The sequence below is a fragment of the Microbacterium sp. MMO-56 genome (assembly GCF_037146215.1).
Lineage (GTDB): Bacteria > Actinomycetota > Actinomycetes > Actinomycetales > Microbacteriaceae > Microbacterium.
Map to the genome: position 1 here is coordinate 56543 of NZ_JBBCVW010000012.1, position 55363 is coordinate 111905.

A 55363-nucleotide genomic window follows, 5' to 3' on the forward strand; every position below is an offset into this window, starting at 1 on the left:
GTCGCGGCGTCCGGAAGGGGAGGCAGCGGCGGCACCGGCGTCGCGATCGCCTGCTCGAATCCGCCCTCGGGTGTCGGGGCGAGGAGCGCGGTGAGGTCGTCGGAGCCGAGGCTGCCGTCGACGTCCTCCTCGCGACCGGTCTTGTTGCGCCGCCACCAGGGCGTGCCGGAGTCCTTGGGGTCGACGTCGTCCTGGTCGAACGCGACGGTCGGACCGGTCGGGGAGCCGGCGGCCGGGACGGGCTCGACGGCCTCCGGGCGCTCGGCACCGAACATCCAGGCGTAGAGGTCGCCGAGACGGCGGCCGATGCGGTTGGGCGGCGTCTTGGTGAGGATCAGGACGCTGAGGAGCGTGAGGATGCCGAGGACGAGGTAGGCGCCCACGGGCGTGAGGAAGGTGAGCGGTTCGCCGACCATCCATCCGAACAGACCGCCCGCGGGGCTGAGGCCCGGGGCGCCGTCCTTCGGCTGCGGGCGGCTGCCCGCGACATGGCAGAACCCCGCGACCGAGAGGACGAACAGGCCGAACCCGATGCCGATCCGGCCGTTGTCGTGGACCGACGACGGATGCCGGAACAGCCACCCGGCCAGCAGGAGGAGCAGGACCGGCATGATGAAGGCGACGCGGCCGATCAGCAGGCCCACGGTGTAGGCGCTGATCGCGGTGCCGGCCTCGGTGCCGATGAGGAACCATTCCACGACGGCGCCGGCGACGGCCAGCAGCACGAGCAGGAACGGGAAGCCGTCGCGGCGCTGATCCTTCTCGAGGGTCTCCGGGCCGAAGGCGCGGAACATGCCGCCGGTGGCATGCGCGAGCCCGAGCCACATCCGCACGATCGCGGGCGGCCGGTCGACGTCGTCCGCGTAGCGCTGCGGGGCCGGCGCGGGCTTACGGGCGCGCGACGAGGAGCCCTTCGCGGACGCGCGGGCGTTCGTGGGCGTACTCGTGGATCGTGCCATTACTCCACGGTAGGCCGAGCGCCCGCCGAATCCCCGGATTGACGCGGCCGTCTCCCCCGCGATGAGCAGGTCAGCGCAGCAGCTTGACCATCGTGTCGCGGCCGTGCCCGGCCTGGGTCACCGCGAAGCCCTCGCTGCGATAGAGGGTCTGGGCGAAGTTGCCCTTCTCGACGGAGAGGCTGATGCGCGCGAACCCCTGCGAGCGGGCGTGATCGCACAGCCGCTGGAGGAGCATCCGTCCCACGCCGTGCGCCCGCCAGATCGGACGGACCCCCACGATGAGCTCCGGCACGCCCGTTCCCACGTACCCGAATCCGGGGTCGGTGCGCGGCAGCATCCGGTACCAGGCAGCGCCGATCGGCTGCTCCTGACCGTCGACCGCGACGACGCCTGCGTCGCCCGGGCGCATCCAGCCCGAGATGTAGCGGTGATACTCCGGATGCTCGATCACCTCGTGCCGAGGACGCTGGCCGCCCTGCCGCCAGTTGGCGGCCTCCACGACCATGTCGCCGAGGAAGACGCCGTCGGCCTGAACGGCGGGACGGACACGGAAGGCGGCAGGCATGGACCGATCGTAGCGATCCGGTGTTACGCCTCGATCACGAGCGGCACGATCATCGGGCGGCGACGCAGTCGCTGGTTGACCCAGCGCCCGATGGTGCGGCGCACGACCTGCGAGAGCGCGTGCGTGTCACGGACGCCGGACTGGGCGGCCTCCGTCAGCGCGGCGGCGATCTTGGGCTTCACGTCGTCGAAGACGCTGTCGTCCTCGGCGAACCCGCGGGCGTGGATCTCGGGGCCCGTGATGATCCGTCCGGTCGCGGAATCGACGACGACGATCACCGAGATGAAGCCTTCCTCGCCGAGGATCCGGCGATCCTTCAGGTCGGCGTCGGTGATCTCGCCGACCGTCGACCCGTCGACGTAGACGAAGCCGAGGTCGAGCTGGCCGACCACCTTCGCCACGCCGTCCCGGAGGTCGACGACGGTGCCGTTCTCGGCGATGATCGTGTTCTCCTCGGGGATCCCCGTCGACTGCGCGAGCTTGGCGTTCGCGATGAGGTGCCGGTACTCCCCGTGCACGGGCATGACGTTGCGCGGCTGCAGGATGTTGTAGCAGTAGAGCAGCTCGCCCGCGGCGGCGTGCCCCGACACGTGCACCTTGGCGTTGCCCTTGTGCACAACGTTCGCGCCGAGTTTGGTGAGCCCGTCGATCACGCGGTAGACCGCGTTCTCGTTGCCCGGGATGAGGCTCGAGGCCAGGATCACCGTGTCGCCGGGGCCCGGCTCGATCGCGTGGTCGAGGTTCGCCATCCGCGACAGGACGGCCATCGGCTCGCCCTGCGACCCCGTCGACATGTAGACGATCTTGTCGTCGGGCAGGTCCTGGGCCTTCTTGTAGTCGATGAGGACGCCGTCAGGCACGTTCAGGTAGCCCAGGTCCTCCGCGATGGTCATGTTGCGCACCATCGAGCGGCCGAGGAACGCCAGCCGTCGCCCGTTCGCGGCCGCCGCGTCGATGACCTGCTGCACGCGGTGGACGTGGCTCGAGAAGCTCGCCACGATGACGCGGCGCGGGGCCTTGGCGATCACCTGGTCGAGCACGGGGCCGATCTCGCGCTCCAGCGGCGTGAACCCGGGCACGTCGGCGTTGGTCGAGTCCACGAGGAACAGGTCGACCCCGTCCTCCCCCAGACTCGCGAAGGCGCGCAGATCCGTGAGGCGGCCGTCGAGCGGCAGCTGGTCCATCTTGAAGTCGCCCGTGGCGAGGACCGTCCCGGCATCCGTGTGGATCGCCACGGCGAGCGCGTCGGGGATCGAGTGGTTCACCGCGACGAACTCGAGGTCGAAGGGACCGACCTGCTCCTCCTGTCCCTCCTCGACAGTGAGGGTGTAGGCCTTAATCCGGTGTTCCTTGAGCTTCGCCTCGACGAGGGCGAGGGTCAGCTGGGAGCCGATGAGCGGGATGTCGCTCTTCAGCCGCAGCAGGTAGGGCACCGCGCCGATGTGGTCCTCGTGCCCGTGGGTGAGCACGACCCCGACGACGTCGTCGAGCCGGTTCTTGATCGGCTCGAAATCGGGCAGGATCAGGTCGACGCCGGGCTGGTGCTCTTCCGGGAACAGCACGCCGCAGTCGACGACGAGGAGTTTGCCCTCGTACTCGAAGATCGTCATGTTGCGGCCGATCTCGGCGAGTCCGCCGAGCGGGATCACACGCAGGGTGCCCGGTTCGAGAGCGGGCGGTGCGTAGACGTTCGTGGGCATCGGATGCCTCCTTCGGATGCCTCGGGCATCCGCGTTCGAATTTCGTGCGGTGTCAGCGGGTCGTGCCGTGCACCTTGGGGAGCGCTCCGCCGGCGGCCGCGTTGCGGTCCGGACGGAAGTTGGAGAAGTCGGCGCCCTCGACGCCGTGCACGAGTGCGAGCTCGTCCTCGATGAGGGCGGCCTCCCACTCCTCCGGCCCGACGAGGGGCAGGCGCACGCGCGGGCTCGAGATGCGGCCGAGGCCGTGCAGGATGTACTTCGCGCTGACGGTCCCCGGGACGTGCGTCATCACGGCACGCACGAGCGGCTCGAGGCTCTTGTGCGCGGCGGTGGCGCTCGCGAGGTCGCCGCGGTTCACGGCATCCACCATCACGCGATAGGGCGCCGCCGCGACGTTGGCGGTGACGCCGATGAGACCGGCCGCACCGATCGCCATGTGCGGGAGGGCGTTCGCGTCGTCGCCCGAGAAGTACAGCAGGTCGGTCTGGTTCAGCACCCGGCTGACCTCGCTGAAGTCGCCCTTGGCGTCCTTCACGGCGAGGATGTTGGGGTGTTTGGCGAGGCGCAGGATCGTCTCGTACTTGATCGGCACGCCGGTGCGGCCGGGGATGTCGTACAGGATGACCGGGAGGTCCGTGGCATCCGCGACCAGGCGGAAGTGCGTGAGGATGCCCGCCTGCGTCGGCTTGTTGTAGTACGGCGTGACGATCATGATGCCGTCGGCGCCGGCCTTCTCGCTCGCGCGGTAGAGCTCGATCGCGTGGGCGGTCTCGTTCGAGCCCCCGCCCGTGATGATCTTCGCGCGACCCGCGGAGACGGACTTGCCGACCTCGACGAGCTTCAGCTTCTCGGGGTCGGTGAGCGTGCTCGTCTCCCCGGTGGTGCCGGTGACGACGATGCCGTCCGCACCCGCCGTGATCACGTCGTCCATGTGCTTCTCGACGGCCGGCCAGTCCACCTCGCCGTCGGCGGTCATCGGGGTGACCAGCGCGACGAGGACCTGTCCGAAGGGATTGCCCGAGTGCGTCATGCCTCCCAGGCTAGTGGCTCGGACGTCGGGGCACGTATCGCCGGGGCCCGAAACCCGAGGTGCGGTCCGGTCGTCGGATCGGTGGGGCTGGTGCCGTCTCACCGAGGTCACGGGGCGACAGGAGCCCCACCGGTCCGACGACCGGCACGACGAATCCGAGCCAGGCGAGCGAGCACGGCGTCACGGACGAGCGGCCAGTCGTGCAGGATCAGGGCGTAGTCGAAGCGGAGCGTCTCGAATCCGAGCGCGGCGGCCCGGGCGTCGCGCACGAGGTCCTTGTGCCGTTCCGCCTCCCGCGCGTGTCCGGCCCGCCCGTCCGCCTCGAGGATGAGGACGCCGTCGATGACGACGTCCACGCACCCCACGGTCGGGATCCGGACCTGCCGCGTGACGGTGATCCCCAGGCGGAGCAGTCGCAGGCGCAGGATCGACTCGAGCCCGCTGTCGGCGTCGCCGCGCGCGATGTCGACCAGCCACCGCTGTCGGGGCCGGAGGCTCGCGCGCACCTCCGCCCGCTCGGTCGCCCCCAGCAGCCCAAGCCGCCACGCCGACTCGAAGGCGGCGAAGAAGGCCTCGTCGCCGAGGCACGACGCCACCTGCACGAGGGCGCGGGTGACGCCGACCTCGCCGAAGGCCGCGACGCCGTCGTCGCGGTGGGTGACGCACCGGCATCCGTCGTGGTCGAACGTGCGCCCGTGCGGGCCGACCCAGACGTGGAGGTCCGCGTCGTCGAGCACCCAGACCCCCCGCCTCCGCAGTGCAGACACGCAGGCCAGCTCACCGCCGTGGGCGGCCGCGGCATGGACGAGGGGATGCGTGCGCGGGGTGGCGTAGACGCCCTCGCGCACCCTCACGACCGCGTCGGAGGCGACCGCCCTCCGCAGGTCGCCTCGTGTGGCGCCCGCCAGTCGGAGCGTCCGCGTGCGCACGACGCCGCCGCGGGAGTCGATCAGCTCGGAGATGCCGTAGGGAGTCATCCGCCCACAGTGGTCACCGGAAGGGTCCGGCGTGCGCCGGATCGGCCCGTCTGGGGATACTCACCCACATCCACCACTGGGGAGGAGACGAAGCCTTCCCCGTACCGGGCCCGGATCCCGGGGCCGGTCGTCGGATCGGTGGGGCTCGTGAGCCGTCACCGGGGCCGCGAGGCCACAGCACCACCACCGGTCCGACGACCGGCACGGAGCTACCCGCGGATGCCCCGGGGCCGGGTCACGGACGGATGAGCGTCAGGAAGCGGTAGGGGACGCCCGTGCGCGACACGGACCACCCGTCCGCCGGCTCGACCTCGGCCACGTCCCACCCTGTGCGCGACGGGGCGAAGGTGTCGCCGGAGACCTCGAGGTCGAGCTCCGTCACCTCCAGCAGATCCGCGCGCTCGATCGCCTCGGCGAACAGCCGCGCCCCGCCGATCACCCAGACGGATGCGCTGTCGGCGAGGGCGAGGGCCTCGTCGAGCGAGCCGGCGCGCTCGGCCCCGTCGGCGCTCCAGCCGGGCGTGCGGGTCACGACGATGTTCCGCCGGTCCGGCAGCGGGCGGAAGCGCGCGGGGAACGACTCCCACGTGCGGCGCCCCATGATGACGGGATGCCCGGTCGTCACGGCGCGGAAGTGCGCGAGATCCTCGGGGACGCTCCAGGGCATCCCGCCGTCGGCGCCGATGACGCCGCCCCGTGCCTCGGCCCAGACGAGCCCGATCCGGGTATGCGTCGTGGAATCGGACACGCTCACACCGCCACGGCCGCGCGGATCGCCGGATGATGCCGATAGTCCTCGACGACGACGTCGTCGTACGTGTAGTCGAAGATCGAGTCGGGCGTGCGGGCGAACCGCACGGTCGGGTACGGATACGGGTCGCGCGACAACTGCTCGCGCACCTGCTCGAGGTGGTTGTCGTAGACGTGGCAGTCGCCGCCCGTCCACACGAAGTCGCCCGGCTGAAGGCCCGTCTGCTGCGCGATCATCATCGTGAGCAGGGCGTAGGAGGCGATGTTGAACGGCACGCCCAGGAACATGTCCGCACTGCGCTGGTAGAGCTGGCACGAGAGCCTGCCGTCGGCGACGTAGAACTGGAAGAGCGCGTGGCACGGCGCCAGCGCCATGCGCGGGATGTCCGCCGGGTTCCACGCCGAGACGATCAGCCGGCGCGAGTCGGGATTCGTGCGGATCTGCTCGATCACGTCGGAGATCTGGTCGATCTGCTCGCCCGAGGGGGTCGGCCACGACCGCCACTGCACGCCGTAGACGGGACCGAGGTCGCCCGACGCGTCGGCCCACTCGTCCCAGATCGTGACGCCGTTGTCCTGGAGCCACTGCACATTGGACTCGCCGCGGAGGAACCACAGCAGCTCGTACACGATGGACTTGAGGTGCACGCGCTTCGTCGTGACGAGCGGAAAGCCCTGGGACAGGTCGAAACGGATCTGCCGCCCGAAGACGCTCGTGGTCCCGGTGCCGGTGCGGTCGTCTTTGTGCACGCCGTCCGCCAGCACCTCGCGGAGGAGGTCTTCGTACGGGGTGGGGACGGATGCCGGCGCGCTCACGCTGCCAGACTACCGGCGGCCGTCACGACGAGGGCCGCGCGATCCCGCTTAGAATGGTCGGCTGTGAACGTGACCGACGCCATCGTGCTGCTCGCCGTGCTCCTCGCGGCGACGATCGGCCTCGGCGTCGTCCTGCGGTGGCGGGACGGACGCGTCCGCCTCGTCGATCCTGCCGAGGCCGTCGACCCGCTCCGTCTGGGCGCCGATGCGCTCGGCGACCGCGCCACGCTGCTGCAGTTCAGCACCGAGATGTGCAGCCGGTGTCCCGGCGCGCACCGGACGCTGAGCGCGATCGCGGGTGCCCATGAGGGTGTGCGCCACCTCGACGTCGACCTCACGCATCGTCCCGACATCGCCAAGCACTTCCACGTCCTGCAGACGCCGACGACCCTCGTGCTCGATCGCGACGGGGTCGTGCACAGCCGTTTCGGCGGCACGCCCAGCCGGCACGCCGTCGAGCTGGAGCTTGCCCGCGTGACGACGGAGGCCCGTGTCTGACCCGCGCGAGGGGATCGACCCGCGCGCTCCGCGCGTGGCCGCCGGCATCACCATGCTCCTGTCGGCGGCGGCGACCGTGCTCGCGCTCGTCGGGAACTCGACCGCCCGTGCGAGCTTCGGCTGGTTCGCGTATCAGCCGCTCGCCGACGAGGTCTTCCCCCCGTCATCCGCCTTCGCCCTGCCGGTGCTCACCGTCGGCGAGCGCGCCGCCGACCCGGGGTTCCTCCTGCTTCTGGTCATCGCGCTGCTGTTCGTCTGGGCGGTCGTCTCTCCTCGGACGTCGCCGTGGAGCGCGCTGTACCGACTCGCCGTCGAGCCGCGACTCGCGCCCCCGCGCGAGCGGGAGGACCCCCGTCCGCCCCGCTTCGCGCAGGGCGTCGGGCTCGTGCTGAGCGCCGCGGGACTCGTGCTGCACCTGTTCGGTGTGCCGTGGGCGCTTCCCGTCGCCGCCGCCCTGGTGTTCGCGGCCTCCTTCCTCAACGCGGTGTTCGGGCTGTGCCTCGGCTGCCGGCTCTACCTCCTGCTGCAGCGCGCCGGGGTCGTCGGGCGCGCACGCACCGCCTGATCGGACGGGGGCCTCCCGCGCGTCGGCGCGCGCGTCTAGGCTCGTTGCGGGCGCACCCGGCGCCCGGCGGGCTCCCGGCCCCGACCATCAGAAGGAGACACCCATGAGCGTCACGAGCGAAGCGTCCACCAGCTGGAAGGGCACTCTCTTCGAGGGATCCGGCGAGGTCGCCCTCGAAAGCTCGAACCAGGGGCCGTTCGCCGTCGACTGGAAGGCGCGCAGCGAAGGGTCGACGTCGGTCACGACGCCCGAGGAGCTCATCGCGGCGGCTCACTCGTCGTGCTTCAGCATGGCCCTCTCGCACGCGCTCACCGAGAACGGCACTCCGCCGGAGACCGTCGAGACGACGGCATCGGTCACGTTCATCCCGGGCACCGGGATCACCGGATCGCACCTGAACGTCAACGCCGTCGTCCCGGGCCTGTCCGCCGCGGACTTCGCGCGCATCGCCGACGAGGCGAAGGCCGGATGCCCGGTCTCGGCCGCGCTCGCGGGCATCGAGATCACCCTCGAGGCGACGCTTGGCTGATCCCGCCGGTCGGGTCGTCGTCGCCGGGTCGTCCGGCCTCATCGGCCGGGCGCTCGTCGCGGCGCTGCGAGCGGACGGCATCCCGGTCGTCCGCCTCGTCCGCCGTCCGGTGGCCTCGCCGGACGAGGTCTCCTGGGACCCCCAGCGCGCCCGGCTCGATCCGGCAGTGCTCGACGGGGCACGCGCCGTCGTCGGTCTCAACGGCGCCAGCATCGGCCGGTTCCCGTGGACGCGGCGATACCGGCACGAACTCGTCTGGTCGCGGATCGCGCCGACGCAGGCGCTCGCGGCCGCGGTGCGCGCCCTCGGAGGGGATGCGCCGATGTTCGCATCCGGCTCCGCCGTCGGCTTCTACCCGTCACGGCCCGGTGTGCAGTTCACCGAGGACGCCCCGCGCGGCGACACGTTCCTCGCCGATCTGTGCGGCGAGTGGGAGAACGCGGCGCGCTCGGCCGGGCCGGCTGCACGCGTCGCGCTGCTGCGCACGGCGCCCGTGGTCCATCCCGACGGCGTGCTCAAGCCGCTGATGCTTCTCACGCGGCTCGGGCTCTCCGGCCCGATCGGCCGGGGGACGCAGGTCTGGCCGTGGATCTCGCTCGAGGACGAGGTGCGCGCCATCCGGCACGTCATCGACGGCGACCTGGACGGCCCGGTGAACCTCACGGGACCGTCGCGCGCCACCGCCAACGACCTGGGCTTCGCCCTGGCCCGGCGTATGAACCGTCCCTACCTCGTACGGGCGCCCGAGTGGGGGCTGAAGCTCGTGCTGGGCACGGATGCCACCGAGGCGCTCCTCACGAACGACACCGACGTCGTGCCGGAGCGCCTGCTCGCGTCCGGATTCTGGTTCAGCCACCAGAGCGTCGACGACGCGATCGCGGCCGCGGTCCCGCCCGGGTAGCCGCCCCGGGCCGAGGGTCTCAGCGGGCGGCGCGCTCGAGCCGGAGCGCCGTGCGCATCGCCTGGCGCGCCCGCGCCCGGTCGCCGGCGCCGTCGTAGGCGAGGCCGAGTCGGAACCACGCGCGCCAGTCGTCCGGATGCGCCTCGACCTCGGCGCGGTATGCGGGGAACAGCTCGTCCGCCTGGGCACGGTCGGGACGACCGCTGGGACGCACCGTCAGCTCTTCGGCGGGGAGGGCGCCCTCGTCCTCCAGCCGTCGGCCGAGGCGCTGCGTGCCGAACCCGAACGCGAGCTCACGCCACAGCGCCCAGGCCGCGATGACGGGGAGGATGACCAGAGCGACCCCCATCGCGACGCCGACCGGCTCACCGGAGGCCAGCAGCAGCCACGCCCGCTGAGCGACGAGCACGATGTACACCGCGAGCAGCACCGCCATGACGGCGACACCGACCCGAGCGCTCATGCCCCCGTGGCGCGGGCGACCTGCCCCGGCACGCCGCCTTCGTCGATCGGGTCAGCGGCGGGTGCGGGGCGCCGGACGCGGAGGCCGAGGTCGATGAGCGAATCGAGGCCGGTGATCACTCCGCGGGCGTCGCGGGCCGCGGCCACCGCGATGCGGATGCCGGGCGCGTAGGCGAGGGCGGGATCGATGGTGTCGTGGACGATCGTGAGCGACTCTCCGGCGCCGGAGAAGATCGTCTCCTGCCGGGCGACGACGCCCGGCCGACGCAGGGAGTGGATCGGAACGCTGGCGACCTGCTGCCCTCGCGCGCGCTGATCGACGTGCGGGGACTCGACGGGCCCGGCCTCCGCGCGTGCCGCCAGGATCAGCTCCGCCGTGCGGACGGCGGTGCCGCTCGGGGAGTCGACCTTCGTCTCGCGGTGGGCCTCGACGATCTCGATGGACGGGAAGTGGGGCGCGGCCGCAGCCGCCAGCGCGGACCCGATCACCGAGCCGAGCGAGAAGTTCGGGATGAAGACGGCGCCGGTACCCGCCGCCTCGACGAGGGGGCGGACGAGCGCGATCCGCTCGGCCGACCACCCGGAGGTGCCGACGAGCACGTTGAGGCCTCGCTCGATCGCCGCACGCACGACATCGATCGAGACGCCGGGCGTGGAGGCGTCGACCACGAGGTCGGCGCCGTCGATCTCGGCGAGGTCGCTGCTCGACCCCAGCACGGCGACGACCTCGAAGTCGGGCTCCGCCTCGAGGACGGCGGCGATGATCGCACCGAGTTTGCCGGTGCCGCCCACGAGGGCCACTCTCGTCGTCATGCGTCCAGCCTAGGGCGTGTCACCGACACGATTACGCTCGAGGCATGGTCCGACTCGAGTCCCTCGCCGCGGACGATCCGCGCTCCCACGCCCTCCTCGTCGAGTACTTCCACTCGCGCGCGGAGTCGTTCCCGGGCGGTCCGCAGGCCTACCGGCCGGTGTTCCCCGCGGCATCGGTGTTCACGCCCCCGGCCGGGGTGTTCCTCGTGGTCGTCGACGAGGACGGACGCGACGCGGGCTGCGGCGGGATCCGCCGGATCGACGACGGTCCGTCGGGCGCACGCTACGAGGTGAAGCACCTGTTCCTCCAGCCGCGCACGCGTGGCCGCGGATGGGGTCGCGTGCTGCTCGATGCGCTGGAGGAGCGGGCCCGCGGCTTCGACGCGGCCGAGCTCGTGCTGGACACGCACCACACCCTCGAGGCGGCCGGGGCGCTGTACACCCGCTCCGGCTTCTCCCCCATCGCGCCCTACAACGACAACCCGAACGCGACGGTGTGGCTAGGGAAGAGCCTCTGACGCCGTCGCCGGGCTCGCGGCCCCCACCGGGCCGGACGCCCGCCGCGCGGCACGGACGGTGAGCGGACCGGCGACCAGGACGGCGAGGACGGCCGACGCTGCTCCGACGACGCTCCAGACCGGCAGAGCGTCGGGGCCGCTCCGTGCGTAGCCGAACACCATCCAGAAGGCGAGAGCCCCGACTCCCGCCGCCACCGCGCCGACCCCTGCTCGTGACCCGACCGAGCGCCCCGGACGTCGGGTCCACCCCAGCAGCGCGAGCGCGTAGCTCAGGCTTGCCGCCGCTGCGTCGAGCGCACCGAAGAACCCGCCGAAGAAGGGCATGAGCCAGACGGCGTCCTCCTCGCCGCGATCCGGCGGGACGAGCCACGCGAAGACGACGAACAGGAACAGCCCCGCCGCGACAATGCCGACCACGAACATCCAGCCGACGACGGCGCCGTAGGTTCGCCAGAACATGTCCCGATGCTATCCGGAGGCTGCGTCGGCGCGAGGACGCGCCGAGCATCCGGGTACGGGATCAGACGGGCGGGACCTCGGGCAGCCCGGTCCGCAGCTCCATCGGCAGGTGGGAGAGGTCGTTGTGGGCGACGAGGGTCCAGGGGCGCCCCGACCGCTGGGCGATGATCGTCAGCCCGCAGTTCGCCTGATTGATCGTCAGCCACCGCCAGGCGGGAGCGTCGAGCACCTCGCGGACGAACCAGGCGATCACGAAGTTATGCGTGATCAGCAGTTCGTGGGTCTCGGGCTTGCGCACCAGGAACTCGGCGACGGCGTCCGACATCTGCGCACGACCCGCCTCGGTGTCGGCCTCGGTGAAGGAGCCGAAGAAGGGCTCGTAGATCCCGGGCATGTCGGGCTCGGGGCCCGTAGGGATGCAGTCGAACAGCAGCGACGACGGCTGCGGGTCGATCGCGGGCATGCGCTGCGACACCGCCCGCGCCGTCTCGGCGGCCCGTTCCAGCGGCGAATGCCAGACGGCGGTGAGCGGCACACCCGACAGGCGGTCGGCGAGCAGCTCGGCCTGGCGCCGCCCACGCGGCGAGAGCGGACCGTCTTCGAGTCCGTGCTCGGCATCGAGGTGCTCGCCATGGCGCACGAGGTAGAGATAGTGCGTCACGGCGGTCTCGTCTCTATGGGGGGCCTTTCCTCAGCCTACGTCAGGCCTCCCCCACCGGCGCCGCCGGACCGGCTCACTGAGCGGCGCGCGCGATGTCCGCGAGGTGTGCGCGGCTGAGCTTCGCGCCCACGCCCTGCATGAGCTCCTGCACGTGGGCGACCGCGAAGACGTTGACGATCGGCGCCACGACCGTGCGCTGGGCGAGGAGCCAGGCGACGGCGACGGCGGAGGTCGGGATCGACAGCTCCGCGCCGATCCTGTCGAGCGCCCGCAGCGTGCGCGTGCCGCGTCTGTTCATCGCCGCGGCCAGCTGCGCTCCCCGCACCGAGGCCGACAGCACGGACCTCGAGCGATGCGCCCCGGCGAGGTAGCCGTGCTCGAGCGCCTGCGACGGCGTCACGGCGATGCCCTGGGCACCGGCGACGAGCCGGAGGTCGCCGTCGAACTCGCCCTGTCGCAGCACGTTGAAGGGCACGTCGATCGCCGTGATGCGCGGATAGCCGGCGGAGGCGAGAATACGCGCCTCGACGAGCTGCGAGGCGTCGAGACCGAGGGCGCCGATCGCCCGGACCTTGCCCGCCTCGATCAGCCACTCGGCGGTCGCGAGGGCATCCTCCAGCGAGGCGCGCGGATCACTCGTCGCGTCGAGGTAGAGCACGTCGATGCGGTCGGTCTGCAGGCGGGTCAAGGACGCCTCGACGGCGCGGATGAGGTTGACCGAGCCGAGCCCGGGGTGGTCCGGGTTGGTGCCCACACGCACGCCGAGCACCATCTCGTCGCGCACGGCGCGCCGGGCGAGCCACTCGCCGATGATGTGCTCGCTACGCCCGGAGGCGTATCCGTCGGAGGTGTTCAGCGCGTTCCCGCCGCGCTCGCGGTACGCGTCGAGGATCGCGTGGGACGCCGCGAGGTCGACGTGCCAGCCGAACTCCGCACCGCCCAGGATGAGCGGGAACACCCGCGACCCCGTCTCGCCGAGCGGGACACGGACGGCGGCACCCACAGGCGCACCCTGCACGCGGATGGGGGCCGAGGGGTGAGGGGTCTCGGTCGCGACCCGCGCGAGGGCCGGAGCGGCGTCCGCGCGCGTCTCGGTAGGCGTGGCGCCTACGCCGAAGAAACCCATCTCACCCTCCTCGTGGAGCGGTCCCGTCGGAGGATGCCCGGATCCCCCGATGTAGTACAGAGGCTAAGGCAGGCCGCGGACACCGCCGCGCATTGAGGCGTCTCGGCGGTGAACATTCGATCACGATTCGGTCTCGATGCCGTGGGGCGCCCTCCCCTGTCCCCCGAACGGGGGACACGAACGGATGCCCGCCCCTCCGAAACGGGAGGAAGCGGGCATCCGTGTCTCATACCGGCCCTGTGTGTGGGGCGCGGGGATCAGCCCTCTGCGGGGGCGTCTCCAGGTCCTTCGCTGGCCGCGGCCGAGCCCTCCTGGTCGGCGGGCTCCTCCAGCACGGGCTCGAGCGACAGCTTGCCGCGGTCGTCGATCTTCGTGATGCGCACGAGCAGCTTCTGTCCGACGCCGAGCACGTCCTCGACGTTCTCGACGCGCTTGCCACCGGCGAGCTTGCGGACCTCGCTGACGTGCAGCAGGCCGTCCTTGCCGGGCAGGAGCGAGACGAACGCGCCGAACGTGGCGATCTTGACGACGGTTCCGAGGAACTGCTCGCCGACCTCCGGGTTCGTCGGGTTCGCGATCGCGTTCACCTGCGCGCGAGCGGCCTCGGCCGACGGGCCGTCGGTCGCGCCGATGTAGACGGTGCCGTCCTCCTCGATGGAGATCTGCGCGCCGGTCTCGTCCTGGATCGCGTTGATCGTCTTGCCCTTGGGGCCGATCAGCTCGCCGATCTTGTCGACCGGGATCTGCACGCTGATGACGCGCGGCGCCGTCGGAGCCATCTCGTCCGGGCCGTCGATGGCGGCGTTCAGGACGTTCAGGATCGTCAGGCGGGCCTCCTTGGCCTGCGTGAGCGCGGCGGTCAGCACCGACGACGGGATGCCGTCGAGCTTCGTGTCGAGCTGGATCGCCGTGACGAACTCGCTCGTGCCCGCGACCTTGAAGTCCATGTCGCCGAGCGCGTCCTCGGCGCCCAGGATGTCGGTGAGCGCCGCGTAGCGGGTCTCACCGTCGACCTGGTCGGACACGAGGCCCATCGCGATGCCGGCGACGGCGGCGCGCAGCGGCACACCCGCGTTCAGCAGCGACAGGGTCGAGGCGCAGACCGAGCCCATCGACGTCGAGCCGTTGGAGCCGAGGGCCTCGGAGACCTGACGGATCGCGTAGGGGAACTCCTCGCGGCTGGGCAGCACCGGCACGAGGGCTCGCTCGGCGAGGAAGCCGTGCCCGATCTCGCGACGCTTCGGCGACCCGACCCGGCCGGTCTCACCGGTCGAGTAGGGCGGGAAGTTGTAGTGGTGCATGTAGCGCTTGCTCGTCGTGGGCGACAGCGAGTCGATCTGCTGCTCCATCTTGAGCATGTTGAGCGTCGTGACACCCAGGATCTGGGTCTCGCCGCGCTGGAAGATCGCGGAGCCGTGCACGCGCGGGATCACCTGGACCTCGGCATCCAGCGGACGGATGTCCGCGAGCCCGCGGCCGTCGATGCGGACGCCCTCGCTGAGGATGCGGCCGCGCACGATGACCTTGGTGACCGACTTGTAGGCGGCACCGAACTCGGCCAGGGCGGTCGCGGGCAGCTCGCCCGCCTCGACCGCGGCGGTGACCTGCGCCTTGACGTCGTCCTTGACGGCGTCGTCGGCGTTCTGACGCTCGACCTTGTCGGCGATCTGGTACACCGGCACGAGGCGGTCGTAGGCGCGACCGGCGACGAAGTCGTAGGTCTCCTGCGCGTACGGCGGGAAGACCGGGTACGCCTGGATCTCCTTGGCGGCGGTGTTCGCGACGACGTTCTGCGCGGCGACGAGCTCGCGGATGAACGGCTTCGCGGCCTCCAGGCCCTGCGCGACGATCTCCTCGCTGGGCTTCGTGGCGCCGCCCTTGATGAGGTTCCAGCTGTTCTCGGTGGCCTCGGCCTCGACCATCATGATCGCGACTTCGCCGTCCTCGAGGACGCGCCCTGCGACCATGAGGTCGAAGACGGCCTCGTCGACCTGCGCGGCGGTCGGGAACGCGACCCATTGGTCGGAGTGCTCGCCGAAGCCGGGGATGAGCGCGAGGCGCACACCGGCGATCGGGCCGGAGAAGGGCAGACCCGAGATCTGCGTCGACAGCGAGGCGGCGTTGATCGCGAGCGCGTCGTAGAACTCGCCGGGGGCGATGCTCAGGACGGTGACGACGATCTGGACCTCGTTGCGCAGGCCCGACACGAAGGACGGACGCAGCGGCCGGTCGATGAGACGGCACACGAGGATGGCTTCGGTGGAGGGGCGGCCCTCACGACGGAAGAACGAACCGGGGATCTTGCCCGCGGCGTACGAGCGCTCTTCGACGTCGACGGTCAGCGGGAAGAAGTCGAAGCCCTCGCGGGGGTGCTTGCCGGCGGAGGTCGCCGACAGGAGCATGGTCTCCTCGTCGAGGTACGCGGCGACGGCGCCCTGCGCCTGCTGCGCGAGACGACCGGTCTCGAATCGAATGGTGCGGGTGCCGAAGCGGCCGTTGTCGAGGACGGCTTCCGCGGCGGTGATTTCTGGACCTTCCAAGAGGTCTCTCCTTCTTTGTTTAGACTCGCACGCGCGTTTCGCGCACGAGATCGTGCGAAGGAGCAGGAGCGGGCAGATCCAGACACGCGGGCATCCGCGCCGCCGTCAGCGCTGGCCACCAGTCGAAAGTCACCGTACGAGACGGGAACCCACCACAGGGGACCAGCTTCCTGCCGACCTGCTCCGGATGACGCGGAGAATCCACGGCATCCCGCACGAGCCTATCAGTCGCGTCCCCGCGTGCGTATGGTGGATGCCATGAGCACCGACGACACCTCCGCATCCGATGAGATGAAGCGCAAGTTCAAGGAGGCGCTCGACAGGAAGAACGCGCAGCACCGCGAGGGCGAGGCCCATCTGGACGGCGACTCGGCGGTCCACGGCACCCACGGCGCGGTGACCAAGCGCGAGTTCCGCCGCAAGAGCGGCTGAGACCCGACGACAGCGAGGACGAAGATGAGCGATCCCTACACGGAGCCCGGAGGCGACCTGCCCGACGGCGACCTGCCCGCGGGGGCCGATGTCCCCTCCGCCGAGGAGGCGACCGAGCTCAGCCGAGCCGAGGAGATCGAGATCCAGCGCGATCTCGCTCTCGGCCTCGAGCAGTTCGAGGGCGGCATCGAGGGCTGACGCGCGCTCGCGATCGAGCGGTCAGGCCGGGCTGGGCGCGTCCTCGCCCGTGCGCCAGGTCGACGGACCCTCCGATCCGGCGGGGTACTCCTCGAGGGGGACGTCGCCGCGTCGCCACGCGTCGCGGATCGGCTGGACGATGCGCCAGCACTCCTCGGCGGCGTCGCCGCGCACGGACAGCGTCGGGTCCCCGTCCATGAGCGCACCGAGCACATCGACGTACGCGCGCTGCGCGCCCAGACCGAGGTCCGTCGAGAGCGTCGCCCGCTGGAGCGCGAACGGGTCGTGTCCCCCGTTCACGTTGATCGACAGCGACAGACGATCGGGGCCCAGCCCGAAACGCAGCTCGTCGGGCTCTTCGGGCCCGGTGAAGCCCTCCGGCAGGTGGCGGACGCGGCGCAGCCGGGCGACGACCTCCATCGCCGCCGCGCCGAGCGCCTTGCCGGATCGGAGGGTGATGGGCACACCCGCCCAGCGGGCGTCCCGCACCTCGAACGTCGCCTCGGCGAGGGTCTCCGTCTCCCGCGACGGGTCTACCCCGGGCTCGTCGACGTAGGACGGCATCCGCTCCCCCGCCGCCTCGCCGGCGGTGTACCGCGCACGTCGGGAGAACCGCACCGGGTTGTCCTCCCAGACGTGCGTGGCCCGCAGCGCCGCGGCCGTCGCGTCGCGCACGTCGCGGTCGCCGAGCGTCGCGGGCGCGGCCATCGTCAGGATCGCGAGCACCTGCAGGAGGTGGCTCTGGATCATGTCGTCGAGCGCCCCGGCCCGGTCGTAGTAGCCGGCCCGGCCCTCCAGCCCCAGCGTCTCGTCGAAGCGCACAGAGATCTCCGCCACGTGCTCGGCCGACCAGATCGGCTCGATGACCCGGTTCGCGAAGCGCGCGCCGAGGAGGTTCAGCACCGTCGAGCGGCCGAGGAAGTGGTCGACGCGGAACACCTGCTGCTCGGGCAGCAGCGCACCGAGCACGGCGTTCAGGTCGCGAGCGCTCTCCTCGTCGGAGCCGAAAGGCTTCTCCAGGGCGAGGATCGTCCCGGGCGGCAGGTCGCGCGGGCGCAGGGCGCGACAGGCGGACGCCGCGACCTGCGGGGGCACCGCGAAGTACAGCACCGGACGGCCCTCCGGCAGATCCGCCAGAAGCGCCCGCATCCCGGCCGCCGTCGACGCGTCGGCGCGCACGTACGGGGTCGACAGCACGGAGGTGCGCAGGGCCTCGGTCGCGTCGGCGCTCGCGAAGGCGGTGCGGACGGTGCGCCGCCACTTCGCGTCCGACGACGCGGACGACCCGACTCCGACGAGGTGCAGGCGGCGATCCGGCTGGTCGGCGAGGAGCTCGCCCAGGGCCGGCAGCAGCAGACGGGCGGCGAGATCCCCGTTCGCGCCGATGACGACCAGGACCGTGTCTTCTGCCATGACGTTCACCGTAGCCCCGGCCTGCGAGAATCTCCTGCATGCCCGCTGCCATCGAGGACTACGCCCTGCTGAGCGACTGCCGCACCGCCGCTCTCGTCTCGCGCACGGGGGCGATCGACTGGCTGTGCGTTCCCCGGTTCGACTCGCCCTCGGTGTTCGGCGCGCTGCTGGGCGATGAAGGGCACGGCTCGTGGGAGCTGCGGCCCGACGAGCCGGATGCCCTCGCCGAGCGCCACTACGACGGCGACACCTTCACCCTGGTGACCCGCTGGACGACCTCGACCGGTGTCGCCGAGGTCCGGGACGTCCTGCCCATCGCCGAGAAGGACGCGGACGGCGCCGAACGGATCGACCTGGTGCGACGCGTCGTCGGCGTCTCGGGGACGGTCGTGCTCACCCACCGGATCCGCATGCGCCTGGACTACGCCCGCGCGCTCCCCTGGGTGCGCCAGCGCGGGACCGCGGACCTCCCCGAGCTCGTGGCCATCGCGGGCCCGGACTCGCTCGTGATCCGCGGGCCACGGCTCACCGCGACCGACCACGTGCACACCGCGACCGAGAGCGTGGCGGCGGGTGAGCGTCGTGACGCGGTGCTGACCTGGCATCCGTCCTACCGGCCCATCCCCGACCCCCTCGACGTCGACGAGGCGCTCGCCCGCACGAACCGGTGGTGGGGCGACTGGGCCGCACGCATCGACGTCTCGGGGGCCCACCGCGACCAGGTGGCGCGCTCGCTGCTCGTCCTGCGGGCGCTCACCCACCGCGACACCGGCGGGATCATCGCGGCGGCGACCACGTCCCTCCCGGAGCAGTTCGGCGGATCGCGCAACTGGGACTACCGCTACGTGTGGCTGCGCGACGCCGCCCTGACCCTGCAGACCCTCGTCGCACACGGCTTCGTCCGCGCGGCCGGCCACTGGCGCCAGTGGCTGCTGCGGGCGATCGCCGGGGACCCCGCGCAGATGCAGATCGTGTACGGGATCGGCGGCGAGCGCGACCTGCAGGAGCGAGAGCTCACGTCGCTGCCGGGCTACCGGGGCGCGAGCCCCGTCCGGGTCGGCAACGGCGCGGCTCAGCAGTACCAGGCCGACGTCATCGGCGAGGTCCTCGTCGCCCTGCACGCCGCGCGAGAGGCGGGGCTGCGCGAGTCGGAGTTCTCGTGGCCGCTGGAGGAGGCCCTGCTGGCGCACGTCGTCGACAGGATCGACGAGCCCGACGAGGGCATCTGGGAGATCCGGGGCGAGCCCCGCCGGTTCACCCACTCGCGGGCGATGGTGTGGGCCGCGTTCGATCGTGGCATCCAAGCGGTGCAGCAGTACGGACTGCCCGGCCCCGTCGCCGCGTGGGAACGGTACCGCGACCGGGTGCGGGCGGACATCGACGCCCACGGGGTCGCCGACGGCGGGTGGTTCCGCCAGCACGACGACACCGACGAGGTGGATGCCTCGCTGCTGCTGCTTCCCGCGGTGGGCTTCTGCGCGTACGACGATCCGCGGATGCTCGCGACGGTCGCGCGCATCGAGGACACCCTGATGGACGGCGGACTCGTCCAGCGCTACCGCACCGCCGCCGCCGTGGACGGCCTGCCGGGCGGCGAGAACCCGTTCCTGGCGTGCTCGCTCTGGCTGGCCCGGCAGTACGCCGCGACGGGGCGGATCGACGACGCATCCGCCCTTCTCGATCGTGTGTGCGCCCTCGCGAACGATGTGGGGCTCCTCTCGGAGGAGTACGACGTCACCGGCCGCCGGCAGGCGGGCAACACGCCGCAGGCGCTGTCCCACCTCGCCCTCGTCGAGGCGGCGGACGCCCTGGATCGCGCCGCGCGCTGATCAGTCCTGTCGCGCCCGATCGCGGGATCCCGGGCCGGGGATCACCACGTAGTCGTCGTGCTTGGCCGAGATCCCGTCGCCCGCGGTGCGGCCGCGCAGGCGCCGCCAGATCCACGGAAGGGCGTCGCGGCGCAGCCAGGTCCCCTCGACCGGCGGTTCGTCCTCGGCGTGGAACGCCTCGTCCAGGCCGCTCAGCGCCCCGGCGTCCGGAACGCCGAGCGCGTCCGCCGCGCGGTAGGCGAGGAGCCGGTGGCCGGCCGCGCGCAGGTGCACCTTGTCGGCCGACCAGAGCTGCGTCCCGCCGATCTCGGGGTGGCAGTCGAGGTCGAGGAGCATCGCCCCCGTGCGCCGCGCGATGCGCCGCAGCTCCGCGTTGAACAGCGCGAACCGACGCGCGAAGAGCATCGCCGGACGGCGACGCGGGAGGAACGGGGTCACCAGGAGGACGTCGGCTCCCGACGCGCGCAGGCTCTCGACGGCGCCGCCCACCGCCGCAGCCAGCGCGGCGATGTCGACACGACGCCCGACCAGGTCGTTCGCGCCGATCAGCACGGACACGAGGTCGGGGCGCATCCGCACGGCGGCGGGAAGCTGCTCGGTGAGCAGATCCTGCACCCGCCGGCTGCGCACCGCCAGGTTCGCGTAGCGGAACTCGCCGCCGTCGCTGGAGTGGGCGAGCAGATGCGCCAGGCGATCCGCCCATCCCCGGTAGGTGCCCGCCGGCACCCGCGAGGTGTCGCACAGTCCCTCGGTGATGGAGTCTCCGAGGGCGACGTAGCGGCGCCAGGCCGGCCGTCCGGGGCTCGTCGGGACGGGGAGCTCGGGGCGCGGTGCGGCGCTCGCCAACCTCGCGTCATCGATCCGGCGCAGCCTCCGCGCGCGCTCGTAGTGTCCGAGCAGGTCGCCGGTGAGCGCCTCCCACGTGCGCCCCTGGGTGACCTCGTGCGCCGCGGCGCCGAAGGCCCGCCGCTTGGCGGAGTCGCCCGCCAGGTCCGTCACCCGGGCGCGCAGGTCGGACAGATCCCCCGGACGGTAGAGCCAGCCGTCGATGCTCGATCGCACGAGGTCGAGCGGGCCGCCCTGGCCCACCGCGACGACCGGGACCCCGGCGGCCATCGCCTCCTGGATCGTCTGACCAAACGTCTCGCTGGCCCCGGGGTGCACGAAGACGTCGAACCCGGCGACGGCGCGCGCGAGAGCCGGCCCGGACAGGTGACCGAGGAACAGCGCCTCCGGCAGCTGCTGCTCGAGCGCCGTTCGGGAGGGGCCGTCGCCCACGATCACCAGCCGCACGCCGGGGATGCCGCGGAGGGCGACGAGATCCTCCACCTGCTTCTCCGGAGCCAGGCGGCCCACGTAGCCCACGACGACCTCGGGGTCCGTCCCGCCCGCGGGCAGCGACGAGAGGACGTCGGCGCGCCACGAGTCGTCGCGCCGGGCAGGGTGGAACAGCCGGCCATCCACGCCACGGCCCCACAGCGACAGCCGGTCCACACCCAGCCGCTCCAGCTGTGCGCGGGCGGCGTGCGACGGAGCGAGGGTGAGCGTCGCCCGGCGGTGCAGGCGGGCGACATGGCGCTCCGCCAGTGCCGTCGCCTGGGGCATCCGGTAGTGGCGCGTGTAGGCGACGACGTCCGTCTGGTAGACCGCGACCGAGGGCAGCGCGAGCTCGTCGGCCGCGACCAGGCCCTGCCAGCCCAGGACGAAGGGCGAGGCGAGATGAACGACGTCGGGGTCGAAGCGTCGCAGCCGCCGGACGAGCGAGGCCGAGTGCGGCGCCGACACCCGGACCGCCGGGTAGGCGGGGAGCGCCACGGACGGCACCCGGTGGGCCACGGCGGCATCCGCGCCGCCCTGGCCGCGGGCGGCCGAGGGCGCGATGACGAGCAGCTCGTGCCCGGAGCGCCGGAGGCACTCCGAGACGTGCAGGACGGAGCCCGTGACCCCGTTCATGTGAGGCAGGAACGATTCGGTGACGATCGCGATGCGCACGCCTCCACAGTGACGGGAGCGGGCGTCCCCGGAGGCGCTCCGACCCGCCCGGCGACGTGATTTCACGCGATGCTCCCCCTCCGGTCACCGCCGCGTCTCCGGCGCGTCGGTTCACGCGGCATCCGTTCACCGCGACCTGATACCCAAGACGGATGCTGCCCGCCGATCTGCTCGCGGACCTCGCGCACGGGCCGTGGGCACTGCCGGCGCTGTTCGCGCTCGTCGCCCTCGACGCGCTGCTGGTCGTGGTGCCCGGCGAGGCGGCGGTCACCGCCCTCGGCGCCCTCGCCACGGCCACCGGGTCGCCGCCGCTGCTCGCGGTGATCGTCGTCGCGGCGGGCGCCGCCGTCACCGGCGACGCCATCTGGTACACGACCGGACGGGTCGTGGGTCTGCACCGCTGGCGATGGATGCGCTCCCCGCGCGCGCAGCTCGCCTTCGCCTGGGCCGCCCGCCGGCTGCACCGGCGCGCCGCACTGATCGTGTTCACGGCTCGGTTCATCCCGTTCGCCCGGATCGCGGTGACCCTCACCGCCGGCGCGACGCACATGCCGATCGCGCGCTTCGCCGCTGTCTCGCTCGCCGCGTCCGCGCTGTGGGCGACCTACCAGGCCGTGATCGGCGGCGTCGTCGGGGCCCTGCTGCCCGGCAGCCCCCTGCTCGCCGTCGTCGTCTCCGTCGCCCTCGCCGTGGGTCTCGGCTTCGGGATCGACCTCGTGCTCGCCCGCCGTCGCGGGCCGGACGACGCGGACGATGCGCCGGGACGGACCCGTGCGGGCGGGGCGCCCCGCGCGCGCGGGCACAATGGAGGGATGCTCCCCCGGATCGCGATGCCCGCCCGCCTGTCCGACGCCGACGGCGCCGACCCCAGAGTGGCGCTCGCCAACGCGATCTTCGACGACGTCGCCGCTCTCGTCCGCGCGGAGGAGCTCGACGTGGTCGTCGTCCGCGGCACCGACCTCGAGGGCTTCGACGGGCTCGTCCTGCCCGGGGGCGGCGACATCGATCCGGCCCGGTACGGCGGCGACACCGAGGCGTCCTGCTACGACGTCAACCCGGAGCAGGACGCGCTCGATCTCGGCGCCCTCGCCGATGCGATCGACCGCGGCCTGCCGGTGCTCGGGGTCTGCCGGGGCCTCCAGGTGCTCAACGTCGGACTCGGCGGCACGCTCGTCGAGGACCTGCCCGCCTCGGAGGTCGACCACACCCCGGACGGCGGCGAGCCGGACGAGCTCGAGTGGGCGTGGCATCCCGTCACCGTCGCGGAGGGGTCGCGGCTGCACGCCGAGGTCGACACCGAGGCGATCGAGGTCGCGTCGGGGCACCACCAGGCGATCCGCGTCCTCGCGGACGGCCTCACCGCGACCGCCGTGGCACCCGACGGCCTCGTCGAGGCGGTCGAGCACGAGTCGCTGCCCATCCTGGCGGTGCAGTGGCACCCCGAGGCGGAGGGCACCCCGGCGCACCTGGCCGCGGCGCCGTTCGCCGTGTTCGCAGACCTCGTCCGCGCCGGACGCTTCGCGGCGCGCTGACCCGCCCCGCACGACGGCGCCGCGACCTCGCACACGGGTGCGAGGTCGCGGCGCGGCGGATCAGCGCGTGCCGACGCGCTCGCGCGCGGCGGGGACGACGTCCGCTCCCGTCGGGGCGGAGGACGCCCCCGCGTCCGACGCGGTGTCCGACGGCCCGTGGTCGTCCCCTGCGAGGGTGGCCTCGTCGAACGGATCCGAGCCGGCCAGCACACGGCGCACCTGGTCACGGTCGATCTGCTTCGTCCAGGTGCCGATGAGCAGTGTCGCGACGGCGTTGCCGGTGAAGTTGGTCACGGCGCGCCCCTCCGACATGAACCGGTCGATCCCGACGATGACACCGACGCCGTTGACCAGGTCGGGACGGAAGGCCTGCAGACCGCCCGCCAGCGTCGCGAGGCCCGCTCCGGTGACCCCGGCGGCGCCCTTCGAGGCGATCACCATGAACAGCAGCAGACCGATCTGCTCCGGGATCGACATCGGCACGCCCATACCGGCGGCGATGAACAGCGACGCCATGGTCAGGTAGATCGCCGTGCCGTCGAGGTTGAAGGAGTAGCCGGTCGGCACCGTGATGCCCACGACGGGCTTGGAGACCCCGAGGTGCTCCATCTTCGCGATGAGACGCGGCAGCGCGGACTCGCTCGACGAGGTGCCGACGATGAGCAGGTACTCGCGGCCGAGGTACTTCATGAGCGAGAGGATGTTGACCCGGGTCACGGCGAACAGCAGCACGCCGAGGATGCCGAACACGAACACCGCGCAGGTGATGTAGAAGGCGACCATGAGGATGCCCAGGCTCACGATCGCGGCGCCGCCGGTCTTGCCCACGACGGCGGCGATGGCGCCGAACGCGCCGATCGGGGCGAGCCAGAGGATCATGCCGAGGATGCGGAACACGAGCGCCTGCAGGTTCTTCACGGCCGACATGATCGGCGCGGCCTTGTCGCCCATCTTCTGCAGCGCGAAGCCGACGAGCAGGGCGATGAAGAGCACCTGCAGCACGCTCTCCCCGGTGAAGGCCGAGAAGAAGGTCGTGGGGATGATCCCCATGAGGAACTCCGTCGTCGACTTCGCCTCGAGCGAGGTGGCGTCGTAGTGCGCGCCCGCCATGTTGAGCCCCGTGCCCGGGTGGATGATGTTGCCGACGACGAGCCCGATCACGAGCGCGAACGTCGTCATCACCATGAAGTACAGCAGGGCGAGCCCGCCGATCTTGCCGACCGTGGCCGCCTTGGCGATGGACCCGACGCCGACGACGATCGTGCAGAAGATGATCGGCGCGATCATCATCTTGATCAGGTTGACGAAGGCCTTCCCGATGGGCTCGAGACCGGTCGCGAACTGCGGCCAGAGCAGGCCGACGAAGATGCCGGCCGCGACGGCGATGATGACCGAGACGTAGAGCCAGGTGTGCTTGTCCCAGCTTCCGGGTCCGCGTCGCCGTGACAGGCGCGGCAGCCGCGTCGTGGTGGTGGGTGCGATCTTCATGTCGTCCTCCTGATGAACCGCCGTTGGTCGAGTCCGCCTCCGTCGGCGGGATACACACACTGTGGGCGGCTTGGGCCGCGGTGTCGGTTTGTGGTCGTATTGATCGCGACGACGAGGAGGCGCGATGGCGGGCATCGGGGGACGCAGCGCGGCGTCGCGCCTGTTCCTGTGGCTGCTGGTCGCCTCGGTGCTGATCTCCGCGCTCACGGCGGGGCTGCTCCTGTGGGAGGCGCAGCGCGCCACGCGCGCGGAGGCGGAGCGGGTGACCCAGGCGGTCGCCCAGACCCTCGCCGAGTCGCCGATGGTCGAGGCCGCGCTCGCGAGCGGCGATCGGGCCGCGGCGAGCGCCGCGCTCCAGCCGATGGCCGTGTCCGTCATGGAGGACGCACGGGTCGATTTCGTCACCATCATGGACCCCGACGGCGTCCGCGTCACCCACCGCGATCCCGACGAGATCGGCCAGCGCTACCTCGGCACGATCCCCGCGCAGGCGCGCGCGCTCACGGAGGAGTCCACCGGCACGCTCGGTCCCTCGCTGCGCACGATCGTCCCGGTCGAGTCCGCCGGTGCCCTCGTCGGGTGGGTCTCGGTGGGGGTGACCGTCGACACGGTGTCCGCCCAGATCCTCCCCCGCCTGCTCGTCGCCCTCGCCGTGGGCGGCGCGGTGCTGGCGGCCGGGGCCGTCGCCGCGACTCTCGCCCGTCGCGCCACGCGCCGCGTGGCGGGCGACCTCCCCGCAGGCACGATCCGCGACACGCTCTCCTCGGCGGAGTCCCTGCGCACTCTCGGCGAGGCGCTGCGGGCGCAGACCCACGAGCACGGCAACCGGATGCACACCGCGGTCGCGCTGCTCGAGCTCGGCCGGACCACCGAGGCGATCGGCATCCTCACCGATTCCGCCGAGCAGAGCCAGGCGCTCGTGGATCAGGTGACGGCGCGCACCGCGGGAGATCCCACCGTCGGCGCGCTGCTGCTGGGCAAGGCATCACAGGCCGCCGAGCGGGGCATCGCGTGGGAGGCGACGCTGGCCGCCGATGCGCCGCGCTCTGTGCTCGCCCCGATCGACGCCGTCGCCGTCGTCGGCAACCTCATCGACAACGCCCTGGACGCCGCCGCAGCCGCGCCCCCGCCGCGGTGGGTGCGGATCGCGATGCGCCGGACGGAGGAGGACGAGCTCGCCATCGTCGTGACCGACTCCGGCGCGTCCCCGACCGCGGAGGTGCGCGCCCGCATGTTCGAGCGCGGCTTCTCGACGAAACCCGCCGGCACGGAAGGGCGCGGGGTCGGGCTGGCGCTCGTGCGGTCGATCGTCGACGGGGTGGGCGGTACCGTCGGGGTGGACGTCGATCCCACGACGTTCCGCGTGGTCCTGCCCACGGAGGGGTCATGATCGGAGTCCTGCTCGTCGACGACGAGGCGCTGACGCTGCAGCTGCATGCCTCCTACCTCGCGCGGCTCCCCGGCTTCGAGGTGGTCGGCGAGTGCTCGGGGGCGCGTGCGGCGGTGACGGCGATCCTCGACGCCCCGGCGCGCGATCGCATCGACCTGGTCCTGCTCGACGTCACGATGCCCGACGGCACGGGGCTCGACGTGCTGCGCCACGTGCGGGCGCGGCGCGCAGACGTCGACGTGATCGCGATCACGTCGGTGCGCGAGGCGGACGTCGTGCGTCAGATGGTCACCCTCGGCGTGAGTCAGTACCTCGTCAAGCCGTTCTCGTTCGCGACCTTCCGCGAGCGCCTCGAGCAGTACCGCGCCTACCGCGAGCAGGTGCGCAGCACGAGCGGACCCGCGACGCAGAGCGAGATCGACGCCCTGCTGAGCGCCCGCGCCCCCGGAGCCGCCGCGCCCCCGCCGAAGGGCCTGTCCGCCGCCTCGCTCACGCGTGTCGCTGACGCGCTGCGCACGGGCGGCCCCCTGTCGGCGAGCGAGGCGGGCGACGCGCTCGGGATGTCCCGCGTCGCCGCCCGCCGCTATCTCGAGCACCTCGCGGACGAGGGCCGGGTCGAGCGGGCGCCCCGGTACGGCAGCCGGGGGCGCCCGGAGACCGAGTACCGCTGGCGCTGACCCCGCGCAATCCGCGGACCGGTCACTCGCCGGCGAGACCTCCGAGAAGGTGCCCGAAGCTCTTGCCCTCGCCGAGGTAGCTGGCCGGGTCGAACGGGTCGGCGGAGCCGGCCGGCTCGCGGCGCGCGACGGCGTCGGCGAGCTCGCGTGCGCCGCGCTCGACGCGCGAGCTCAGCGGCGCCACCTGGTCGGCCGACGAGCCCCAGTCGCTGGATGCCGCGAACACGCCCGTCGAGACGGCGTCGGCGTGCAGGTAGGCGAACAGCGGCCGGATCGCGTAGTCGATCGCGAGCGAGTGACGGGCGGTGCCGGCGTTCGCACCGATGAGGACGGGCATCCCGGTGAGCGCGTCGGGGTCGAGCACGTCGATGAACGACTTGAACAGCCCCGAGTAGCTCGTCGAGAAGATCGGCGTCACGGCGATCAGCGCGTCGGCCGACACCACCGTGTTGATGGCCGATTCGAGCTCGGGCGGCGCGAACCCGGTCAGCAGGTTGTTGGTGATGTCGTGCGCAACGTCACGGAGCTCGATCGTGTCGACCCTCGCCTCGATGCCCTTCTCGGCGAGCTGGGCGATCGTCGCCGCCGCGAGGCGGTCGGCGAGCATCCGGGTCGAGGAGGGGTTCGACAGGCCCGCCGAGACGACGGCGATGCGCCGCGGGGCGGCCGCGCCGGTCATCGCGCACCGCCCATCGCGGCGGCGCCGAACGCGGCACCGGCCGCGGCGGGAGCGTCCTGGTAGGGCGAGGGCCCGGCGAGGTTGTCACCGCGGTTGGCGCGCGGCGTCGCCTGACGCGAGGGCCCGTCGCCGTACGTGGCGCGGACGAGGCCTGCGTGGGTCGGCGCGTCGGGCACGTTCGCGGGGCGGTCCATAGCCAGCTCCTTGCGGAGGACCGGCACGACCTCGCCGCCGAGGAAGTCGAGCTGCTCGAGCACGGTCTTCAGCGGGAGGCCCGCGTGGTCCATGAGGAACAGCTGGCGCTGGTAGTCGCCGAACAGTTCGCGCATCCCCGCGTAGCGGTCGATGACCTGCTGGGGAGAGCCGACGGTCAGCGGCGTCATCTGGCTGAAGTCCTCGAGCGAGGGGCCGTGGCCGTACACCGGGGCGTTGTCGAAGTACGGGCGGAACTGCGCGACGGCATCCTGCGAGTTCTTCGCCATGAACGCCTGACCTCCGAGGCCGACGATGGCCGTCTCGGGGGCGCCGTGCCCGTAGTGCTCCCAGCGCTGGCGGTACAGTCCGATCAGGCGCTGGTAGTGCTCGGCGGGCCAGAAGATGTTGTTCGCGAAGAAGCCGTCACCGTAGTACGCGGCCTGCTCGGCGATCTCGGGGGTGCGGATCGAGCCGTGCCACACGAACGGCGCGACGCCGTCCAGGGGGCGCGGGGTCGAGGTGAAGCCCTGGAGCGGGGTGCGGAACTTCCCCTCCCAGTCCACGACGTCCTCACGCCACAGCTTGTGCAGCAGTGCGTAGTTCTCGATCGCGAGGGGCAGGCCCTGACGGATGTCCTTGCCGAACCAGGGGTAGACCGGGCCGGTGTTGCCGCGGCCCATCATGAGGTCCATGCGGCCGCCCGACAGGTGCTGCAGCATCGCGTAGTCCTCGGCGATCTTCACCGGGTCGTTCGTCGTGATGAGGGTCGTCGAGGTCGAGAGGATGAGCCTCTCGGTCTGCGCGGCGATGTAGGCGAGGGTCGTCGTGGGCGACGACGACCAGAACGGCGGGTTGTGGTGCTCGCCGAGGGCGAAGACGTCGAGGCCCACCTCTTCGGCGTGCTTCGCGATCTCGACCGACGCGCGGATGCGCTCGGCCTCGCTGGGTGTGTGTCCGGTCGTCGGGTCCTGCGTGATGTCGCTGACCGTCATGATGCCGAACTGCATCTGACGCGTGGTGTCCACCGCGTCGGTGGTGCCGGTCTCGCCGGTGGTCGTGTCGCTCACGATGATCTTCGCCTTCCGGATGCCCGAGGCATCCAATACATGCAAATGAATGTATCTGGTGCAACGCATCCACGTCCAGGCTATTCCCTCAACCCCGAGAAACCGCACCGAGCGCCCGGTAGCGTAGCCGGGATGACCGACGACGACGCCCACCCGCGCCGCCCGGATCGGCCGAGGACGGGTCGCCGGCGCCGCGTGCCCCTGTGGGACAACGCGCGCTTCCTGTGCATCGTCCTGGTCGTCCTCGGTCACGCCGTCCAGCGCCTCACGTACGACAGCGACGTCGCGCTGAGCCTGTACCTCGTGATCTACGCGTTCCACATGCCCGCGTTCGCGCTGATCGCCGGGTACTTCTCGACGTCCGACGCGCCCAGCCGGCGACGGATGGCCCGCGTGCTCACCGACATCGTCGCGCCCTACGTCATCTTCGAGGCACTGTGGACCCTCGTGAAGTGGCTCGTCGAGGGCCGGATCGAGCCGAACCTCACCCAGCCGTCGTGGACGCTGTGGTTCCTGCTCGCGCTCGCGATCTTCCGGCTCGTGCTGCCCTACCTCGCCCTCCTCCGCCATCCGCTCGCGTGGACGGTGGCGATCTCGATCGCGGCGGGGTACTGGAGCAACATCGACTCGACGCTGTCGCTCTCGCGCACGCTCGGCCTGCTCCCCTTCTTCACGCTGGGGTGGTGGCTCGCCGACCGCGACGTCGTGGCCCGGCTGGACCTCCTGCGCCGACGCCCCTGGTGGCTCCGCGCCGCCGCGGTCGCCGTGTTCGCGGGCGCCGCCGCGATCGCGTGGACGTTCGTCGACGTGTGGCGAGCGGTCGACCTGCGGGCCTGGCTGTTCTACGACGCGAGCTTCGCCGACCTCGGCGGCCCGTGGTGGTCGGGGGCGGTGCGCCTCCTGCTCCTGTGCGTGGCGCTCCTGCTGAGCGTCGCGTTCTTCGCGCTCGTCCCCCGCGGAGTGCACCGGTGGACGCGCTTCGGCCAGTACACGATGTACGTGTACCTCCTGCACTCCTTCGTGCTCTACCCCTTCCGTGAGACCGGCGTCCTGCGCGACGCGGAGCCGACCTGGTTCTGGCTGCCCGCCGTCGTCGTGCTCTCCGTGGCGATCGCCGTGGGACTGTCGACCGCGCCGGTGCGCCGGATCTTCCGCCCCCTGGTCGAGCCCCGCCCCGCCTGGCTGTTCGCCGACCCGCGGCTCGCGGGCCGCGAGGGGCACCGATCGGACCCGACGGGCTCCCGTCGTCCGGACGGCGAGGCGGCACGGTAATCCTGCGCAACACACGAGACGGCGGCGACGGCCTCCGCCTAGCCTCGTCGCATGTCCGAGCTCACCCTTCCCGTCCTGGATCTGTCCGCCCTCGACCGCGGCCCCGAGGAGGCCGCCCGCTTCGCGCCGAGCTGCGCGCGGCGGCCCACGACGTCGGCTTCTTCTACCTCACCGGCACGGGCGTCACGGCCGAGCTCGAAGCGCGGCTGCACCGGACCGCGCGGGCGTTCTTCGACCTGCCCGAGGAGGACAAGCTCGCGATCGAGAACGTCCGCAGTCCGCACTTCCGCGGGTACACCCGCGTCGGCGGCGAGCGCACGCAGGGCCGGGTCGACTGGCGCGAGCAGATCGACATCGGACCCGAGCGCGACGCGATCGACGATCCGGATGCCCCCGACTTCGCCCGGCTCACCGGGCCCAACCTGTGGCCGTCGGCCCAGCCGGAGCTGCGTGAGGTCGCGACCGAATGGCAGGAGCATCTGGCGGGAGTCGCGCGCAAGCTCCTGCGCGCGTGGGCGGTCGCCCTCGGCGCACCCGAGTCCTACGTCGACGAGCACTTCGGCGAGCCCTCGACGCTGCTGAAGATCGTCCGCTACCCCGGGTCATCCGAACCCGAACCCCAGCAGGGCGTCGGCGCGCACAAGGATTCGGGCGTGGTCACCCTGCTGTGGGTCGAGCCCGGCAAGGGCGGCCTGCAGGTCGAGCGCGACGGGGCGTGGGTGGATGCCCCGCCGGTGAGCGGCGCGTTCGTCGTCAACATCGGCGAGATGCTCGAGTATGCGACGGGCGGGTACCTGATCGCCACGAACCACCGGGTCGTCTCGCCGCGGTTCCCCGAGGACCGCATCTCGGTGCCGTACTTCTTCAACCCGGCGCTGGATGCCCGGCTGCCGATCATCGACCTGCCCGCCGAGCTGGCCGCCGAGGCCCGCGGAGTCACCCAGGACCCGACGAACCCGATCCACTCCCTCTACGGCGAGAACGCCCTGAAGTCGCGCCTGCGCGCGCACCCCGACGTGGCCGAGCGCTGGCACGCCGACCTGCTGGCCGCCCGCCCCTGACCCGCCGCCGCCCGGCCTCCGCCGAGGCATCCGACTCCGAGGCATCCCTCGCCGGAAACAGGACATTCGGCGAGATCAGGACGTTCCACCCCACGATCGTCCTGCTCTCGCGAGATCGCCTGTTGCGGACGGCGACGACCCGGGCGGACGGGGACGACGCGGATGCCGCGGCGGAACGACGAGAGCCTCCCCACACCGTGGGGAGGCTCTCCAAGAATGTTCTGCGCGATTGAACGCTGGTGCGCGGTGCTTAGCGGCGCAGGCCCAGACGCTCGATGAGCGAACGGTAGCGGTTGATGTCGATGTCCTGCAGGTAACCCAGCAGGCGACGACGCTGACCGACGAGGAGGAACAGACCACGACGCGAGTGGTGGTCGTGCTTGTGCTCCTTCAGGTGCTCGGTGAGGTCCTTGATGCGCTGCGTCAGCATCGCGACCTGCACCTCGGGGGATCCGGTGTCACCGGGGTGCGTCGCGTACTCTTCGATGATCGCCTTCTTGACGTCTGCTTCCAGTGCCATAGGTGATCCCCTCTCTCCTTGTTGCGCGGCGCCCGACGCCTGATGCGTGGGCTCTCTTTATCCGCGGCCGATCCAACGGCAACCGGACGAGTCTACCAGTCCGGCGATGGCCGGGCGAACCCGGGCCCCTCCCGAGACCGTAGGCTCGACGGGTGAAGTACACCGTCCGTGTGAAGCCGGGCAGCCGCAAGGGCCCTCTCGTGGAGACGGATGCCGACGGGCTGATCGTCTTCGTCCGTGAACGCGCCGTCGACGGCGCCGCCAACGAGGCGGTCGTCCGCACGCTCGCGGACCACTTCGGGGTTCCGCGGCGGGGCGTCACGATCCTGCACGGCCACACCGGTCGCACCAAGCACGTCGAGGTCGCCGAGTGAGGCGGCGGATCGGCCGCGACAGCTTCCTGGACACGCGCCCGTTCACCACCTCGCCCGCCTTCACCCGGCTGTGGGTCGGCTCCACCCTCGCGGGCCTGGGGGGTCAGCTCACCATCGTCACGGTGATGCTGCAGATGTACGACCTGACCCAGGACACGTTCGCCGTCGCGATGATTGCCGTCGCGGGCCTCGTGCCGATGGTCCTGGCGGGACTGTACGGCGGGATGCTCGCTGACGCGTTCGACCGTCGCACGGTCGCCCTCGTGGCAGCCACGGTGACCTTCGCGTCGACGGTCGTCCTCGCCGCACTCGCGTGGTCCGGCGCGGAGACGGTGCTCTCGCTCTACCTGCTGAGCGTCGTCAACGCCGCCGCCAACTCCATCGTCATGGCGACCCGCTCCGCGATCGTCCCGCGACTGCTCGCGCGCGAGCTCCTTCCCGCCGCGGCGGCGCTGCAGGGGCTCACGGTCGGGATCATGGTCATGGCCGGCCCGGCGCTCGCGGGCGTCCTCGTCGCGGCCTTCGGCTACGCGTGGACGTACTCGATCGACGTGGCGCTCATGCTGTCACTCTTCCTGGGACTCGTGACGCTGCCGCGGATCCTGCCCGAGGGCGAGCTCTCCCGCCCCGGCCTGGAGTCGTTGCGCACCGGCATGGCGTTCCTGCGACGCGCCCCCAACATCCGGCTCCAGTTCGTGCTCGACATCGCGGCCATGACCTTCGGCAATCCGTTGGCGCTGTTCCCCGCGGTGGGCGCGGTCGTCCTCGGCGGCGGCCCGATCACGACCGGCGTCCTCACGGCGGCCGGCGCGCTCGGCGCGTTCCTCACGAGCATGTTCTCGGGGCCGATCGGCCGCTACCGCTGGCACGGCCGCGGCATCGAGCGCTCGATCGTGGCGTACGGCGGGTTCGTCGCGGGGTTCGGGCTGGTGCTGCTCGCGGCGTCGCTGCGGGCGTTCGCGCCCGAGACGATCGACTCCGCGCACGCGAACGTCCCCCTCCTCGTGGCTGCCGCGGTGCCGCTGACCCTCGCCGGGGGCGCCGACAACATCAGCGCGATCTATCGTTCGACGATGCTGCAGGCGGCGGTCCCGGATGCCATGCGCGGGCGGCTGCAGGGCATCTTCATCGTCGTGGTGACCGGCGGCCCGCGACTGGGCGCGCTCTACGTGGGGGTGCTGTCGACGTTCGCCGCGCTGTGGTGCCCTCCCCTGCTGGGCGGGCTGATCATCATCGGGCTCGTGGCGACGCTGTCGCGGCTCACGCCGCGTTTCCGCACGTACGACGCGGAGCACCCCGAGCCCTGACCCCCGAGGCCCCGACAGCGAGACGGGGCGGATGCCGCCGCAGCAGCATCCGCCCCGTCGGAGCCGGACCGGTCAGGCCTGGATCGAGCCCTGCAGGTCGAGCGTGATCGTCACGTCCTTGCCGACGAGCACGCCGCCGGTCTCGAGCGCCGCGTTCCACGTGAGGCCGAAGTCCTCGCGGTCGACGACGGTCTTCGCCGTGGCGCCGGCCTTGTAGTTGCCCCACGGGTCGGTGCCGAAGCCGCCGAACTCGACCGTGAAGGTCACGGGCTTGGTGATGCCGTGCATCGTCAGGTCGCCGTCCACCAGGAAGTCTCCGCCCTCGTAGCGGACGCCGGTGGAGACGAAGTCGATCGTCGGGTAGGTGGCGATGTCGAAGAAGTCGGCCGAGCGCAGGTGGTTGTCGCGGCCCTCGTCCTTCGTGTCGATCGAGGCCACGTCGACCGACGCGGTGACCTTCGCCTCGAGCGGGTTGGCGGGAGCCTCGATCGTGGCGCTCTTCAGGCCGAAGACGCCGCGCACCTTCGAGATCATCATGTGACGCAGCGAGAACGAGACCTCGCTGTGCGCGGGGTCGAGCACCCAGGTGCCGGCCTTGTAGCCGGGGATCTCGACAGTGGTGGTTTCGGTCATGTCATGTCCTTCAGAAGGGGGAATGGTCCGACGGGTGCAACACCCTCTCGCAGATTACATTCCCACGCATGCGCACGGGGTGGCCGCTCCCTCCTTTCGGCCGCACCCGTTCGCATCGTCATCGCCGGCCACCTGCGAGCGCCAGCGTGTAGCCGGTGAGGAAGCTGCAGTCCTCACTCAGGAGCCACAGAGCCGCAGACGCCACCTCGTCGGGGCGGATCAGTCGCCCGAGAGAGCTCTTGCCCACTCGATCGATGACGTAGTCCGCGGGCATCTGCGCGATGAAAGGACTGTCGACCATGCCCGGGGCGACCGCGTTCACGCGGACGCCGTGAGCCGCCCATTCCTTGCCCATCGCCTGCGTCAGGTTGTGCACTGCCGCCTTGGTCGCACTGTAGGCGCCGAAACCCTCGTTCGCGTCGATGCCGGTCATGGAGCCGACGTGGACCACCCTGCCGCGCCCGGCCTCGATCATCGCGGGCACGACCGCGCGCGTCGCTACGAGCACACCCCCGACGTTGACGTCCACGGTGCGCCGCCACTCCGTGTCATTCAGGTCGAGCAGCGGGGTCCGCGCCCCCACCACCCCGGCGCAGGTGACGAGCATCGTCGGGGCGCCGACCCGATCCCGCGTCCTGTGCAGTGCGGCGGCGACGGCGTCGGAATCCGTGAGATCGCAGACCGCGTCACCGGGTCCGAGCCTGCGGTCGGCAGCATCCCAGACGACGACGCGAGCGCCGCTCGACCGCAACCGCTCGACGATCGCTCCGCCGATCCCCCCGGCGCCTCCGGTCACGACCGCGACCTCACCGCTGAAGTCGTAGGCGACCCGGCGTAGCGTCCCGCTCATCCGGAGATGTCGGCGCTCTTGGTCTCGCGCGACAGGAGGACGCAGACCATCGACACCACGCAGACACCCACCATGTAGAGCACGACTCCGAGGACGTCCGTGCCGCCCGTCGCCGCGAACAGGCTCGTCGCGATGATGGGCGTCAGTCCCGAGCCCAGGGCCGCACCCAACTGGTAGCCGAGGGAAGCGCCGGTGTAGCGGCCCTGCGTGCCGAACTGCTCGCTGATGAACGCCCCCAGCGGCCCGTAGATCGGGCCGGCGAGAAGGGAACCGATCAGCCAGAATCCGAGCACGATGAGCACGGGGTGCCCCGTCTGCACCATGAGGAAGACAGGGCCGATCGCGATGATCGAACCGATGAAGCCGGCGAGGAGCATCGGCTTGCGACCGACGCGATCGCTCAGGTACGCGCAGAGCGGATACCAGACGAGGTTCGAGGCGTTGGCGATCGCGAGTGCGACGAGAGCGAGGCTCTTGTCGAAGCCCAGGCCGATCATGTACGTCTGCATGAAGGTGGCGCCGACGATGTAGACGGCGAGCGGACCTGCCGCCACGAGCGTCGTGAGGATGGCCGGGCGCCACTCGTGCCGGAGAACGTGCAGCAGCGGCGGGGATGTGATCGCCCCCTCGCGCTCGAGCGCTTCGACGAAGAGCGGCGACTCGCTCACACGCTTGCGCACCCACACGCCGACCAGAAGCAGCGCCGCGCTCAGCAGGAAGGGAATGCGCCACCCCCAGGCGAGGAAGTCCTCGTTCGGGAGCAGTCCGAACAGCGCAAGCATCAGCGACGCCAGCAGGGTTCCCGTCGGCGCACCGATCGTCACCGCCGCTCCGTACAGGGCGCGGCGGTTCTGGTCCGCGTGCTCGACCGCCATCAGCATGGCGCCGCCCCACTCCCCGCCGAGTGCGATGCCCTGCACGACGCGGAGCACGATCAGGAGCACAGGGGCGAGCCACCCGATCAGATCGGGAGTCGGGATGAGGCCGATGAGCGTGGACGCCAGCCCCATCATGATCATCGTGATCATGAGCATCTTCTTGCGACCGTATCGGTCGCCGAAGTGCCCGAAGATGAGACCGCCGAGCGGGCGCGCGATGTATCCCGCCGCGAACGTGCCGAACGACGCGATCGTCGCCACCAGCGGCGGCAGGTCCGTGAAGAACACGGGGCCGAAGACGATGGCCGCCGCCGTCCCGTAGAGGAGGAAGTCGTAGAACTCGATCGCGCTGCCCAGATACCCGGAGAGGAGGACGCGACGCACCTCCTTCTGATCCGGTGTGGGCCTCTGGACCGCGGTCTTCACGACCGGCTCTCTGCTGTTCACGATGCACTCTCCTTCGAGTCGATGGGGGAACGCGTGACGGGCCGAAGCGCCGCGGCGGCCGCCGCGTGCGCGAGTCGCAGATACTCGGATGCTCCGACGCCGCGGACACGTGGGCTGCGTGGCGCCTCGACGAGCGGCACGATGTCGTCGGGCAGCGCTGCGCGGAGGCCGAGGACGTCGTTCTCGCCCTCGCCGGGCAGGAGGCGACCGTCCAGCGCCTCCCAGCGCAGGGCGTTCGGCTCCGTCTTCCCCTCCTCGATGTGTCGCGCGTGCATCTCGGCGAGATCCATGACCCCGTTGATCTGGAAGGTGACGGGCAGGCCGGCCGTGAGCTCGGCCACTTCCCGCGCCGTGACCCCCATGCGATGCATGTGCAGCGCGTCGATCATGATCCCTGCCCCGGGTGCGGAACGCACGATCTCCGCGACACGAGGCAGTGACCCGGTCGGCAGGTAGGTGATGGGCTCGAGCCGAGGCGAGATCCCCCGCGGAAGGGCCAGATCGCACAGTCGCGCCAGCCCCTCACGCACCGAACGCTCGTCCGGGCTCTTCGCGATCACGCTGATGCTGGGCGAGCCGAGGCGTTGCGCGACGGCGAGCCCGGACGTGATCCGAGCGATATCCATGTCCGCGGAGACGTCGACGATGTCCACGGCGAGGACGGCCAGACCGGTGTCGGCCAACGCGTCGAGCACATCCTCCAGGTTCGCATCCGTCACCGACGTCGACCCGGGGTTCGACCCCTCCGGCTGGACGGTGCGCAGGCTCACGTGGCCGAAGCCGGCCGCGTGTGCGGCACGGATGAAGTCCACCGGGTCGAGGTCGGGGACCGTGAACGGATCGATTCCCAGCTCAGTCATCGCATCTCCTCATCGAGACGGGCGTTCTCCGCCGTCAGAGGTAGACGCTAGTTGCAATCATTGCAGATTGCAACGATCAGTTTTCACTCCTGGAAGGCCGCCGCCGTGCGCAGGTCGCCGAGCAGACGATCGCGTTCGGCGGACGTCAGGTGGCCGAGTGCGAGGTCTTCCGCCGCGCGTGTCGCCGCGCGGGCGAGCGCGAAGACACGCTTCCCCTCCGGTGTCGGCTCGATCGTCTTCGTGCGTCGGTCGAATCCGCTGGGGGCGCGCCGCACGAGACCGCGCTTCTCCAGGTCATCGACGAGACTGACCACCCTGCTGGGATCCAGCGAGAGGAAGTCGGCGCACTCTCTCTGCGTCGGCGACTCTCCGCTGCAGGCGAGCGCGAGCAGCGAGTACGACCGCACGTTCAGGTCGTAGGGAGCGATGCTCCGCCCGCCCAACGCACTCGTTCGAGCGGACACGCGGGCGAGCAGGAAGGCGACATCGTCGCCGAGCTCGGTCGCCATCAGTCGCGGCTGCACCGCGCCGTCCGCCTTCACCTCGACCATGAGTCCACCCTACTGAGCGCTCTGGAGGACCGCCGTAGCGCATAGTTGCGATCTGCACTTATTGACATTCGCCACTAAGTGATGCTCTGCTGGGGACAGCGCGAAGGAGGGCTCATGGTCGCCACGGACGAGGTCGTCGATCCCGCGGATCGGCGAGCGCTGGGCCGGACGGGGATCCGGGTGAGTGCGCTCTGCGCGGGAACGGCGGGATGGAGCAGCGTCGCCGGATTCCGACCGCGGGCGCCCTCGATGGACGAGACGCGCGCCGCCGCCCGGCGACTCCTCTCGGGACCCATCCGTTTCGCAGACACGTCCAACAACTACGGCGGCGGCGAGAGCGAGAAGCGATGGGGACGCATCATTCGCGAACACGGTGGGCTGCCCGATGACTTCGTCCTGCAGACGAAGCTCGATCGCGACGCGCTGAGCGACGACTTCTCCGGTGCTCGCGTCCGACGCTCACTCGAGGAGAGCATGATGCGCCTCGGTGTGGACACGCTTCCGATCGTCTACCTCCACGATCCGGAGCACACGACCTGGGACGAGGCCGTCTCTCCCGGAGGGCCCGTGGAGGAGATGCGGGCGATGCGCGCCGAGGGACTCGTCGGCGCCCTCGGCGTCGCGGGCGGACCCATCGACCTGCTGATGCGATACGTGGATCTGGGCATCTTCGACGCCGTCATCACCCACAATCGGTACACGCTCGTCGACCGCTCCGCCGAACCTCTGCTCCGCCACGCGCACGCGGCGGGTGTGTCCGTCCTGAATGGGGCTCCGTACGGCGGCGGGATCCTCGCGGCGCATCCCCGGACGACGGACGTCTATCGGTACGAGCGGGCCGCGCCGGAGCTCCTCGAGGCCGTGGACGATATGGGTCGCGCGCTCTCGCGCCGCGGCATCCCGCTCGGAGCGGCCGCCCTGCAGTTCAGCCTGCGCGAACCGCTGATCACGTCGACGATCTTCGGCGCACCCTTCGCGGACCACATCGACGCGGCGCTCGACCTCGCGCGCTTTCCGATTCCAGCCGATGCGTGGACGGAGATGGACGACATCGCGCGGACGCACGGTCTGCTCTGAGACCCGGGCCGGCCTCGGACGGCCGGTCCGGGCCGGCTGTCAGCCGACGGCGAGCAGATCGATGATGAAGATGAGGGTCTTCCCGCCGAGGAAGTGACCGCCCGCGGGGCCGTACGCCAGGTGCGGCGGGATGACCAGCTCGCGGCGTCCGCCGACCTTCATGCCCGGGATGCCGTCCTGCCAGCCCTGGATCAGGCCGCGCAGCGGGAACTGGATGGACTCGCCGCGGCCCCACGACGAGTCGAACTCCTCGCCGGACTCGTACTCCACGCCGGCGTAGTGGACGGTGACGGTGTCGCCGGGCTTGGCCTCGGCCCCGTCGCCGACGATGATGTCGCGGATGACGAGCTCCTGCGGCGCGGGGCCGGTGGGGGCGTCGAACTCGGGCTTGGTGCGCTCTTCAGTCATGGCACCCATCCAAGCACGGATGCCCGGACGCCTGGGCGTCGCCGGAGGTATGTTCAGCGACCGTTCCGCGCGAGCTCGGCCCCTGAGGAGGGCCCGGGTCCGAACAAAGACTCAGCGCCCGGTGCCGCGGCGATGCCTGCGTGTCTCCCGAGCGCTGAGTTGGTCTCTGCCCCATTCTGGCAACAGGCGCGAAGGGGTGTCAAGGCACCGTGCGGACCGCTGGGGAAAGGAGCGCGGCACGGGCCGCGGTCGCTCGGGCCAGGTAGAACTGCTCCTCGTGCGTGGAGCGCGGGTCGCGCCCCGTGCGGGTGCGCTGGCGCGCTGCGGCGAGCGCGGTCGCCTCCCGGATGAACGCCCGCATCTGGCCCGCGCGGCCTCCCGGCAGGGTGCGCGCCCACGCGAGGGCGCGACGGCGCCCTCCCGGGGTGGCGAGCGCATCGACCTCGACGGGTGTGAACCAGCCGGCGGCGGCGTACTCGCCGAGCCGCGCGCGTGTCAGCCGCGCCTCCTCCCGGCGCAGCAGGATCACGCCGAAGACGAACGCGAGGAACAGCGGGATCTGAAGGGTGGCGTAGAGGTGGAAGAAGTCGGCGAACAGCGCCGACCCGTTCCACAGCGCGTGCAGCGCGACCGCGCCCACCATCCCCGCGAGCCCGAGGGCGGCGGCGCGCCCGACGCTCGCACCGGCTCGCGCCGCGCACCCGATCGCGTAGCCGGTCACGGCGGTGAACATCACGTGGGCGAAGGGCGAGAGGATGCCGCGGAGCACGAAGGTGAAGGCGGTCTCGGCCGGACCGCCTTCGATCAGGCTCGTGGCGAAGTAGAGGATGTTCTCCGTGAAGGCGAAGCCCGCGGCCACGAGGGCGCCGTACACGATGCCGTCCAGGGGCCCGTCGAAAGCACGCCGGCCGAACACGAAGACGAGGAAGACCCCGAGGCCCTTGGCGAACTCCTCGACGAGGGGCGCCTGCACGACGGACGAGAGCGCCTCGCGCGTCCCGTCGCCCGGCGCGGCCGGGAACGCGATCCCGAGCAGCACGTCGACGCCCAGCGCGATCACGACGGCCGCCACGGCTCCCCAGGCCACGGCGAACAGGACGAGGGAGAAGGGCTCGGGCTCCCACCGGTCCACGATCCGCACCGCCCACAGGACCCCCGCCAGCGGCACGAGTGCGAGGACCATCCCGACGACGGGTGCGACCACGCCGAGGAAGGTGACGAGGTACGCGACGACGGCGACCAGAAGCAGGAACAGCACCGCGAAGATCCACACGGGTGCGCTGCGGCCCTGTCGCAGCGCACCCGAGACGGCCAGAGGCACGGGTGCGGCCGGAGCCGGCGGGACGGGTGCCGGGACGGCGTGCGCGGGCGGGGTGAGCGGCGGCAGGGAGGGCACGGCCCTCAGCCTATGGGCTGCGGGAGCGGGCGCGTCGTGACGGTCGGTGTCCGAAACGACCGCAACGAGAGCGGGGCCACCGGGGACGGTAGCCTGAACAAATGCGCTTCGCCAACGTCCGTCGTCCCGGATCCTCCGAGCTCGTCTTCGTGGTGGTGGAGTCGGAGACCGCGTGGCCTGTGGCGGAGCTCTTCCCCGCGGCCCCGGCGAGCCTGCAGGAGCTCATCGCCGGCGGCGACGAACTGCTGGAGCGCGTGCGCACGGCCCGCGCCGCATCGACCGCGCCCGGTATCCCGCTGTCCGGCCTCTCCTTCGGTCCCGCCGTGGACGCGCCCCCGATCGTGCTCGCGGTGGGCTTGAACTACGCCGCGCACTCCAGCGAGCTGGGGCTCAAGGCGGACGCCGCCCCGACCGTGTTCGTCCTCTGGCCGAACTCGCTCTCCGGCCACGAGGACACGACGTCGTGGCCGCGCACCCTGAGCGAGTCGGTCGACTACGAGGCGGAGCTCGGCGTCGTCATCGGCCGCGCGGGGAAGGACGTCCCGGCGTCCGAGGCGCTCTCGCACGTCTGGGGCTACACCGTCGTCAACGACATCACGGCGCGTGACATCCAGTTCTCCGAAGCACAGTGGTCGCGCTGCAAGTCGTTCGACGGGTTCACGCCCAACGGACCGTTCGTCGTCACCGCGGACGAGATCCCCGACCCGCAGGCCCTCCACATCTGGGCCGTCGTGGACGGGCAGACCGTCCAGGACGCCTCCACCGGGCAGATGATCCGCCCGGTGTCGGCGCTCGTGTCCCACCTGTCGACGTCGGCGACGCTCCTGCCCGGCACGCTGATCTCGACCGGCAGCCCCGGCGGCGCCGGCTATTCGCGCGATCCGCAGATCTTCCTCCGCGACCGCTCCACGGTGACGGTCGGAGTCGACGGCATCGGCGCACTCACCACGCACTGCCGCATTCTGGACTGACGAACGACGAAGGCGCGACCCCCGATCGGGATCGCGCCTTCGCGGGCAGTGTCCGCTCAGCGGCCGGACTGCTCCAGGATCTCCTGGCAGGACATCGTCACGCCCTGGTAGACGACCGAGCCGGACGGGTCGTCGAGGCACGCGTTGACCTGGTCGACGAGGCTCGCCCCCGTCGTGGCGAACCAGCTGATCACGAGGATCGTGATGATGATGCCGGCCACGAACAGCACGGCGCCGACGATGATGGCGGCGATCGCGGGACCGTTCTTGTGCCCGGCCTTCTTGCTCTGGACGAGCGCGACGATGCCGAGGATCAGGCCGATGACGTTGAAGAAGATCGCGACGACGAGCGCCACGATGCCCAGCGTCTTCCCGGGTACGGTGCCCGTCGGCGCCCCGCCCTGGTAGGCGGGTGCCGAGGAGTAGGCCGGAGCGCTGTACGCGGACGGGTCGGATGCCGCAGGGGGCGGCGTGGTGGTGTACTCGCCGTAGGCAGGCGGCGCGGGCGGCGTCGGCTGCTGCGGGTTCTGCGCAGGCGTGTTGGGGTCGGTCATGTCGGCCTCCTCGGATGCGGGATCGCGCCGGACGCTCCGGCCTTCCGACGCTAGCGTGCCGCGAGCGCGAGGGCCAGCGGCCCCGCCGTCAACCCTCGACGAGGTTCTCGGCCGGCTGCACGATCGGAATCGCCTGGGTGACGGCTTCGAGACCGGACAGTCGAGCCGGCGACAGCTGCTTGTCGACCTCGTCGCGCGACATCAGTCCCGCCTCGACGACGAGGTCGCCGACGTTGCGGTGCGTGAGCAGCGCGGTCTTGGCCAGCGCGGCCGAGGCCGCGTAGCCGAGGAACGGTGTGAGGGCGGTGACGACGCCGACCGAGGACCCCACCATCGCCCCGAGCCGCTCGCGGTTCGCGGTGATGCCGTCCACGCAGTTGATGCGGAAGGTCCGCATCGCGCGGCGCATCCACGTGATCGACTGGAAGATCGAGTGCGCGATGATCGGCTCGAAGGCGTTGAGCTGCAGCTGACCGGCCTCGCTCGCCATCGTGACGGTGAGGTCGGCGCCGGCGACGGAGAAGGCGACCTGGTTGACGACCTCGGGGATCACCGGGTTGACCTTGCCGGGCATGATGCTCGACCCCGCCTGCCGGGCCGGGAGGTTGATCTCGCCGAGCCCCGCCTGCGGGCCGCTGGAGAGCAGGCGCAGGTCGTTGGCGATCTTGGACAGCTTCATCGCGTTGCGCTTGAGGGTCGAGGAGAAGGACATGAACGATCCGGTGTCGCTCGTCGCCTCGACCAGATCGTCGGCCGTCGCGAGGTCGAGCCCGGTGATCTCCCGCAGGTGGCGCAGCACGGCCGGCGAGTAGGCGGGATGCGTCGTGATGCCGGTGCCGATCGCGGTCGCGCCCATGTTGATCTCGAACAGCAGCGACGCGTTCTCGGTGAGTCGCTGGTGGTCGTATCCGAGGGTCGTCGCGAACCCGTGGAACTCCTGGCCGAGGGTCATCGGCACGGCGTCCTGCAGCTGCGTCCGCCCGATCTTCAGGACGTCGTGGAACTCGACCGCCTTGGCCAGGAACGAGCGCCGCAGGAGGTCCAGCTCCTCGAGCAGCGTGTGCAGGTCGAGGCTCAGCCCGATCTTGACGGCGGTCGGATAGACGTCGTTGGTCGACTGCGAGCGGTTCGTGTGGTCGATGGGCGAGAGGTACGTGTACTCGCCCTTCCGGCGCCCCGCCATCTCGAGGGCGATGTTGGTGATGACCTCGTTCGCGTTCATGTTCGTCGAGGTGCCCGCGCCGCCCTGGACGACGCCGACGACGAACTGATCGTGGAACTCTCCGTCGATGACCCGCTGCGCCGCCCGGTCGATCAGATCGGCGCGCTCCGGGTCGAGCACCCCGATCTCGAGGTTCGCCCGGGCGGAGGCCTGCTTGACCATCGCCAGACCCTTCACGAGGTCGCGATAGACGGAGATCGGCCGCATGGAGATCGGGAAGTTCTCGAGGGCGCGCGCCGTATGGATGCCCCAGTAGGCGTCGGCGGGGATCTCGAGGGATCCCAGGGAGTCGGTCTCGGTGCGCGTCGTTGCGTCCAGTGCCATGAGTGCAGTTCCTTGTGGGTCTCGTCGCCTCGGGTGGTCGCGAACGAGCCTACCCGCGGCCGACGGCACCCCGGCTGTACACCGCGTACGACACACACGACGACGCCCTCCACGGCGGACACGAGGTCCATCGCGGAGGGCGTCGGGGACAGCGGGCGCGGCAGGACGGCGGTGTGTCAGCGGTCGATCGAGGACATGTCCGCGTAGCGGTCCCCCACGGGCGCGGCGACCTCGTCGAGGGCGGCCAGCTGGGCGGCGCTCAGCACGAGGTCGGTCGCCCCGATGTTCTCCTCGACACGGCCGAGCCTGCGCGTCCCCGGGATGGGGACGAGGTGCTCGCTCTGGGCGAGCAGCCAGGCGAGGGCGACCTGTGCCGGTGTGCCGCCGGCATCCGCGGCGACCCGCTCGACCGACTCGACGATCGCGAGGTTCGCCTCGAGCGCACCGTCGGCGAAGCGCGGGTTGTCCCGACGGAAGTCGGTCTCATCCAGCACGTCGAGCGATCGGATGGCGCCCGTGAGGAAGCCGCGCCCGAGGGGCGAGTAGGGGACGAACCCGATCCCGAGCTCACGGAGCACGGGGAGCACCTCCGCCTCCGGGTCCCGCGTCCAGAGGGAGTACTCGCTCTGGACCGCGGTGACCGGGTGCACGGCGTGTGCCCGGCGGATCGTCTCCGCGGAGGCCTCGGACAGGCCGTAGCCGCGGATCTTGCCCTCCGCGACGAGTTCGGCCAGGGCGCCGACGGTCTCCTCGATGGGCGTGGCGGGGTCCATCCGGTGCTGGTAGTAGAGGTCGATGCGGTCGGTCTGCAGACGGCGCAGCGATCCCTCGACCGCGAGACGGATGTTGGCGGGGCTGCCGTCCATGCCGCGCACGCCGCCGTCCGCGTGCCGGAGCAGTCCGAACTTCGTCGCGATGACGGCCTCGTCCCGCCGCCCCGACTCGGCGAGCGTCCGGCCGAGCAGCTCCTCGTTCGTGTACGGCCCGTACACCTCGGCGGTGTCGAGCAGCGTCACCCCTCGGTCGAGGGCGCCGAGGATGGTCCGGGCGCCGTCCGCGTCGTCCTGCCCGGCGCCGGTGTAGAACGCGCTGATGCCCATGAGCCCGAGGCCCATGCGGCCGACGGTGAGGGCTGCGGAGCCCGATCCGAGTGTGGTGGTGTTCATGAGGGGGAGATCTCCTTGTCGTAGATGTCGATCTTGAGGTCGATGGCCCGAAGGCTCGCCGTCACCTCCGCGAGCTGGGCGCGGACCCGCTCCCGGTGCGCGACGAGCAGGTCGCGCCGCTCGGGGATCGTGGACTCCCCCAGCCGGGCGAGTTCGGTGTAGCGGCGGATGCCGGCGATGGGCATGCCGGTCGAGCGCAGCTTCGCGAGGAAGCGCACCCATCCGAGGTCGGCGTCGGTGTAGCGGCGGTGCGACGACGAGGCCCGGTCGACGGGGGTGAGCATCAGTCCCGCCCGCTCGTAGTAGCGCAGCGTGTGGGTCGAGACGCCCGTGGCCGCCGCGGCCTCGGCGATGGAGACGCCGTCGTGGAGGAGGGTCATGCCCCCACGGTAGAACTTCGAGCGCGCTCTCAGTCAAGGCGGGGCGGATGCCCGGTCGGACGGTCGATCTCCGCCGCCCGCCGTCACCGCTTCCGCGAGAACGCGTCGAGGCGCTCCTCGGGCGTGAGCTCGGCCATCCGGCGGGTCCACTCGGGCGTGAACACGTCGGCGGTCTCCTCTTCCCCCACCGGGACGACCGCGTGCGTGATCGTGTCCGGGTAGACGTGGACGAGGTGGAACGACTGCCCGCCGTCCATCCCGTTAACCTCCTGCGGCGGGCGCTGCAGGTTCATCGTGTAGCACGTGGCGGAGGCGACGCTCACCGGAACGCCGGCGAACGTGCCCGACGTGGAGTAGTGCAGATGGCCGGCCAGGATCGCGCGCACGTCCGTGCCCGCGATCGCCGCGGCGAAGGCGTCCTGATGGCGCAGCTCGAGGATGTCGAAGAACGGGATGTGACTGGGCAGCGGCGGATGGTGCAGCGCGAGGATCGTGCCGAGCGGGGCCGGCTCGGACAGGACGCCCCGCAGCCAGGCGAGCTGCTCCTCGTCGAGGTCGCCGTGGTGCCACCCCGGGACGCTGGAGTCGAGCGCGACGAGGCGGAGCCCGCCGAGATCCCAGACCCCGGTCACCGGCTCCAGCGAGGCCGGCTCGTCGAGGAGGCCCGCGCGGAGCGCGGGGCGTTCGTCGTGGTTGCCCGCGACCCAGACGACCGGTGCGCCCAGCCGCTCGGCGACGGGTTCGACCGTGGCACGCAGGGCCGCGTACGCCTCCGGCTCGCCCAGGTCGGTGAGGTCACCCGTGAAGACGATCGCGTCGGGGCGGACGCCGGTGCGCTCCACCGCGGCGAGCGCACCGTCCAGGCGCGCTGCGGTGTCGTAGCGCCCGCCGAGCGGACGGTTGCCCGCGAGCAGGTGCGTGTCGCTCACGTGCACGATCGTGCGGAGCGCGGGCGGGTGGATGCCGAACTGCGGCCGGGGCTCGGGCGACGGGGACGTCATGGGTCGAGCCTACGCGGGGCACCCGACGCCGGCCGCTGCCCGGCCAGCCGGTGAAGCGCCGTCAGCGCACGACGATCAGCAGCAGTCCGCCGAGCACGGCGAGCCCGCACAGGGCGAACGAACCGTACGCGGCCGCCAGGGCGAGGCGCTTCTGTCCTTCGGTGAGCGGGCTCTTCCGGGCCGCCTTCTCGGCCGCCTTGGCCGCGCGACGGATCTGCTTCTCGGTGACGACCGTGATCGCGTCCGTGAACTCGGCCGGGGCCACCACCGGCGCACGGCCGGCGCGCACCAGCATCCGCAGGCCGATCGCGTAGAACCCGACCACGAGCACCGCCCCGGCGAGCGCGGCCGCGAACACCTGCACGAAGGCGAGCCAGTCGATCTGGACGGTCATCGCGGCCCACCCTTCCGCTCGGAGCGGCGATCCTCCGCCACCCGGCGCGCCTCGGCCTTCGCCTGCTTCTTGCGCTCGGCCTTGCGGCGGGTCTCCTCCTCGGCCGCGCGGCGCGCCTGCTCGCGCAGGACGGCACGCTGGCGGCGGGTGGGCGGCGGGTTCCGCGTGACTTTGACCGCCAGTCCCGAATCGGCGACCTCGCTCATCGCGTTCGACGAGTCGACGTGGCTGCGGCGCGAGCGCAGGAACAGCGCGACGATGATCGCGACGGCGAGGATCGCGTCGACGAGGATGCCCCATTGCCCGAACCAGACGACCACGAGGGCGGCGGCCGCGCCGACGGCGGCGGAGGCGGGAAGCGTCAGGATCCAGCCGATCGCGATGCGCCCCACGGTCCGCCAGCGCACGGTGGAGCCGCGGCGTCCGAGGCCCGAGCCGATGACCGATCCCGAGGCGACCTGGGTGGTCGAGAGGGCGAAGCCGAGGGCGCTGGAGGCGAGGATGGTCGCCGCCGTCGAGGTCTCGGCCGAGAAGCCCTGGGCGGGCTTCACGTCGGTGAGCCCCTTGCCCAGGGTGCGGATGATCCGCCAGCCGCCCATGTAGGTTCCGAGCGCGATCGTGAAGGCGCACGCGAAGATGACCCACGTCTGCGGGTCGGCGTGCTCGGAGTTCTGCCAGCCCGCCATGATCAGCGCGAGGGTGATGACGCCCATCGTCTTCTGCGCGTCGTTGGTGCCGTGCGCGAGCGCCACGAGCGACGAGGTGAAGATCTGGCCCCAGCGGAAGCCGTCGCGTCCGTCCGGCTTGGCGTCGTAGCGACGCGTGAGGGCGTACGCCAGGCGCGTCACCGCGAAGGCGATCACTCCGGCCGTGAACGGCGCGATGAGCGCGGGCAGCACCACCTTGCTGAGCACCATGCCGAAGTCGATCGCCTGCAGGCTCGCCCCGACGAGCGTCGCGCCGATGAGGCCGCCGAACAGGGCGTGCGACGAGCTCGAGGGCAGCCCCAGCAGCCAGGTGAGCATGTTCCAGGTGATCGCGCCGATGAGACCGGCGAAGATGATCGGCAGGAAGTCGATCGGGGTGATCTGGTCCTCGCGGATGATCCCGTGGGAGATCGTCTTCGAGACCTCCGTCGAGAGGAAGGCCCCCACGAGATTGAGGCCCGCCGCGAGCATGACGGCGACCTTCGGCTTCAGCGCCCCCGTCGCGATGGGCGTGGCCATCGCGTTGGCGGTGTCGTGGAAGCCGTTGGTGAAGTCGAAGAAGAGCGCGAGCGCGATCACCAGAACGACGATGAGGGCAGCGGTTTCCACGGGTCGCTTTCCGTCGGGTTTCGAAATGAGGGAGCCGATGGGATCGGCGGTGCGAACGAAGAGTTCACCGTGTGTTCAGGGTCCGGCAACCGGACGAGAGAAATCCTCGCACATCGGCGGGCGCTCGGTGGACGCATCGGCCGTGCGTACCGGCGCCGTCGCCGCTGCGCCGGACGCGCCGCGCAGCGGAGGGGTCGACTAGCGTGGAGAGGGTGAGCAGCGCCGAATCCGGGGGCCCCGTCGCCGCCGTCCGTCCGACCACCCGCACACACCACGGCGACGTGGTCCGCGACGACTACGAATGGCTGCGCGCCAAGGACGACCCCGACGTGATCGCGCACCTCGAGGCGGAGAACGCGTACACGGATGCGCGCACCGCGCATCTCGCCCCGCTCCGCGCCCGCATCTTCGAGGAGATCCGCTCGCGGACGCTCGAGACCGACCTGTCCGTCCCGTCCCGCCAGGGCGCCTGGTGGTACTACGGCCGCACCGTCGAGGGCCAGCAGTACGGCATCCACTGCCGAGCGCCGCTCGCCTCGCCGGACGACTGGACGCCTCCGCAGCTCACCCCCGGCGTGGAGGTGCCCGGCGAGGCGGTGCTGCTCGACGGGAACGTCGAGGCCGAGGGGCACGAGTTCTTCTCGCTCGGCAGCTTCGACGTGAGCACGGACGGGACCCTCCTCCTCTACGGCGTCGACGTCGAGGGCGACGAGCGCTACACCCTGCGCGTGCGAGACCTCGCCACCGGCATCGACCGCCCGGACAGCGTGGAGGGCACCGCCGCCGGCGCGTGCTTCTCGCCGGACGGCCGGTTCGTCGTCTACACGACCGTCGACGACGCGTGGCGCCCCGACACCGTCTGGCTGCACGAGATCGGCACGGATGCCTCGGCGGACGTGCGGCTGTTCCACGAGCCGGACGAACGATACTGGGTCGGCGCGGGCTTCACGCGCAGCGAGCGCTACCTCGTCATCGAGGCGGGATCGTCCATCACGACCGAGGAGTATCTCGTCCCGGCGGACGATCTGCGCGCGCAGCCGCGATCGATCTGGCCGCGACGCGAGGGCGTCGAGTACTCGGCGACGCACGCCGTCGTCGACGGCGAGGACGTGCTCTACGTGGTCCACAACGAGGGCGCGCTCGATTTCGAGCTGGTGCGCGTCGCGGCGTCCGATCCCCGGGGCGCGCGTCACGTCGTCATCCCCCACGAGCCCGGACGACGCCTGCTCGACGTGTCCGCGTTCCGCGACTGGGGCGTCGTCTCCTACCGCCGCGACGGTCTCGCGCGTCTCGGGATCCTCTCCTACGACACCGATCGGGTGGAGGAGCTCGCCTTCGACGAGGACCTCTACGCGGCGGGTGCCGGCGGCAACCCGGAGTGGGCCACGCCCGTCGTCCGTCTCGGGTTCGGCTCGTTCGTGACCCCGGGAACCGTCTACGACTACGTCGTCGAGACGGGCGAGTTCCTGCTGCGCAAGCGCCAGCCGGTGCTCGGCGGCTACGACCCCGCGGACTACGACCAGCGACGCGAATGGGCGACCGCTCCCGACGGCACGCGCATCCCCGTCTCCCTCGTCTGGAAGCGCTCGTTCGGAGCGCCCGGCGAGGGCGACGAGCGCCCCGTGCACCTGTACGGCTACGGCTCGTACGAGCACTCCATCGAGCCCGGGTTCTCGGTCGCCCGGCTGTCGATGCTCGACCGGGGCGTCGTCTTCGCCATCGCGCACGTGCGCGGCGGCGGCGAGCTGGGCCGGCAGTGGTACGAGGACGGCAAGCTCGGACACAAGCGCAACACCTTCACCGACTTCGTGGCCGTCGCGCGGCATCTGATCGCGGAGGGAGTGACCTCGCCCGACCGCCTCGTCGCGGAGGGCGGGTCTGCCGGCGGCCTGCTGATGGGGGCCGTGGCGAACCTCGCGCCCGAGCTGTTCACCGGCATCCTCGCCGACGTGCCCTTCGTCGACGCGCTCACCACGATCCTCGACCCCTCCCTGCCGCTGACCGTCATCGAGTGGGACGAGTGGGGCGATCCGCTCCACGACGCCGACGTCTACGAGTACATGAAGTCCTACACGCCGTACGAGAACGTCCGCGCCGACGTGGTCTATCCGCGCATCCTCGCCGTGACCTCGCTCAACGACACGCGCGTGTACTACGTCGAGCCGGCCAAGTGGGTCGCACGGTTGCGCGCGGTCGGCGCCGACGCGCTGCTCAAATGCGAGATGGTCGCCGGCCACGGCGGGGTCTCGGGCCGGTACAACGCGTGGCACCAGCGGGCGTTCGAGCTCGCGTGGCTGCTCGACGCGCTCGGGCTCTCGGAGGCCTGAGCTCGGGCTCCTGAGCTCGGGCTACGCCGTCGGGACGGCCAACACGGGGTCGGTGGAGGGCGTGCCGTCGGGCGACCCGCCGGAGGGCTCCACGGTCACCGCGATGGTGTCACCGGGCTGCATCTGCCCGGTGAGCTGAGCGGTCGCCGTCGCACCCGAGGCGTCGAAGGTCCCGGCCGGGATCGCGGTGCCGGCGCGTACGTACCAGAGCTCGAACGTGCGGTCCGCGTCGAGCGCGGGCAGGCCGTCGGCGACGAGGACCACCTTGCCGAGGCTCTCCGACCAGTGCACCGTGGCGGTTCCCCCGTCGAAGGCGGCGTCGGCGGAGGACGCGTCCGGCGCATCCTCGATCTGCTGCAGCGCCGTCACCGCCGGCGGCGTCTGCCACAGCCGCGACACGGAGCCCGCTCCCCATCCGATGCCGACGAGCAGCGCGATCGAGGCGACCAGCGCGAAGACGCCGCGGCTCCAGGTACGACGCTGGATGGCCTGCACGACCTCGGTGGGCGGGGCGGCATCCGCAACCTCCGCCGAATCCGCCGCGTCCGCCGCGATCGGCGCCGGTTCGGCCGCCTCCGCGGGCAGGACGCGGTTGGACACGCGCGTGGGTGTGTCGTCGTCCTCGGGCGCATCTCCCTCGGGCTCGTGCGGAGCCGGGGCCGTCGACGCCGTGATGGCGCTCAGCAGCTGCGAGCGCAGGGCGAGCGGCGGCGAGACGGGCGCGACGCCCTCCGCCAGAGCCGTCGCCGTCTCCTCATCGGAGTCGACGACCGACTCCCATTCGGGATGCTCGGCACGGGCCGCGGCGAAGGCCGCTTCATCGTCGGGCGAGAGGGCGCCTAGGGCGTGGCCGGCCGACAGCTCGGCGAACTCGTCGATGTTCATCGGGTGACCCCCATCTCCTGACGCAGGCGCGACAGTCCGTCACGCATTCTCGTTTTGACCGTCCCCAGAGCGGCCCCGGTCAGCGCCGAGATCTCGCTTTGACTGTATCCGCCGAAGTAGGCGAGGGTGAGCGCTTCGCGCTGCGGCTCGGGCAGCGCATCGAGCGCCCGCGCCACGCGCCGGCTCTCGATCCGGAGCTCCACCGTGTCCTCCACCCCTTCTTGAGGAGTGTGGAGGTCGCGGAGCCCGACTCGCTCGTCGCGCTCCGAACTGGACTGCGACGAACGCACCCGGTCGACTGCGCGCCGGTGGGCGATCGTCATGACCCACGTCCTCCCCTGCCCCTTGTTCGGAGCGAACGCGGAAGCGGATTGCCACACTTCGAGGAAGACCTCCTGCAGCACCTCTTCGCTCTGGGCGCGGTTCACCAGCACCCGCAGGATCAGACCGAAGACGCGTGCGGACAGCATGTCGTACAGCTGGGCGAAGGCGTCGCGGTCGCTCGCGGCGATGCGCACGAGCATCTCGCCGGCGTGATCGCGCCCTGGCGACTGCTCGTTCACTTCCACGCCGTCGATGACCATCCTTCACAGCATGCCTCATGATCGACCTCCTGTCGCACCGTTGCTCACCCGAACGTGAACGAGTAGGCCTCGACGCCCGGGGCGACCTCGACCTGCAGCTCGCCCGCCGTCACGCCGTCCGACGACGCGATCTCGTACGAGCGGGGCGTGCCCGAGACGTCGATCGTCGTGGTCGTCCCCTCGGTTCCGGTGACGCGCACCTCGCCTTCGCCTGCGAGCACCATGCGCACCTCGGCCGCGCGGTAGCTGAGGCGGATGCCCGCGGCATCCGACCCCGACGGCGTCGCGAACTGGGTCTGCACGTTCCATGCCCCGTCCAGGGCGAACGTGTCGGCGGCCTGGTCGGCCGGGTACGCGTACGTCCGCTCCCCCGCCTGGTAGCGGTCGGGGCCCGCGAAGTTGACGTCCTTCGACGATCCGAGGAACGTCTCGCGGGTGAGCGCTCCGCTCTCGGGGGTGTCGTCGGCCACCTCGGCCGGCGCCGGGAGGGCCACTCCGGGGTTCGCGGCTTCGAGCAGCTCGCGGATCATCTTCTCCGTCGCGGCGTAGTTGCCCTCGCCGAAGGAGATGTGACGAACCGTCCCCTGCGCGTCGATGAGGTAGTGCGCCGGCCAGTAGCTGTTGCGATAGGCCGTCCAGGTGGACAGGTTGTTGTCGAGCGCCACCGGATAGGTGATCCCGAAGTCCTTCGCCCCGGCCTCGACGTTGGCCGGATCCTTCTCGAACGCGTACTCGGGAGAGTGCACGCCGATGATCTCGAGCCCCGCGTCGCGGTAGGCCTTGTCCCACGCGACGACGTGCGGGATCGAGCGCTGGCAGTTGATGCAGGAGTATGCCCAGAAGTCGATCAGGACGACCTTGCCGCGCTCCTGGGTGAGGTCGATCGGGGCCCCGCCGGGGGTGTTGAACCACTGCTGGATGCCGCGGATCGCGGGAGCCGTGCCGCAGGACTGCAGCTCTTCGGCACCGTTCGTGCACTTGTCGAGGTCACGGTTCTCGTCGGTGACGAGGCCGCCGAGGCCGAGAGCCCGGGAGGCGTCCTCATTGCCGGTCAGGTCGCGCTGCAGCTGGGCGGTGTAGTCGGGCAGCAGACGCTGGAGCTGCTGCGGGACGTTGAAGACGAGTCCGACGGCGAGGGCGAGCATCGCGACGCCGGCGGCGATCCGCAGCCCCCGCTCGTGGGTGCGGAACGCGCGGATGCGTTCGACGACGCCGCGTCCGGCGAGCGCAAAGACGAGGAGCGGGATGGCGACGCCGATCGCGAACGACGCGGTCAGCAGCACCGTGTCGAGGCCGATGCGTCCGGTCGCTCCAGCGACGATGATCGCCGCCAGCACCGGCCCCGCGCACGGCACGAACACCGCGCCGAGGGCGAGCCCGACGCCGAACCCGCTGCCGCCGTTGGCGACCTCGCGGCGGGGGATCCACTGGAACGGCTTCTCGAGCAGCTGCTCGAACCGGGGCACGAGCAGGCCGACGCCGATGAGGATCAGCACCGCGATCCCGACCCAGCGGATGATGTCCTGCGGCAGGTTCAGCAGGCCGAGCACGAGCGACCCGACGAGCGTCACGAGCGTGAAGCTCACCACGAGACCCGCGATGACGAGGAACGGGCGGCTGCGCCGCGCCGGGATCGTCTTCGTGGTCGTGCGGGAGGAGCCGCCGCCACCGGCGGAACCGTCCGAGGTCGACTCGAACCGCGCCGATTGCGCGCCGCCGGTGAGGAAGATGACCGGCAGGACCGGCAGGATGCACGGCGAGATGCCGGTGATGAGCCCGCCCAGCAGGCCGATGATGATGAGGTCCATGGACTCCCCGTCTCTGTCGGGAGTGTTTCGCAGCCGCGGCCGGATCGGATGGGCATCCCGCGGTTCGAGCAGATCGTCGACGGATTTCCCATCCGATCCGCGCAGGGCTCCGAAGAAGGATCGAGGCCGCACCCCGCGGTCACCCAGCAACGGAGGGCATCATGCTCAGCACCAAGAAGAAGATCACTGCAGCTCTGACCTTGACGATCGCCGGCGCGTTCGCGCTGTCCGCGTGTTCCGGATCGACGTCCTCCGCCCCCGCGGAGACCTCGTCGGCCCCCATGGAGCAGCAGACGCCCATGTCCACGCCGTCGGCGATGGCGGATGACCCCTCGGCCAACCTCGTCGGATCGGGCTGCGCCGCCTACGCGAAGGCCGTGCCCACCGGCGCCGGCTCGATCGAGGGCATGTCGCAGGAGCCGGTCGCGGTCGCCGCGTCCAACAACCCCATGCTGACGACGCTCGTCTCCGCGGTGAGCGGCAAGCTCAACCCCGACGTCAACCTCGTCGACACCCTCAACGGCGGCGAGTTCACCGTCTTCGCCCCCGTGGACGACGCGTTCGGCAAGATCGACGCGTCGGTCATCGACTCGCTCAAGACCGACAGCGCCACCCTGACCAAGATCCTCACGTACCACGTGGTGCCCGGCCAGCTCGAGCCCTCGCAGATCGACGGCATGCACAAGACCGTCGAGGGCGGCGAGGTCGACGTCACGGGCTCCGGCGACAACCTGATGGTCAACGGCGCGAAGGTCATCTGCGGCGGCGTCCAGACCGCCAACGCGACGGTGTACCTCATCGACTCGGTGCTGATGCCCCAGTGATGAGGCGGGGATGACCGGGGGCGTTCGCCCCTCGTGTCCTCCCGCGACAACCCGGCCTCCCGGTCACTGGGGTCGTCCGGGTGCTCCGGCCTCACGGCCGGAGGGACGGCGCGGCCGTCGGTGTGTGAACGCCGGCGGCCGCGCCGCTGTGTGCGCGTACCGCCCCGGGCCCGGCGCACCGGTACGCTGGATGATCACGGGCCTCTAGCTCAGTCGGTAGAGCATCGGACTTTTAATCCGCGGGTCGTGGGTTCGAGCCCCACGGGGCCCACCAGTCAGGCACTGGGATCGCGCGGTTCCGCCAGGCAGTCGAAATCGGCAATCTCGGCGCGAACCCGTCCGTTGGTAGCTTCTTTGTCATGGGAGACGAGACTTGGATTGATCACCCTCCCCGAACGCGCTGGGAGCGGATAGGGAGGATCGCTGTCTTCTCGGCGCACGTCGAGAATCTCATCTATGAGATAGGTGAAGAACTCGCGGTGCCACGCGAGGAGATCCGATGTCTGTCGGGAACCGCCGCCGCTGAGAAGGTTCGCGACGTGGTTCTCGAGCGAGGCACATTCCCTCCTTGGATGTCGGTATCTCCTGAAGAGGTTCGCGCTTGGGCCAGCACAGCGAAGGGCGTGCTGAAGCAACGGAATCAGGTCCTTCATGCCATCGACGTCCAGGTGAGTGGGCCTGATGGCCTCCAGCTACGTCGGAAGTCAGTCGGCGTCTCTGACCGAACCGTCCCAAGCTCCGATGCCGAACTCGACCGAGTCATTCGGGACATCGAGAGCGTGCAACGAGAGGGTTCGGACGTTCGCACTGGCCTTCTTCTTTGCATGCGTCCTAGGGTTTACATCTCCTTCTTCTCGGGCGGCGTACGCATGAACTACGAAGGCGGGGAGTGGCCGGCCGAAGGAGAGCGGGCCGCAGTTGATAGGCACGTCCCTCTGGCCATCAAGTGGGGCGAACAGATCATGCGCGGTGAACCCACACCCAGCGGGTCGTACGAAAGTCCGACCGGGCCGCGAGCTGTGCCGCCATTCTTCTTCTTGCCGCTCGACTTGACAGCAGCGTTGTCAATCTAGATGTCGTGCATCTGGTTGCCACCGCTGACCGCGGCGTGCTCGCCTGGAGTGTAATTGGTGGCTCTCCATAGCCGCGCACCCAAACGTAAACGATAGGTGAGGATCGACGGCATCCGACGTTCAGAGAATTGCATGCGCT

General features: G+C 71.2%; 55 protein-coding genes, 1 tRNA gene and 1 pseudogene (1 of these 57 only partly in view). 21 read left to right on the forward strand and 36 right to left on the reverse strand.

What is annotated here, in order from left to right; all coding sequences use genetic code 11:
* The 7 genes from WFI00_RS11595 to WFI00_RS11625 form a co-directional block, all read right to left on the reverse strand.
* Positions 1 to 959: the beginning of an FtsK/SpoIIIE family DNA translocase gene (locus tag WFI00_RS11595; RefSeq protein WP_336632470.1), read on the reverse strand. 1762 nt of this gene lie to the left of the window's left edge; 959 of the gene's 2721 nt are visible here — the first part of the coding sequence; the start codon lies at positions 957 to 959; its stop codon lies beyond the left edge, outside the window.
* A 70-nt stretch (positions 960 to 1029) separates the two neighbouring features.
* Positions 1030 to 1524 (reverse strand): GNAT family N-acetyltransferase, encoded by a 495-nt coding sequence (locus WFI00_RS11600; RefSeq protein ID WP_336632471.1) that lies wholly within the window; start codon positions 1522 to 1524, stop codon positions 1030 to 1032.
* 23 nt (positions 1525 to 1547) lie between these two features.
* Entirely contained in the window at positions 1548 to 3224 is a 1677-nt protein-coding gene (locus WFI00_RS11605; protein WP_336632472.1) for a ribonuclease J, read from the reverse strand.
* Between the two features lie 52 nt (positions 3225 to 3276).
* A complete protein-coding gene (gene dapA / locus WFI00_RS11610) occupies positions 3277 to 4254 on the reverse strand; it encodes a 4-hydroxy-tetrahydrodipicolinate synthase (RefSeq protein ID WP_336632473.1) in 978 nt (325 codons plus the stop codon).
* 107 nt (positions 4255 to 4361) lie between these two features.
* On the reverse strand, positions 4362 to 5231 hold the full coding sequence (locus tag WFI00_RS11615) for a type IV toxin-antitoxin system AbiEi family antitoxin domain-containing protein (RefSeq protein WP_336632474.1): 870 nt from the start codon (positions 5229 to 5231) through the stop codon (positions 4362 to 4364).
* A gap of 235 nt (positions 5232 to 5466) precedes the next feature.
* Positions 5467 to 5979 carry a dihydrofolate reductase gene (locus WFI00_RS11620; protein WP_336632475.1) on the reverse strand — a complete coding sequence of 171 codons (513 nt, stop codon included), beginning with the start codon at positions 5977 to 5979 and terminating at the stop codon, positions 5467 to 5469.
* Between the two features lie 2 nt (positions 5980 to 5981).
* Positions 5982 to 6797 (reverse strand): thymidylate synthase, encoded by an 816-nt coding sequence (locus WFI00_RS11625; protein WP_336632476.1) that lies wholly within the window; start codon positions 6795 to 6797, stop codon positions 5982 to 5984.
* Between the two features lie 63 nt (positions 6798 to 6860).
* Here WFI00_RS11625 and WFI00_RS11630 point away from each other — a divergent pair, with 63 nt between their 5' ends.
* The 4 genes from WFI00_RS11630 (at position 6861) to WFI00_RS11645 (ending at position 9290) form a co-directional block, all read left to right on the forward strand.
* Complete coding sequence (locus WFI00_RS11630) at positions 6861 to 7295, forward strand: TlpA family protein disulfide reductase (RefSeq protein ID WP_336632477.1); 435 nt, start codon at positions 6861 to 6863, stop codon at positions 7293 to 7295.
* Positions 7288 to 7860, forward strand: a complete 573-nt coding sequence (locus tag WFI00_RS11635; protein WP_336632478.1) for a DUF4395 domain-containing protein — start codon at positions 7288 to 7290, stop codon at positions 7858 to 7860. The genes WFI00_RS11630 and WFI00_RS11635 overlap by 8 nt, the downstream gene beginning before the upstream one ends.
* Before the next feature lie 103 nt (positions 7861 to 7963).
* Positions 7964 to 8389: an OsmC family peroxiredoxin gene (locus tag WFI00_RS11640; protein ID WP_336632479.1), complete on the forward strand. Its 426-nt coding sequence runs from the start codon at positions 7964 to 7966 to the stop codon at positions 8387 to 8389.
* Positions 8382 to 9290 carry a TIGR01777 family oxidoreductase gene (locus tag WFI00_RS11645; protein WP_336632480.1) on the forward strand — a complete coding sequence of 303 codons (909 nt, stop codon included), beginning with the start codon at positions 8382 to 8384 and terminating at the stop codon, positions 9288 to 9290. The genes WFI00_RS11640 and WFI00_RS11645 overlap by 8 nt, the downstream gene beginning before the upstream one ends.
* A 19-nt stretch (positions 9291 to 9309) precedes the next feature.
* Here the strand turns inward: WFI00_RS11645 and WFI00_RS11650 are convergent, their stop codons facing one another.
* Positions 9310 to 9753 carry a tetratricopeptide repeat protein gene (locus tag WFI00_RS11650; RefSeq protein ID WP_336632481.1) on the reverse strand — a complete coding sequence of 148 codons (444 nt, stop codon included), beginning with the start codon at positions 9751 to 9753 and terminating at the stop codon, positions 9310 to 9312.
* The gene (dapB, locus tag WFI00_RS11655) at positions 9750 to 10565 is read right to left on the reverse strand and encodes a 4-hydroxy-tetrahydrodipicolinate reductase (protein ID WP_336632482.1); all 816 of its coding nucleotides are present in this window, start codon (positions 10563 to 10565) and stop codon (positions 9750 to 9752) included. The genes WFI00_RS11650 and dapB overlap by 4 nt, the downstream gene beginning before the upstream one ends.
* A 44-nt stretch (positions 10566 to 10609) precedes the next feature.
* On the opposite strand from dapB, the gene WFI00_RS11660 reads away from it, so the two are divergent.
* Positions 10610 to 11083 (forward strand): GNAT family N-acetyltransferase, encoded by a 474-nt coding sequence (locus WFI00_RS11660; RefSeq protein WP_336632483.1) that lies wholly within the window; start codon positions 10610 to 10612, stop codon positions 11081 to 11083.
* Here WFI00_RS11660 and WFI00_RS11665 read toward each other — a convergent pair.
* From WFI00_RS11665 to WFI00_RS11680, 4 genes are all read right to left on the reverse strand, one after another.
* Positions 11066 to 11542, reverse strand: a complete 477-nt coding sequence (locus tag WFI00_RS11665; protein ID WP_336632484.1) for a hypothetical protein — start codon at positions 11540 to 11542, stop codon at positions 11066 to 11068. The genes WFI00_RS11660 and WFI00_RS11665 overlap by 18 nt on opposite strands.
* A gap of 61 nt (positions 11543 to 11603) precedes the next feature.
* Positions 11604 to 12203: a histidine phosphatase family protein gene (locus WFI00_RS11670; RefSeq protein WP_336632485.1), complete on the reverse strand. Its 600-nt coding sequence runs from the start codon at positions 12201 to 12203 to the stop codon at positions 11604 to 11606.
* Positions 12204 to 12276: 73 nt separating this feature from the next.
* Entirely contained in the window at positions 12277 to 13329 is a 1053-nt protein-coding gene (locus WFI00_RS11675) for an aldo/keto reductase (protein ID WP_336632486.1), read from the reverse strand.
* 257 nt (positions 13330 to 13586) lie between these two features.
* Positions 13587 to 15869, reverse strand: a complete 2283-nt coding sequence (locus tag WFI00_RS11680; RefSeq protein WP_336632487.1) for a polyribonucleotide nucleotidyltransferase — start codon at positions 15867 to 15869, stop codon at positions 13587 to 13589.
* Positions 15870 to 16127: 258 nt separating this feature from the next.
* Here WFI00_RS11680 and WFI00_RS11685 point away from each other — a divergent pair, with 258 nt between their 5' ends.
* Both WFI00_RS11685 and WFI00_RS11690 read left to right on the forward strand, forming a co-directional pair.
* Positions 16128 to 16301 carry a DUF5302 domain-containing protein gene (locus tag WFI00_RS11685; protein ID WP_336632488.1) on the forward strand — a complete coding sequence of 58 codons (174 nt, stop codon included), beginning with the start codon at positions 16128 to 16130 and terminating at the stop codon, positions 16299 to 16301.
* A 24-nt stretch (positions 16302 to 16325) separates the two neighbouring features.
* Entirely contained in the window at positions 16326 to 16499 is a 174-nt protein-coding gene (locus tag WFI00_RS11690) for a hypothetical protein (RefSeq protein ID WP_336632489.1), read from the forward strand.
* 21 nt (positions 16500 to 16520) lie between these two features.
* On the opposite strand, the gene WFI00_RS11695 is transcribed toward WFI00_RS11690, so the two are convergent.
* The gene (locus WFI00_RS11695) at positions 16521 to 17912 is read right to left on the reverse strand and encodes a glucose-6-phosphate dehydrogenase (RefSeq protein ID WP_336638487.1); all 1392 of its coding nucleotides are present in this window, start codon (positions 17910 to 17912) and stop codon (positions 16521 to 16523) included.
* Between the two features lie 38 nt (positions 17913 to 17950).
* On the opposite strand from WFI00_RS11695, the gene WFI00_RS11700 reads away from it, so the two are divergent.
* Positions 17951 to 19741: a glycoside hydrolase family 15 protein gene (locus tag WFI00_RS11700; protein ID WP_336632491.1), complete on the forward strand. Its 1791-nt coding sequence runs from the start codon at positions 17951 to 17953 to the stop codon at positions 19739 to 19741.
* Here the strand turns inward: WFI00_RS11700 and WFI00_RS11705 are convergent, their stop codons facing one another.
* On the reverse strand, positions 19742 to 21733 hold the full coding sequence (locus tag WFI00_RS11705) for a GDSL-type esterase/lipase family protein (RefSeq protein ID WP_336632492.1): 1992 nt from the start codon (positions 21731 to 21733) through the stop codon (positions 19742 to 19744). It abuts the gene before it with no gap.
* Between the two features lie 152 nt (positions 21734 to 21885).
* On the opposite strand from WFI00_RS11705, the gene WFI00_RS11710 reads away from it, so the two are divergent.
* The gene (locus WFI00_RS11710) at positions 21886 to 23265 is read left to right on the forward strand and encodes a gamma-glutamyl-gamma-aminobutyrate hydrolase family protein (protein ID WP_336632493.1); all 1380 of its coding nucleotides are present in this window, start codon (positions 21886 to 21888) and stop codon (positions 23263 to 23265) included.
* 60 nt (positions 23266 to 23325) lie between these two features.
* On the opposite strand, the gene WFI00_RS11715 is transcribed toward WFI00_RS11710, so the two are convergent.
* On the reverse strand, positions 23326 to 24753 hold the full coding sequence (locus WFI00_RS11715) for a cation:dicarboxylate symporter family transporter (RefSeq protein WP_442928322.1): 1428 nt from the start codon (positions 24751 to 24753) through the stop codon (positions 23326 to 23328).
* A gap of 124 nt (positions 24754 to 24877) precedes the next feature.
* On the opposite strand from WFI00_RS11715, the gene WFI00_RS11720 reads away from it, so the two are divergent.
* On the forward strand, positions 24878 to 26143 hold the full coding sequence (locus WFI00_RS11720; protein ID WP_336632494.1) for an ATP-binding protein: 1266 nt from the start codon (positions 24878 to 24880) through the stop codon (positions 26141 to 26143).
* Positions 26140 to 26820 (forward strand): response regulator, encoded by a 681-nt coding sequence (locus WFI00_RS11725; RefSeq protein WP_336632495.1) that lies wholly within the window; start codon positions 26140 to 26142, stop codon positions 26818 to 26820. Before WFI00_RS11720 ends, WFI00_RS11725 begins: the two co-directional genes overlap by 4 nt.
* A gap of 22 nt (positions 26821 to 26842) precedes the next feature.
* Here WFI00_RS11725 and WFI00_RS11730 read toward each other — a convergent pair whose 3' ends face one another.
* Together WFI00_RS11730 and WFI00_RS11735 are read right to left on the reverse strand one after the other, a co-directional pair.
* Positions 26843 to 27499: an FMN reductase gene (locus WFI00_RS11730; RefSeq protein WP_336632496.1), complete on the reverse strand. Its 657-nt coding sequence runs from the start codon at positions 27497 to 27499 to the stop codon at positions 26843 to 26845.
* On the reverse strand, positions 27496 to 28701 hold the full coding sequence (locus tag WFI00_RS11735) for an LLM class flavin-dependent oxidoreductase (protein WP_336632528.1): 1206 nt from the start codon (positions 28699 to 28701) through the stop codon (positions 27496 to 27498). The genes WFI00_RS11730 and WFI00_RS11735 overlap by 4 nt, the downstream gene beginning before the upstream one ends.
* A 192-nt stretch (positions 28702 to 28893) precedes the next feature.
* On the opposite strand from WFI00_RS11735, the gene WFI00_RS11740 reads away from it, so the two are divergent.
* Positions 28894 to 30033: an acyltransferase family protein gene (locus tag WFI00_RS11740; RefSeq protein WP_336632497.1), complete on the forward strand. Its 1140-nt coding sequence runs from the start codon at positions 28894 to 28896 to the stop codon at positions 30031 to 30033.
* Between the two features lie 51 nt (positions 30034 to 30084).
* A pseudogene (locus WFI00_RS11745) lies at positions 30085 to 31094 on the forward strand (isopenicillin N synthase family dioxygenase).
* Positions 31095 to 31344: 250 nt separating this feature from the next.
* On the opposite strand, the gene rpsO reads toward WFI00_RS11745, so the two are convergent.
* Positions 31345 to 31614, reverse strand: a complete 270-nt coding sequence (rpsO, locus tag WFI00_RS11750; RefSeq protein ID WP_005048780.1) for a 30S ribosomal protein S15 — start codon at positions 31612 to 31614, stop codon at positions 31345 to 31347.
* Between the two features lie 152 nt (positions 31615 to 31766).
* On the opposite strand from rpsO, the gene WFI00_RS11755 reads away from it, so the two are divergent.
* Positions 31767 to 31988, forward strand: coding sequence for a DUF167 domain-containing protein (locus WFI00_RS11755; RefSeq protein ID WP_336632498.1), 222 nt, complete (start codon positions 31767 to 31769; stop codon positions 31986 to 31988).
* A complete protein-coding gene (locus tag WFI00_RS11760; protein WP_336632499.1) occupies positions 31985 to 33295 on the forward strand; it encodes an MFS transporter in 1311 nt (436 codons plus the stop codon). The genes WFI00_RS11755 and WFI00_RS11760 overlap by 4 nt, the downstream gene beginning before the upstream one ends.
* 72 nt (positions 33296 to 33367) lie before the next feature.
* Here WFI00_RS11760 and WFI00_RS11765 read toward each other — a convergent pair whose 3' ends face one another.
* The 5 genes from WFI00_RS11765 to WFI00_RS11785 form a co-directional block, all read right to left on the reverse strand.
* Complete coding sequence (locus WFI00_RS11765; RefSeq protein ID WP_336632500.1) at positions 33368 to 33928, reverse strand: YceI family protein; 561 nt, start codon at positions 33926 to 33928, stop codon at positions 33368 to 33370.
* A gap of 118 nt (positions 33929 to 34046) precedes the next feature.
* Entirely contained in the window at positions 34047 to 34778 is a 732-nt protein-coding gene (locus tag WFI00_RS11770; RefSeq protein ID WP_336632501.1) for an SDR family NAD(P)-dependent oxidoreductase, read from the reverse strand.
* Positions 34775 to 36103, reverse strand: a complete 1329-nt coding sequence (locus tag WFI00_RS11775) for an MFS transporter (RefSeq protein ID WP_336632502.1) — start codon at positions 36101 to 36103, stop codon at positions 34775 to 34777. The genes WFI00_RS11770 and WFI00_RS11775 overlap by 4 nt, the downstream gene beginning before the upstream one ends.
* Positions 36100 to 36963, reverse strand: a complete 864-nt coding sequence (locus WFI00_RS11780) for a sugar phosphate isomerase/epimerase family protein (protein ID WP_336632503.1) — start codon at positions 36961 to 36963, stop codon at positions 36100 to 36102. The genes WFI00_RS11775 and WFI00_RS11780 overlap by 4 nt, the downstream gene beginning before the upstream one ends.
* A gap of 83 nt (positions 36964 to 37046) precedes the next feature.
* Positions 37047 to 37514 (reverse strand): MarR family winged helix-turn-helix transcriptional regulator, encoded by a 468-nt coding sequence (locus tag WFI00_RS11785; protein WP_336632504.1) that lies wholly within the window; start codon positions 37512 to 37514, stop codon positions 37047 to 37049.
* 114 nt (positions 37515 to 37628) lie between these two features.
* Here WFI00_RS11785 and WFI00_RS11790 point away from each other — a divergent pair, with 114 nt between their 5' ends.
* Entirely contained in the window at positions 37629 to 38591 is a 963-nt protein-coding gene (locus tag WFI00_RS11790) for an aldo/keto reductase (protein ID WP_336632505.1), read from the forward strand.
* 39 nt (positions 38592 to 38630) lie between these two features.
* Here WFI00_RS11790 and WFI00_RS11795 read toward each other — a convergent pair whose 3' ends face one another.
* Both WFI00_RS11795 and WFI00_RS11800 read right to left on the reverse strand, forming a co-directional pair.
* On the reverse strand, positions 38631 to 38999 hold the full coding sequence (locus tag WFI00_RS11795) for an FKBP-type peptidyl-prolyl cis-trans isomerase (RefSeq protein WP_336632506.1): 369 nt from the start codon (positions 38997 to 38999) through the stop codon (positions 38631 to 38633).
* A gap of 199 nt (positions 39000 to 39198) precedes the next feature.
* A complete protein-coding gene (locus WFI00_RS11800) occupies positions 39199 to 40395 on the reverse strand; it encodes a PrsW family intramembrane metalloprotease (protein ID WP_336632507.1) in 1197 nt (398 codons plus the stop codon).
* Between the two features lie 101 nt (positions 40396 to 40496).
* Here WFI00_RS11800 and WFI00_RS11805 point away from each other — a divergent pair, with 101 nt between their 5' ends.
* Entirely contained in the window at positions 40497 to 41366 is an 870-nt protein-coding gene (locus tag WFI00_RS11805) for a fumarylacetoacetate hydrolase family protein (RefSeq protein ID WP_336632508.1), read from the forward strand.
* Positions 41367 to 41422: 56 nt separating this feature from the next.
* On the opposite strand, the gene WFI00_RS11810 is transcribed toward WFI00_RS11805, so the two are convergent.
* The 7 genes from WFI00_RS11810 to WFI00_RS11840 all read right to left on the reverse strand — a co-directional run bounded on the left by WFI00_RS11810 (position 41423) and on the right by WFI00_RS11840 (position 47723).
* On the reverse strand, positions 41423 to 41920 hold the full coding sequence (locus WFI00_RS11810; RefSeq protein ID WP_336632509.1) for a DUF4190 domain-containing protein: 498 nt from the start codon (positions 41918 to 41920) through the stop codon (positions 41423 to 41425).
* Positions 41921 to 42008: 88 nt separating this feature from the next.
* A complete protein-coding gene (locus WFI00_RS11815) occupies positions 42009 to 43466 on the reverse strand; it encodes an aspartate ammonia-lyase (RefSeq protein WP_336632510.1) in 1458 nt (485 codons plus the stop codon).
* Between the two features lie 176 nt (positions 43467 to 43642).
* On the reverse strand, positions 43643 to 44632 hold the full coding sequence (locus WFI00_RS11820) for an aldo/keto reductase (RefSeq protein WP_336632511.1): 990 nt from the start codon (positions 44630 to 44632) through the stop codon (positions 43643 to 43645).
* Complete coding sequence (locus WFI00_RS11825; RefSeq protein WP_336632512.1) at positions 44629 to 45012, reverse strand: MerR family transcriptional regulator; 384 nt, start codon at positions 45010 to 45012, stop codon at positions 44629 to 44631. Before WFI00_RS11825 ends, WFI00_RS11820 begins: the two co-directional genes overlap by 4 nt.
* A gap of 83 nt (positions 45013 to 45095) precedes the next feature.
* Positions 45096 to 46013, reverse strand: a complete 918-nt coding sequence (locus WFI00_RS11830) for a phosphodiesterase (RefSeq protein WP_336632513.1) — start codon at positions 46011 to 46013, stop codon at positions 45096 to 45098.
* Between the two features lie 61 nt (positions 46014 to 46074).
* Positions 46075 to 46407 (reverse strand): peptidase, encoded by a 333-nt coding sequence (locus WFI00_RS11835; RefSeq protein ID WP_336632514.1) that lies wholly within the window; start codon positions 46405 to 46407, stop codon positions 46075 to 46077.
* Positions 46404 to 47723 (reverse strand): inorganic phosphate transporter, encoded by a 1320-nt coding sequence (locus WFI00_RS11840; protein ID WP_336632515.1) that lies wholly within the window; start codon positions 47721 to 47723, stop codon positions 46404 to 46406. Before WFI00_RS11840 ends, WFI00_RS11835 begins: the two co-directional genes overlap by 4 nt.
* Positions 47724 to 47935: 212 nt before the next feature.
* On the opposite strand from WFI00_RS11840, the gene WFI00_RS11845 reads away from it, so the two are divergent.
* Positions 47936 to 50050 (forward strand): S9 family peptidase, encoded by a 2115-nt coding sequence (locus WFI00_RS11845; protein WP_336632516.1) that lies wholly within the window; start codon positions 47936 to 47938, stop codon positions 50048 to 50050.
* Positions 50051 to 50071: 21 nt separating this feature from the next.
* Here the strand turns inward: WFI00_RS11845 and WFI00_RS11850 are convergent, their stop codons facing one another.
* Genes WFI00_RS11850 through WFI00_RS11860 form a run of 3 tightly spaced genes read right to left on the reverse strand, consistent with a single transcriptional unit; the run spans position 50072 to position 53327 of the window.
* Positions 50072 to 50935 (reverse strand): anti-sigma factor, encoded by an 864-nt coding sequence (locus WFI00_RS11850; RefSeq protein ID WP_336632517.1) that lies wholly within the window; start codon positions 50933 to 50935, stop codon positions 50072 to 50074.
* On the reverse strand, positions 50932 to 51519 hold the full coding sequence (gene sigK, locus WFI00_RS11855; RefSeq protein WP_336632518.1) for an ECF RNA polymerase sigma factor SigK: 588 nt from the start codon (positions 51517 to 51519) through the stop codon (positions 50932 to 50934). Before sigK ends, WFI00_RS11850 begins: the two co-directional genes overlap by 4 nt.
* Positions 51520 to 51563: 44 nt before the next feature.
* Positions 51564 to 53327, reverse strand: coding sequence for a cytochrome c biogenesis protein DipZ (locus tag WFI00_RS11860; protein WP_336632519.1), 1764 nt, complete (start codon positions 53325 to 53327; stop codon positions 51564 to 51566).
* Between the two features lie 161 nt (positions 53328 to 53488).
* Here WFI00_RS11860 and WFI00_RS11865 point away from each other — a divergent pair, with 161 nt between their 5' ends.
* The 3 genes from WFI00_RS11865 (at position 53489) to WFI00_RS11875 (ending at position 55224) form a co-directional block, all read left to right on the forward strand.
* Positions 53489 to 54151: a fasciclin domain-containing protein gene (locus tag WFI00_RS11865; RefSeq protein WP_336632520.1), complete on the forward strand. Its 663-nt coding sequence runs from the start codon at positions 53489 to 53491 to the stop codon at positions 54149 to 54151.
* A gap of 198 nt (positions 54152 to 54349) precedes the next feature.
* Positions 54350 to 54425: transfer RNA gene (locus WFI00_RS11870), tRNA-Lys, on the forward strand.
* 85 nt (positions 54426 to 54510) lie between these two features.
* Complete coding sequence (locus WFI00_RS11875; protein ID WP_336632521.1) at positions 54511 to 55224, forward strand: hypothetical protein; 714 nt, start codon at positions 54511 to 54513, stop codon at positions 55222 to 55224.
* Positions 55225 to 55363: the final 139 nt, after the last annotated feature.

Excerpts from the sequence above, each read along its gene's own strand:
- WFI00_RS11825 (WP_336632512.1), bottom strand. The coding sequence starts at position 45,012 with ATGACCCTCCTCCACGACGGCGTCTCCATCGCCGAGGCCGCGGCGGCC.
- WFI00_RS11770 (WP_336632501.1), bottom strand. The coding sequence starts at position 34,778 with ATGAGCGGGACGCTACGCCGGGTCGCCTACGACTTCAGCGGTGAGGTC.
- WFI00_RS11675 (WP_336632486.1), bottom strand. The coding sequence starts at position 13,329 with ATGGGTTTCTTCGGCGTAGGCGCCACGCCTACCGAGACGCGCGCGGAC.
- WFI00_RS11735 (WP_336632528.1), bottom strand. The coding sequence starts at position 28,701 with ATGCAGTTCGGCATCATGACGGTCAGCGACATCACGCAGGACCCGACG.
- WFI00_RS11810 (WP_336632509.1), bottom strand. The coding sequence starts at position 41,920 with ATGACCGACCCCAACACGCCTGCGCAGAACCCGCAGCAGCCGACGCCG.
- WFI00_RS11805 (WP_336632508.1), top strand. The coding sequence starts at position 40,497 with ATGCGCTTCGCCAACGTCCGTCGTCCCGGATCCTCCGAGCTCGTCTTC.
- WFI00_RS11815 (WP_336632510.1), bottom strand. The coding sequence starts at position 43,466 with ATGGCACTGGACGCAACGACGCGCACCGAGACCGACTCCCTGGGATCC.
- WFI00_RS11860 (WP_336632519.1), bottom strand. The coding sequence starts at position 53,327 with ATGGACCTCATCATCATCGGCCTGCTGGGCGGGCTCATCACCGGCATC.
- WFI00_RS11740 (WP_336632497.1), top strand. The coding sequence starts at position 28,894 with ATGACCGACGACGACGCCCACCCGCGCCGCCCGGATCGGCCGAGGACG.
- sigK (WP_336632518.1), bottom strand. The coding sequence starts at position 51,519 with ATGGTCATCGACGGCGTGGAAGTGAACGAGCAGTCGCCAGGGCGCGAT.
- WFI00_RS11725 (WP_336632495.1), top strand. The coding sequence starts at position 26,140 with ATGATCGGAGTCCTGCTCGTCGACGACGAGGCGCTGACGCTGCAGCTG.
- WFI00_RS11600 (WP_336632471.1), bottom strand. The coding sequence starts at position 1,524 with ATGCCTGCCGCCTTCCGTGTCCGTCCCGCCGTTCAGGCCGACGGCGTC.
- dapB (WP_336632482.1), bottom strand. The coding sequence starts at position 10,565 with ATGACGACGAGAGTGGCCCTCGTGGGCGGCACCGGCAAACTCGGTGCG.
- WFI00_RS11650 (WP_336632481.1), bottom strand. The coding sequence starts at position 9,753 with ATGAGCGCTCGGGTCGGTGTCGCCGTCATGGCGGTGCTGCTCGCGGTG.
- rpsO (WP_005048780.1), bottom strand. The coding sequence starts at position 31,614 with ATGGCACTGGAAGCAGACGTCAAGAAGGCGATCATCGAAGAGTACGCG.
- WFI00_RS11720 (WP_336632494.1), top strand. The coding sequence starts at position 24,878 with ATGGCGGGCATCGGGGGACGCAGCGCGGCGTCGCGCCTGTTCCTGTGG.
- WFI00_RS11690 (WP_336632489.1), top strand. The coding sequence starts at position 16,326 with ATGAGCGATCCCTACACGGAGCCCGGAGGCGACCTGCCCGACGGCGAC.
- WFI00_RS11795 (WP_336632506.1), bottom strand. The coding sequence starts at position 38,999 with ATGACTGAAGAGCGCACCAAGCCCGAGTTCGACGCCCCCACCGGCCCC.
- WFI00_RS11835 (WP_336632514.1), bottom strand. The coding sequence starts at position 46,407 with ATGACCGTCCAGATCGACTGGCTCGCCTTCGTGCAGGTGTTCGCGGCC.
- WFI00_RS11790 (WP_336632505.1), top strand. The coding sequence starts at position 37,629 with ATGGTCGCCACGGACGAGGTCGTCGATCCCGCGGATCGGCGAGCGCTG.
- WFI00_RS11715 (WP_442928322.1), bottom strand. The coding sequence starts at position 24,753 with ATGAAGATCGCACCCACCACCACGACGCGGCTGCCGCGCCTGTCACGG.
- WFI00_RS11710 (WP_336632493.1), top strand. The coding sequence starts at position 21,886 with ATGCTGCCCGCCGATCTGCTCGCGGACCTCGCGCACGGGCCGTGGGCA.
- WFI00_RS11605 (WP_336632472.1), bottom strand. The coding sequence starts at position 3,224 with ATGCCCACGAACGTCTACGCACCGCCCGCTCTCGAACCGGGCACCCTG.
- WFI00_RS11830 (WP_336632513.1), bottom strand. The coding sequence starts at position 46,013 with ATGACGTCCCCGTCGCCCGAGCCCCGGCCGCAGTTCGGCATCCACCCG.
- WFI00_RS11730 (WP_336632496.1), bottom strand. The coding sequence starts at position 27,499 with ATGACCGGCGCGGCCGCCCCGCGGCGCATCGCCGTCGTCTCGGCGGGC.
- WFI00_RS11640 (WP_336632479.1), top strand. The coding sequence starts at position 7,964 with ATGAGCGTCACGAGCGAAGCGTCCACCAGCTGGAAGGGCACTCTCTTC.
- WFI00_RS11875 (WP_336632521.1), top strand. The coding sequence starts at position 54,511 with ATGGGAGACGAGACTTGGATTGATCACCCTCCCCGAACGCGCTGGGAG.
- WFI00_RS11660 (WP_336632483.1), top strand. The coding sequence starts at position 10,610 with ATGGTCCGACTCGAGTCCCTCGCCGCGGACGATCCGCGCTCCCACGCC.
- WFI00_RS11665 (WP_336632484.1), bottom strand. The coding sequence starts at position 11,542 with ATGTTCTGGCGAACCTACGGCGCCGTCGTCGGCTGGATGTTCGTGGTC.
- WFI00_RS11765 (WP_336632500.1), bottom strand. The coding sequence starts at position 33,928 with ATGACCGAAACCACCACTGTCGAGATCCCCGGCTACAAGGCCGGCACC.
- WFI00_RS11780 (WP_336632503.1), bottom strand. The coding sequence starts at position 36,963 with ATGACTGAGCTGGGAATCGATCCGTTCACGGTCCCCGACCTCGACCCG.
- WFI00_RS11865 (WP_336632520.1), top strand. The coding sequence starts at position 53,489 with ATGCTCAGCACCAAGAAGAAGATCACTGCAGCTCTGACCTTGACGATC.
- WFI00_RS11685 (WP_336632488.1), top strand. The coding sequence starts at position 16,128 with ATGAGCACCGACGACACCTCCGCATCCGATGAGATGAAGCGCAAGTTC.
- WFI00_RS11615 (WP_336632474.1), bottom strand. The coding sequence starts at position 5,231 with ATGACTCCCTACGGCATCTCCGAGCTGATCGACTCCCGCGGCGGCGTC.
- WFI00_RS11695 (WP_336638487.1), bottom strand. The coding sequence starts at position 17,912 with ATGGCAGAAGACACGGTCCTGGTCGTCATCGGCGCGAACGGGGATCTC.
- dapA (WP_336632473.1), bottom strand. The coding sequence starts at position 4,254 with ATGACGCACTCGGGCAATCCCTTCGGACAGGTCCTCGTCGCGCTGGTC.
- WFI00_RS11820 (WP_336632511.1), bottom strand. The coding sequence starts at position 44,632 with ATGAACACCACCACACTCGGATCGGGCTCCGCAGCCCTCACCGTCGGC.
- WFI00_RS11700 (WP_336632491.1), top strand. The coding sequence starts at position 17,951 with ATGCCCGCTGCCATCGAGGACTACGCCCTGCTGAGCGACTGCCGCACC.
- WFI00_RS11850 (WP_336632517.1), bottom strand. The coding sequence starts at position 50,935 with ATGAACATCGACGAGTTCGCCGAGCTGTCGGCCGGCCACGCCCTAGGC.
- WFI00_RS11785 (WP_336632504.1), bottom strand. The coding sequence starts at position 37,514 with ATGGTCGAGGTGAAGGCGGACGGCGCGGTGCAGCCGCGACTGATGGCG.